The organism is Corynebacterium sp. HMSC074A01, from assembly GCF_001831515.1.
Classification (GTDB): domain Bacteria; phylum Actinomycetota; class Actinomycetes; order Mycobacteriales; family Mycobacteriaceae; genus Corynebacterium.
Genome location: NZ_KV825619.1, coordinates 558 through 54,113, shown reverse-complemented (window position 1 = coordinate 54,113; position 53,556 = coordinate 558). Strand labels below are relative to the sequence as shown.

General features: G+C 64.6%; 48 protein-coding genes. 15 read left to right on the top strand and 33 right to left on the bottom strand.

The features are described 5' to 3' along the window. From HMPREF2550_RS12465 to rimP, 4 genes are all read right to left on the bottom strand, one after another. Positions 1-254 (bottom strand): translation initiation factor IF-2 N-terminal domain-containing protein (locus HMPREF2550_RS12465; RefSeq protein WP_246819777.1); only part of this gene is annotated, 254 nt, incomplete at its 3' end. A 109-nt stretch (positions 255-363) separates the two neighbouring features. After that, positions 364-678: a YlxR family protein gene (locus tag HMPREF2550_RS06850; RefSeq protein ID WP_070790457.1), complete on the bottom strand. Its 315-nt coding sequence runs from the start codon at positions 676-678 to the stop codon at positions 364-366. Between the two features lie 192 nt (positions 679-870). Continuing rightward, the gene (nusA, locus tag HMPREF2550_RS06845; RefSeq protein WP_070790456.1) at positions 871-1,875 is read right to left on the bottom strand and encodes a transcription termination factor NusA; all 1,005 of its coding nucleotides are present in this window, start codon (positions 1,873-1,875) and stop codon (positions 871-873) included. 30 nt (positions 1,876-1,905) lie between these two features. After that, positions 1,906-2,448, bottom strand: coding sequence for a ribosome maturation factor RimP (gene rimP, locus HMPREF2550_RS06840; RefSeq protein ID WP_070790562.1), 543 nt, complete (start codon positions 2,446-2,448; stop codon positions 1,906-1,908). Between the two features lie 31 nt (positions 2,449-2,479). On the opposite strand from rimP, the gene HMPREF2550_RS12105 reads away from it, so the two are divergent. Beyond that, positions 2,480-3,289, top strand: coding sequence for a DUF4439 domain-containing protein (locus tag HMPREF2550_RS12105; RefSeq protein WP_070790563.1), 810 nt, complete (start codon positions 2,480-2,482; stop codon positions 3,287-3,289). A gap of 6 nt (positions 3,290-3,295) precedes the next feature. On the opposite strand, the gene HMPREF2550_RS06830 is transcribed toward HMPREF2550_RS12105, so the two are convergent. Next, on the bottom strand, positions 3,296-5,086 hold the full coding sequence (locus HMPREF2550_RS06830; protein ID WP_070790455.1) for a proline--tRNA ligase: 1,791 nt from the start codon (positions 5,084-5,086) through the stop codon (positions 3,296-3,298). 31 nt (positions 5,087-5,117) lie between these two features. Between HMPREF2550_RS06830 and yaaA the strand changes: the two genes are divergently transcribed. Further along, positions 5,118-5,819 carry a peroxide stress protein YaaA gene (gene yaaA / locus HMPREF2550_RS06825; protein ID WP_070763681.1) on the top strand — a complete coding sequence of 234 codons (702 nt, stop codon included), beginning with the start codon at positions 5,118-5,120 and terminating at the stop codon, positions 5,817-5,819. Here yaaA and HMPREF2550_RS06820 read toward each other — a convergent pair. Then, positions 5,803-6,732: a hypothetical protein gene (locus HMPREF2550_RS06820; protein WP_070790454.1), complete on the bottom strand. Its 930-nt coding sequence runs from the start codon at positions 6,730-6,732 to the stop codon at positions 5,803-5,805. The genes yaaA and HMPREF2550_RS06820 overlap by 17 nt on opposite strands. Positions 6,733-7,032: 300 nt before the next feature. Here HMPREF2550_RS06820 and HMPREF2550_RS06815 point away from each other — a divergent pair, with 300 nt between their 5' ends. Genes HMPREF2550_RS06815 through HMPREF2550_RS06805 form a run of 3 tightly spaced genes read left to right on the top strand, consistent with a single transcriptional unit; the run spans position 7,033 to position 9,129 of the window. Continuing rightward, a complete protein-coding gene (locus tag HMPREF2550_RS06815) occupies positions 7,033-7,761 on the top strand; it encodes a DUF1648 domain-containing protein (RefSeq protein WP_070790453.1) in 729 nt (242 codons plus the stop codon). Between the two features lie 11 nt (positions 7,762-7,772). Continuing rightward, positions 7,773-8,378: a thermonuclease family protein gene (locus HMPREF2550_RS06810; protein ID WP_070763675.1), complete on the top strand. Its 606-nt coding sequence runs from the start codon at positions 7,773-7,775 to the stop codon at positions 8,376-8,378. A gap of 4 nt (positions 8,379-8,382) precedes the next feature. Next, positions 8,383-9,129: an NAD-dependent deacylase gene (locus tag HMPREF2550_RS06805; protein ID WP_070790452.1), complete on the top strand. Its 747-nt coding sequence runs from the start codon at positions 8,383-8,385 to the stop codon at positions 9,127-9,129. Here HMPREF2550_RS06805 and HMPREF2550_RS06800 read toward each other — a convergent pair. Together HMPREF2550_RS06800 and cobA are read right to left on the bottom strand one after the other, a co-directional pair. After that, positions 9,126-10,085: a class I SAM-dependent methyltransferase gene (locus tag HMPREF2550_RS06800; RefSeq protein WP_070790451.1), complete on the bottom strand. Its 960-nt coding sequence runs from the start codon at positions 10,083-10,085 to the stop codon at positions 9,126-9,128. The genes HMPREF2550_RS06805 and HMPREF2550_RS06800 overlap by 4 nt on opposite strands. Next, positions 10,069-10,809, bottom strand: a complete 741-nt coding sequence (cobA, locus tag HMPREF2550_RS06795; protein ID WP_070790450.1) for a uroporphyrinogen-III C-methyltransferase — start codon at positions 10,807-10,809, stop codon at positions 10,069-10,071. The genes HMPREF2550_RS06800 and cobA overlap by 17 nt, the downstream gene beginning before the upstream one ends. 24 nt (positions 10,810-10,833) lie before the next feature. Here cobA and HMPREF2550_RS06790 point away from each other — a divergent pair, with 24 nt between their 5' ends. Next, complete coding sequence (locus tag HMPREF2550_RS06790; RefSeq protein WP_070790449.1) at positions 10,834-12,087, top strand: protein adenylyltransferase SelO family protein; 1,254 nt, start codon at positions 10,834-10,836, stop codon at positions 12,085-12,087. Positions 12,088-12,129: 42 nt separating this feature from the next. Here HMPREF2550_RS06790 and mqo read toward each other — a convergent pair whose 3' ends face one another. Further along, on the bottom strand, positions 12,130-13,626 hold the full coding sequence (mqo, locus tag HMPREF2550_RS06785; protein ID WP_070790448.1) for a malate dehydrogenase (quinone): 1,497 nt from the start codon (positions 13,624-13,626) through the stop codon (positions 12,130-12,132). A gap of 186 nt (positions 13,627-13,812) precedes the next feature. On the opposite strand from mqo, the gene HMPREF2550_RS06780 reads away from it, so the two are divergent. From HMPREF2550_RS06780 to HMPREF2550_RS06765, 4 genes are all read left to right on the top strand, one after another. Continuing rightward, positions 13,813-14,829 (top strand): alpha/beta hydrolase, encoded by a 1,017-nt coding sequence (locus HMPREF2550_RS06780; protein WP_070790447.1) that lies wholly within the window; start codon positions 13,813-13,815, stop codon positions 14,827-14,829. Positions 14,830-14,866: 37 nt separating this feature from the next. After that, positions 14,867-16,273, top strand: coding sequence for a mycothione reductase (mtr, locus tag HMPREF2550_RS06775; protein ID WP_070790446.1), 1,407 nt, complete (start codon positions 14,867-14,869; stop codon positions 16,271-16,273). 319 nt (positions 16,274-16,592) lie between these two features. Next, the gene (locus tag HMPREF2550_RS06770) at positions 16,593-16,976 is read left to right on the top strand and encodes a hypothetical protein (RefSeq protein WP_070763660.1); all 384 of its coding nucleotides are present in this window, start codon (positions 16,593-16,595) and stop codon (positions 16,974-16,976) included. A 54-nt stretch (positions 16,977-17,030) separates the two neighbouring features. Then, a complete protein-coding gene (locus tag HMPREF2550_RS06765; protein ID WP_070763658.1) occupies positions 17,031-17,531 on the top strand; it encodes a hypothetical protein in 501 nt (166 codons plus the stop codon). 436 nt (positions 17,532-17,967) lie between these two features. Here the strand turns inward: HMPREF2550_RS06765 and map are convergent, their stop codons facing one another. From map to dxr, 5 genes are all read right to left on the bottom strand, one after another. Beyond that, the gene (gene map, locus HMPREF2550_RS06760; protein WP_141757840.1) at positions 17,968-18,864 is read right to left on the bottom strand and encodes a type I methionyl aminopeptidase; all 897 of its coding nucleotides are present in this window, start codon (positions 18,862-18,864) and stop codon (positions 17,968-17,970) included. 45 nt (positions 18,865-18,909) lie between these two features. Beyond that, entirely contained in the window at positions 18,910-20,721 is a 1,812-nt protein-coding gene (locus HMPREF2550_RS06755) for a penicillin-binding transpeptidase domain-containing protein (RefSeq protein WP_070763654.1), read from the bottom strand. A 62-nt stretch (positions 20,722-20,783) separates the two neighbouring features. After that, positions 20,784-21,944: a flavodoxin-dependent (E)-4-hydroxy-3-methylbut-2-enyl-diphosphate synthase gene (gene ispG, locus HMPREF2550_RS06750; RefSeq protein WP_070763652.1), complete on the bottom strand. Its 1,161-nt coding sequence runs from the start codon at positions 21,942-21,944 to the stop codon at positions 20,784-20,786. Between the two features lie 36 nt (positions 21,945-21,980). Beyond that, complete coding sequence (locus tag HMPREF2550_RS06745; protein ID WP_070790445.1) at positions 21,981-23,189, bottom strand: M50 family metallopeptidase; 1,209 nt, start codon at positions 23,187-23,189, stop codon at positions 21,981-21,983. Between the two features lie 9 nt (positions 23,190-23,198). Further along, entirely contained in the window at positions 23,199-24,362 is a 1,164-nt protein-coding gene (gene dxr / locus HMPREF2550_RS06740) for a 1-deoxy-D-xylulose-5-phosphate reductoisomerase (RefSeq protein ID WP_070790444.1), read from the bottom strand. 192 nt (positions 24,363-24,554) lie between these two features. Between dxr and HMPREF2550_RS06735 the strand changes: the two genes are divergently transcribed. Then, positions 24,555-25,055: a DUF2631 domain-containing protein gene (locus HMPREF2550_RS06735; RefSeq protein WP_070790443.1), complete on the top strand. Its 501-nt coding sequence runs from the start codon at positions 24,555-24,557 to the stop codon at positions 25,053-25,055. A 299-nt stretch (positions 25,056-25,354) separates the two neighbouring features. Here HMPREF2550_RS06735 and rlmN read toward each other — a convergent pair whose 3' ends face one another. The 3 genes from rlmN to frr are packed head-to-tail and all read right to left on the bottom strand — an operon-like array spanning position 25,355 to position 28,013. Continuing rightward, the gene (gene rlmN / locus HMPREF2550_RS06730; protein ID WP_141760548.1) at positions 25,355-26,458 is read right to left on the bottom strand and encodes a dual-specificity RNA methyltransferase RlmN; all 1,104 of its coding nucleotides are present in this window, start codon (positions 26,456-26,458) and stop codon (positions 25,355-25,357) included. 43 nt (positions 26,459-26,501) lie between these two features. Then, positions 26,502-27,410 carry a phosphatidate cytidylyltransferase gene (locus tag HMPREF2550_RS06725; protein ID WP_141760547.1) on the bottom strand — a complete coding sequence of 303 codons (909 nt, stop codon included), beginning with the start codon at positions 27,408-27,410 and terminating at the stop codon, positions 26,502-26,504. A gap of 45 nt (positions 27,411-27,455) precedes the next feature. Next, positions 27,456-28,013, bottom strand: a complete 558-nt coding sequence (gene frr, locus HMPREF2550_RS06720; protein WP_070790441.1) for a ribosome recycling factor — start codon at positions 28,011-28,013, stop codon at positions 27,456-27,458. 72 nt (positions 28,014-28,085) lie between these two features. Here frr and HMPREF2550_RS06715 point away from each other — a divergent pair, with 72 nt between their 5' ends. Next, positions 28,086-29,198 carry an amidase family protein gene (locus HMPREF2550_RS06715; RefSeq protein WP_070790440.1) on the top strand — a complete coding sequence of 371 codons (1,113 nt, stop codon included), beginning with the start codon at positions 28,086-28,088 and terminating at the stop codon, positions 29,196-29,198. Between the two features lie 111 nt (positions 29,199-29,309). Here the strand turns inward: HMPREF2550_RS06715 and pyrH are convergent, their stop codons facing one another. From pyrH to rpsB, 3 genes are all read right to left on the bottom strand, one after another. Further along, complete coding sequence (gene pyrH / locus HMPREF2550_RS06710) at positions 29,310-29,993, bottom strand: UMP kinase (RefSeq protein WP_246817498.1); 684 nt, start codon at positions 29,991-29,993, stop codon at positions 29,310-29,312. Between the two features lie 194 nt (positions 29,994-30,187). Then, the gene (gene tsf, locus HMPREF2550_RS06705; RefSeq protein WP_070790439.1) at positions 30,188-31,006 is read right to left on the bottom strand and encodes a translation elongation factor Ts; all 819 of its coding nucleotides are present in this window, start codon (positions 31,004-31,006) and stop codon (positions 30,188-30,190) included. Positions 31,007-31,257: 251 nt separating this feature from the next. Next, positions 31,258-32,190 (bottom strand): 30S ribosomal protein S2, encoded by a 933-nt coding sequence (gene rpsB, locus HMPREF2550_RS06700; RefSeq protein WP_038591248.1) that lies wholly within the window; start codon positions 32,188-32,190, stop codon positions 31,258-31,260. A gap of 288 nt (positions 32,191-32,478) precedes the next feature. Here rpsB and HMPREF2550_RS06695 point away from each other — a divergent pair, with 288 nt between their 5' ends. Next, positions 32,479-32,994: a M23 family metallopeptidase gene (locus HMPREF2550_RS06695; RefSeq protein ID WP_070763630.1), complete on the top strand. Its 516-nt coding sequence runs from the start codon at positions 32,479-32,481 to the stop codon at positions 32,992-32,994. Here the strand turns inward: HMPREF2550_RS06695 and HMPREF2550_RS06690 are convergent. From HMPREF2550_RS06690 to rimM, 11 genes are all read right to left on the bottom strand, one after another. Further along, positions 32,991-33,884 (bottom strand): tyrosine recombinase XerC, encoded by an 894-nt coding sequence (locus tag HMPREF2550_RS06690; RefSeq protein WP_070790438.1) that lies wholly within the window; start codon positions 33,882-33,884, stop codon positions 32,991-32,993. The genes HMPREF2550_RS06695 and HMPREF2550_RS06690 overlap by 4 nt on opposite strands. Positions 33,885-33,913: 29 nt before the next feature. Then, positions 33,914-35,086, bottom strand: a complete 1,173-nt coding sequence (locus HMPREF2550_RS06685) for a DNA-processing protein DprA (protein ID WP_070790437.1) — start codon at positions 35,084-35,086, stop codon at positions 33,914-33,916. Beyond that, positions 35,083-36,591 carry a YifB family Mg chelatase-like AAA ATPase gene (locus HMPREF2550_RS06680; protein WP_070790436.1) on the bottom strand — a complete coding sequence of 503 codons (1,509 nt, stop codon included), beginning with the start codon at positions 36,589-36,591 and terminating at the stop codon, positions 35,083-35,085. Before HMPREF2550_RS06680 ends, HMPREF2550_RS06685 begins: the two co-directional genes overlap by 4 nt. Further along, complete coding sequence (locus HMPREF2550_RS06675) at positions 36,578-36,958, bottom strand: YraN family protein (RefSeq protein WP_070790435.1); 381 nt, start codon at positions 36,956-36,958, stop codon at positions 36,578-36,580. Before HMPREF2550_RS06675 ends, HMPREF2550_RS06680 begins: the two co-directional genes overlap by 14 nt. A gap of 106 nt (positions 36,959-37,064) precedes the next feature. Then, positions 37,065-37,376, bottom strand: a complete 312-nt coding sequence (locus HMPREF2550_RS06670; RefSeq protein WP_038591265.1) for a DUF2469 domain-containing protein — start codon at positions 37,374-37,376, stop codon at positions 37,065-37,067. After that, positions 37,376-38,029: a ribonuclease HII gene (locus HMPREF2550_RS06665; RefSeq protein WP_070790434.1), complete on the bottom strand. Its 654-nt coding sequence runs from the start codon at positions 38,027-38,029 to the stop codon at positions 37,376-37,378. The genes HMPREF2550_RS06670 and HMPREF2550_RS06665 overlap by 1 nt, the downstream gene beginning before the upstream one ends. Positions 38,030-38,032: 3 nt before the next feature. Then, entirely contained in the window at positions 38,033-38,722 is a 690-nt protein-coding gene (gene lepB, locus HMPREF2550_RS06660) for a signal peptidase I (RefSeq protein WP_070790560.1), read from the bottom strand. A 234-nt stretch (positions 38,723-38,956) separates the two neighbouring features. Continuing rightward, positions 38,957-39,304, bottom strand: coding sequence for a 50S ribosomal protein L19 (rplS, locus tag HMPREF2550_RS06655; protein WP_070763618.1), 348 nt, complete (start codon positions 39,302-39,304; stop codon positions 38,957-38,959). A 116-nt stretch (positions 39,305-39,420) separates the two neighbouring features. Beyond that, entirely contained in the window at positions 39,421-41,715 is a 2,295-nt protein-coding gene (locus tag HMPREF2550_RS06650) for a Tex family protein (RefSeq protein WP_070790433.1), read from the bottom strand. Further along, entirely contained in the window at positions 41,712-42,920 is a 1,209-nt protein-coding gene (gene trmD, locus HMPREF2550_RS06645; protein ID WP_083319822.1) for a tRNA (guanosine(37)-N1)-methyltransferase TrmD, read from the bottom strand. Before trmD ends, HMPREF2550_RS06650 begins: the two co-directional genes overlap by 4 nt. Beyond that, positions 42,913-43,413: a ribosome maturation factor RimM gene (rimM, locus tag HMPREF2550_RS06640; RefSeq protein ID WP_070790432.1), complete on the bottom strand. Its 501-nt coding sequence runs from the start codon at positions 43,411-43,413 to the stop codon at positions 42,913-42,915. Before rimM ends, trmD begins: the two co-directional genes overlap by 8 nt. Positions 43,414-43,592: 179 nt before the next feature. Here rimM and HMPREF2550_RS06635 point away from each other — a divergent pair, with 179 nt between their 5' ends. Together HMPREF2550_RS06635 and HMPREF2550_RS06630 are read left to right on the top strand one after the other, a co-directional pair. After that, the gene (locus tag HMPREF2550_RS06635; RefSeq protein ID WP_070790431.1) at positions 43,593-45,815 is read left to right on the top strand and encodes a DUF6493 family protein; all 2,223 of its coding nucleotides are present in this window, start codon (positions 43,593-43,595) and stop codon (positions 45,813-45,815) included. After that, a complete protein-coding gene (locus HMPREF2550_RS06630) occupies positions 45,816-47,159 on the top strand; it encodes an SWIM zinc finger family protein (protein ID WP_070790430.1) in 1,344 nt (447 codons plus the stop codon). A 212-nt stretch (positions 47,160-47,371) separates the two neighbouring features. On the opposite strand, the gene HMPREF2550_RS06625 is transcribed toward HMPREF2550_RS06630, so the two are convergent. Together HMPREF2550_RS06625 and HMPREF2550_RS06620 are read right to left on the bottom strand one after the other, a co-directional pair. Further along, a complete protein-coding gene (locus tag HMPREF2550_RS06625; RefSeq protein ID WP_070790429.1) occupies positions 47,372-52,864 on the bottom strand; it encodes a YPDG domain-containing protein in 5,493 nt (1,830 codons plus the stop codon). Positions 52,865-53,164: 300 nt separating this feature from the next. Then, on the bottom strand, positions 53,165-53,556 hold a 392-nt coding region (locus HMPREF2550_RS06620), incomplete at its 5' end, for a hypothetical protein (protein WP_168167694.1).

Below are 53,556 nucleotides of genomic sequence, written 5' to 3'. Positions count from 1 at the left end.
GCTGCGGGCTTGGCGGCCTGGCCGGGCTTCGGCGCCGCAGGCTTGGCTGCCTTGTCTTCCTTCGGCTCGTTGTCCGCGTTCTGTCCTTCGTTCTTTGCTTCGTAGAACGCGGTCATCTTCCGCACAACCGGCGACTCAATGGTCGACGAGGCGGTCTTTACAAACTCGCCCTGCTCCTTGAGCGTGGCGAGCAGTTCCTTACTCGTAACTCCAAGCTTCTTTGCAAGCTCGTGTACTCGTAACTTTCCGGGCACGTGTCTCCTTGTAGTTTGTGCTAGGAGCGCGGTGCCCGGTTACGGGTACCGACCCCTAGACGTGGTCAATGACTTTCATCGCTGATGCTGCTTCACGGTTGTGTACTCATCAGTGTTCGGTCTTCCTTACTTGCGTTGGGTCTTTCGCCAGTGTGGCGAGGTACGTGTGTACATGACCTAGGTCCACCGGAGTGGACAGACGGAAAGCGCGCGCAAAGGCACGCCGCTGTTCCGCCAGCTCGAGTGCGTCCCGCGTGGGTGTGATCCACGCTCCCCTGCCCGGCAACTTCCGGGCTGGGTCGGCCACAATGCGGCCGGGAACGTCCGGGTCTTGCACGAGCCGCAGCAGGCGCGTATCTGGCAGTGCCTCACGCGTGGCGATACAGGTACGGGTACGGATGGGACGCTTGCGCGCATCACTCATCCAGCACCTTCCTTTTCGCCTCGCGGTAGCTCACCGGCCAGACACCCGCTACTGCACCGGCACGTACATGACACGGCACGCGGGAATTAAGCCGTGTACTAGCCTACGCCAAAACCGCGCTAAAAAATACTTCCTAAGCTCAGCGGGGCCGACACCGGCTCACACCGGTGTCATTTTCAGCCCATAAATTCGCTAGTCCGTGGCCGCGTCGGAGTGAATATCTATCTTCCAGCCCGTCAGTCGCGCGGCGAGGCGGGCGTTCTGCCCTTCCTTGCCAATCGCCAGCGAGAGCTGGTAATCCGGCACGGTCACGCGCGCCGCCTGGGCTTCCTCATCGAGCACCTCAACCTTGATCACCTTCGACGGTGCCAGCGAGTTACCCACGTAGGTCGCGGGGTTGTCCGAGTAGTCGATAATGTCGATTTTCTCGCCGCCGAGCTCCTTCATGACATTGGACACACGCGAGCCACGCGGCCCAATGCAGGCACCCTTGGCGTTCACACCCTTGACGGTGGCGCGCACCGCCACCTTGGAACGGTGGCCCGCCTCACGCGCGATCGCGATGATCTCCACCGAGCCGTCTTCCACCTCCGGCACCTCGAGCGCGAACAGGCCGCGGACCAGCTCCGGGTGCGTGCGCGACAGGTTGACCTGCACGTTGCGCTCCCCCTTGTTCACGCCCACCACGTAGGCCTTCACGCGGTCGCCGTGGGTGAGCCGCTCGCCCGGGATCTGCTCCGCGGGCAAAAGGATGCCGTCCTGCGGGTCGGCCTCGGTGCCCAGCTGCACGATCGTCAGCCCGCGGGCCTCCGCGTTCGCGTCGCGCTGCACCACGCCAGAGACCACGCGGCCCTCAAACTCGGAGTACTCGGTGTAGACGCGCCCGGCCTCCACTTCGCGCAGGCGGCGCTTGATCGCGTCGCGCACTGCGGGCGCACCGATGCGGGAGAAGTTGACCGGCGTGGCATCGTACTCGGAGAGCACTTCGCCCTCGTCGTCGAGCTCGCTGACCATGACATGTACATCGCCGGTATCCGGGTCGATGTCCACGCGTGACTTGGTGTTTTCACCTGGATCCACCTCGCGGTAATCCAGGTAGGCAAACAACAGCGCGCTCGCAATGGTGGTCAACAGGTCATCGACCTCGATCCCCTGCTTGTCCTCAATCACTTTGAGCGCGTTCAAGTCAATATTCACTTGTCTTCCTCCCAGGTAAGCCTGTTGGGCTTACGCGTCTACTACTTCGTCGAACGGTGCGTCTACCAGCTCCTGCTCGGCCGCCGGTGGCGCTTTAAATTCAATTTCTACCACTGCCTTGGGCATTTCGGAAACCAACCGGGCCTGCACCGCAGGCACTTTCGCCCCGCGCTCGATCAGCGCAACACGGGTTTCCGTCTCGTCGAGCGCGCCGATGCGCCACAGTTCCTTCTTGCCGTCGGCGTCGAGAAGCGCCACGGCGCGGCCGCGGTTGCGCCGCCAGTGGCGCGGCTCTGTCAGCGGCATGTCCACGCCCGGGGTGGTCACCTCGAGGGTGTAGCCGGCTCCGAAGTTGAGGTCGCCGGCGTCCTCGCGAGCGTCGAAAAGCTCGCTGAGCTCGTTGGAGACGACCTCCAACTCGTCTAAGGTCGGGGGCGTATCACCGTCGAGCGCGATGACCACCTGCGATTTCTTGCCGGCGCGCACCGCACGGATCTGCTCAACGTCCAACTCGTGGTTGCGGGCAATCGGCGCGACCAGCGCGCCCAGCTGCTCAGGTGTAGGAAAAGCCATGCCCACCACCCTATCGTGTACGGTTTTCCGCGTGAAGAAACTCCTCGCCGTCACGCTTTGTGCCCTACCGCTTACCGCCTGCAACGCACTCGATATCGTCGGCCCGCGCCCGAACGCCGAGCTCGTCGCGCTCGCGCAGCAGGCTTTTGCCGATGGGCAAGTGCTTGACGACGCCACGTTGGCCCACACCCGACAAACCCAGGCCACCCAACTCTTCAACGAGGTCGAGCGTCTCTGCGGCACCACCGAAACCGGGGAAGTACCCACCACCTGTGCCATCGAGCGCGGCCCCGGCGAGGCCACCGGCAACGCCGACCCCTCCGCCGCAGCCCACCTAGCTACCGCCGCGCTACTCGACGCCGCCGCGAACGTCCCCGAGGACTCCGTCACCCTTCTGGTGGCGCAGGCCATTGACTTGCGCGCGGGCCAGGAAGCGGATGCGGCAGACGTAGACGGTGAGGCGTTGGACAACGAGGAGGACCTCGAGGCCGCCCGCGCGATGCTGCGCGCCGAGTACGCCGCCCAGTACGGCTTCGGTATGGCCACCGCCTACGCCGACGACGCCACGGATGCGCGACTCGACGAGCTCCGCGAAGCCTCCGATGCCCGCGCACTCGCCCTTCGCGAAGCGCTCGAGCCAAGCGGCGACGTGCCGGAAGCGGCACCCGGCTACGACTTCGCGGGCGTACCCGCCCCGAGTGATGCGGCCTCGGCTAGCGCATACGCGCAGTCGCAGCAGCAAACGCTCATCGACCAGTGGCGCGCCACCGCCGCCCACGCCCAGTCCGACGTTTTCCGCCACCTGGCCGTGGAGCTCGCGGCGAACGCGCAGCGCGTGTAGCTCGGGTTACGCCGCGAGCTGCTCCGCGACCAGCTCGCGCACCTTCTCCACGATCTCGTCGGCCGGGACCTCGAGGGTCTCGCCACCGCGGATGCGCAGCTCCACGTTGCCGTCGGCGAACGCGCGGCCCAGGATCACGATGAACGGCATACCGAGGAGCTCGGCGTCTTTGAACTTCACGCCCGGGGAAACCTTCGGGCGGTCGTCGAAAAGCACCTCGAGCCCCGCGTCCGAGAGCTCCGCGGCGATACGATCGCCGGCCTCGAGCGCGGCGGCATCCTTGTTGGCCACCGCGACGTGCACCTGGTACGGCGCGATCGCGACCGGCCAGACCAGGCCCTTCTCGTCGTGGCGCTGCTCGGCCACGACCGCCATCATGCGGGAGACACCGATGCCGTAGGAACCCATGGTCGGCACGGCGCGCTTGCCGTTCTCGTCCAGGATCTGCACGTCCATCGCCTCGGTGTACTTGCGGCCGAGCTGGAAGATGTGGCCCAGCTCGATGCCGCGCGCCAGCTGCACGGTGCCGTTGCCCTCCGGTGCCGGATCACCCTCGTGGACCTCGGCGGCCTCGACGAAGGCGTCGACGGTGAAGTCGCGGCCGGCGACCAGGCCCACCACGTGCTTCTGCGGCGCATCCGCACCGGTAATCCAGCTCGAGCCCTCCACCACGCGCGGGTCCGCGAGCACACGTACGCCGTTGGCGTTAAGCGCCCGCGGGCCGACGTAGCCCTTGACCAAAAAGTCGGTGTTCTTGAAGTCCTCATCGCTGGCCAGCTCGAAGGTCGCCGGCTCCAGGGAGGCCTCGAGGCGCTTCTCGTCCAGCTCGCGGTTACCCGGGATGAGCACACCGGTCAGCTGCGGGCCAACCTTGTTACCGTCCTCGTCGACCGCGCGCGGATCGTCCACCTTGATCATCATGCACTTGAGTGTGTCGGAGGCCTCGACTGCGCGACCGTCGATCGTCACCCCAGCGTCGTTGGCCCACGTGACCAGTGCCTCGATCGTCTCCGACGCCGGAGTGTCATAATCCTGCGCCTCCGGCTGGCCCTCGATCGGGGTCGGTGCCGGCGGGACCGTGACCACGGCCTCGACGTTCGCCGCGTAGTCGCCCGCCGAGGAAACCACGAAGGTGTCCTCGCCGTTTTCGCTGTACGCCAGGAACTCCTCGGAGGCCGAGCCACCCATCGCACCCGAGGTCGCCTTACAGATCTCGTAGCGGATGCCCACGCGACCGAAGATGCGCTGGTAGGTCTCGCGGTGCTTCGCGTACGACGCATCGAGCCCCGCGTCCGACATGTCGAAGGAGTAGCTGTCCTTCATCACGAACTCGCGGCCGCGCAGAATACCCGCGCGCGGACGCGCCTCGTCGCGGTACTTCGTCTGGATCTGGTACAGCGTGACCGGGAAGTCCTTGTAGCTGGAGTACAGGTCCTTTACCGTCTGGGTGAACATCTCCTCGTGCGTGGGCCCGAGCAGCATGTCCGCGCCTTTGCGGTCCTTCAGGCGGAAGAGATCGTCGCCGTACTCGTCCCAGCGGTTGGTCGCCTCGTAGGGCTCCTTCGGCAGCAGTGCCGGGAAGAGCAGCTCCTGGCCACCCATCGCGTCCATCTCCTCGCGCACCACGCCCTCAATCTTGCGCATCGTGCGCAGCCCCAGCGGCAGCCAGGAGTACACGCCCGGCGCGGCGCGGCGGATGTAGCCGGCGCGAACCAGCAGCTTGTGGCTGGGGACTTCGGCGTCGGCGGGGTCTTCGCGCAGGGTGCGCAGGAACAGCTGAGAAAGGCGTGTAATCATGGCGTTTATCCTAGCGCTAAGGTTGGGGGCCATGCTTATTGTCCTCCCACCTTCTGAGACCAAAGCGCCCGGCGGCCAGGACGCGCCGATGAGCGTGTCCTTCCCCGCGCTCGACTCCGTCCGCAGCGCGCTCATGCGGGATCTGGCTTTGCTTCCTGTCGATGAGATGATGGCCCAGCTGAAGATCCCCGCCACCAAGCGCGCCGAGGCCGAGGAAAACCTGCACCTCGCCGAGGCACCGGTCATGCCCGCCATTTTCCGCTACACCGGCGTGCTTTTCGACGCCCTGTCTGCCCCCACCCTCCCCACACCCGCCCTCGAGCGCCTCGCGATTGGCTCCGCGCTCTTCGGTGTCGTGCGCGCTGGTGATATGATCCCGCGCTACCGGCTCTCGGGTGGCGCACGCCTCGGCGGTGCCACGCTGAAATCCCGGTGGGGCACCGCGATCACCGACGTGCTTACCGACTTCCCCTTCATCGTCGACCTGCGCTCCGGCACCTACCAGAAGCTCGGCCCGGTCCCCGGCGCGGCCACCGTCCGCGTCGAATCCGTCCAGCCCGACGGCTCGCGCAAGGTGGTCAGCCACTTCAACAAGCAGTACAAGGGTGAGCTCGCCAGGGCCCTTGCGCTTCACGACGCCACCGCAACCTCCCCCGACGACATCGCCCACATCGCCACCGAAGCCGGCATGACCGCGGAAGTCGACGGCACCCAGGTCACGCTGGTCGTGTGACGTACATTTCCGCGAAGCCGAGCATGCGGGTGACGGTGGTGAGGAACCCGTGGGCGTCGTCAAGCAGCTGCTCCGGCGACACCCGCACCACAACATAACCGGCGTTCTGGAGGTGCTTCTCGCGCTCGCGCTCCTCGCGGATCGCCGTGTCGGTCGGGGCGAAGGTGGTGCCGTCGTATTTCTGCGCCCCGTCGATCTCCACGATGAGGCTGCCGCGCAGCAGGTCAGCCACGTACAGGTGAGGCGGGATGGTGATGCGCGCGTTGACCTGCCAACCGCCGATTCCCGCCTGCAGCAGCAGCGCGCGGGCGTAGGACTCGTACGGCGACAGCGAGATGTCTACCGCGTGCGCGATGACTTGGCGCAGGGTCGCGATATTGCGGACGCGGCCGAGACGGGCGGCCGCTTCTTCGATCCGGTAGCGCGGCATCCCCTCGCGCAGCAGCCAATCCATCGCGACGAGGCCCTCCGCGAAGCCGTGGCGCAGCGCGATGGCGAAGACGGTGGTCAGCGCATCGGTTGTGCGTAGCCGGTCGAAGGTTTGCGGTGGCGTGTGGCCCGGTGATCTGTCGCGGTAGACCACGCCCGGCGGCCACTGCTTCCGTGACGGAGCCTTACCCCGCTGCGCGACCAGCTCCACCGGCTCCGGTGTTGTCGCGATCACCCAAATCCCGAGGATCCGCGCCGCCGACCGGCCCGACAACACCGCCCGCGGCACCGTACAACCGACCGCGTAAGCCGCCAGCCACCGTTTTTCGTGATACCGCAGCTGCTTCCATTCCGTCACGCTGATGAAAAACCGCGTGGAGACCTTGCGGTACGCCGCGGGTCGTTTCCGGTGTGCGAGCCTGTCTTCTTGCCGATTACTATCCATGAGCTTGTTCGCCAGCTCCTGCTTCCGTTTCGAATCCATACTGTTCTTTCTATTACATATTGGTTGTTTCGTCTAGTGGTGGTTGTTGGTTGGTTTCCCGCATCTGGCCCGCCGGGGTCCTGATGGGATCCAAATGGAGCTAGCTCCGTTTAGGGATCTCGCCAACCTGCGACCAGGCGTTTTCCACCCACGCCAAGTCCAAATGGAGCTAGCTCCGTTTAGGAGTTTCGGCGACCCGCGACCAGGCGTTTTCCACCCGCCCGCGCTCCAAATGGAGCTAGCTCCGTTTAGCAACCACAGTCAGCAACCACGCCAATCCGCCCCTGCTACCCTCAGACCATGCAGTCCCGCCAGTACTACGCCACAACGATCTTCGTCTACCTCGCCACGTTGGCGTACGTACTGCTGCGGTGGGACTCCATCCCGGATCCGATCCCGGTGCATTTCGACGGCGCCGGCAACCCCGACCGGTACGAACCAAAGTCGTTCCTCGCCGCGACCGCCTTGATCTGGATTGGCGCGGTCCTGTCCGTCGCGGTCGCGTTCTGCGTGCCACCGCGTTCCCTGGTCCGACGCACCGCGGACGTACCGCCCACCTCCCCGATCCCGTTTTCCGAGGCCAACGCAAAACGCGTCGAACTACTCACCGATAAAACCGCCACGTTCGTCGCCCAAACCATCCTTGGTATGTCGGTGTGCACGTGTCTCTCCGTGCTCTCGTCGACGAACCTCGCCCCGTCCGGCTGGCTGATGCCTGCGGTCTGGATCGTGTTCACCATCGGCGTCGTGGTGCTCGCTATCGCGTTGGCCGTCAACACCGGCAAGCAGATCCTGGTACTCCCGACAGACGAGGCGGAACAGACCCGCAACGAGTACTTCCGCTACACCGTCGGCATGGGCTTCTACAGCGAGCCGCAGGACCCGGCACCGATCACAGTATTCCCGTCCAACCCCAGCAAGCTACAGATCAATACGGCGCACGAGCACGCTCGCCGCTACCTGTGGCGGATGGGCATCGGGCTCGTTACGTCTCTCGCGGTGTGCATCGTCTTCGCCGCCATAATGTAAGCGAGACCCACATGCGCCCGCTCCGCCTCATCGCCACCATCCTCGCCGCCGCGACCCTTGCCGCCTGCCAGAATCAGCCAACGGTAACCAAGATCGTCGACGGCGACACCCTCGACGTCGACCGCGACGGGGAGACTGTCCGCGTCCGCCTGCTCAACATCGACACGCCTGAACAGGGCGAATGCCTCTACCAGGAAGCAACGGATCGGCTCACCGAGCTCGCCCCGCCCGGCACCCGCGTACGCCTCGAGCACGACCAGGAGCGCGAGGACCGTTACGGCCGCGAGCTCGCCGCCGTCTTCGCAGGTGACACCTTCGTCAATGAGCAGCTCGCCGCAGACGGCCTCGCCCGCGCGGTGACCTACGAGCCGAACCACGCCTACACCACCCGCATGGAGGCCGCCCAGGCCCGCGCCCGCGCCGCTCACCTGGGCATTCACGCCGTGCCGACCGAGTGCCTGCTGCCCACCGAGACCGCCCGCCGCGCCCGCGAGCTGCACGCGGAGGACCCGCGCCACCGCGCCTTCTACCGCGATGTCATGCGCGACGCCGTCACCGCCACCAACAACTTCACCTACAAAGACCAGGCCCTGGAGTTCATCGACGCCCTAGACTAGGGCCATGGAGCAATTGCTTATCGACGCCCACCAGATCCTCTCAAGCGCCAACCACGTCGAAGTCTTCACCGGTGCCGGCATGAGCGCGGATAGCGGTATCGCTACGTACCGGGATGCGGTGACTGGGGTGTGGGAGCAGGTGGATCCGGTGGCGATGGCGTCGATAAGCGCATGGCACGATGACCCCGACACGATGTACGCCTGGTACCTCTGGCGGGCGCAGCTGGCGCAGCGCGCGGAGCCGAATGCGGGGCACCGGGCGATTGCGGCGGCGCGTGGGGTGACGGTGACGACGCAAAACATTGATAACCTGCACGAACGTGCGGGCAGCGAAGACGTGGTGCACCTGCACGGCTCGCTGTTTGCCTTTCGCTGCACCGACTGCGACACCCCGTACGAGGAGCCGATCGCGCTGCCGGAGGAACCCGTCGAGGCGATTGCGCCGCCACACTGTCCTGTGTGTGGCGGGCTCGTGCGGCCGGGCGTGGTGTGGTTCGGCGAGGCGCTGCCGCAGGACGAGTGGGTCGAGGCGGAGCGGCGGATGAAGACGGCGGATGCGCTGCTGATCGTCGGCACCTCTGGCGTGGTCTACCCTGCCGCGGGGCTGCCGCTGATGGCGCACGCACGCGAGATTCCGATCGTGGAGGTCACCCCGCAGCCGACGGAGCTGTCACACCTGGCCAGCGTGGTCGTGCCGGCAACGGCGGCGGAGGCGCTGCCGCGGATCCTGCAGGGGCGGATTACTGCTTAAAGGCGCGCCCGCAGCACCGTAAACGTCGCGTCGCGGGCGACCTGCTCTACCTCAGCGAAGCGTCGCTGAACCTCGCCGCGGTAGCGCAGGTGCGAGTTATGTACCACGTACAGCGCGCCGTCGGCGGCGAGCAGGCGCTGTGCGGCGTCGAGGAGGTGCTGCACCAGGGTGGCGTCAATGGTGGTGCCTTCGTGGAAGGGCGGGTTGAGCGCGATGGTGTCGAAGCTGGCGTCCGGAAGCCGCGAGCCGGCGTCGTCCCACGTGGTGTGAAGTCCGATGGCGCGGGCGGAGAGGACGGCGTCGGCATCCGAATCCGTGGCAACCGCGCCGGCGATGCCGCGGCTGACCGAGCCGTTGCCGCAGCCGAGGTCCAGAAGACGGCCCGGTTCTTCCGGCAGGCAAGAGCGGAGCAGCTCGCCGCCGCGGTCCGGCTTCGCGCCGGAGAACACGCCACCGAAAGCCACCAGCCCGCTCGACGTCACAGGCTCGTACGCAACATCGCGCGACCCGGAGGCGACCAGGCAGCGGAACTTGCCGCGCCCGCGGGAGCCGCGCACCGTATCGAAGGAGTCGGCGAGCACCGTGTTCATGCCTCGCGACAGGTGCTTGTTGTTCGCCCCGAGCACCAGGCGCGCGCTGTCAAAGCCCGCCCCGGCAATAGCGCGGGCAAGGTAATCCAGTCGGGCCAGGGACTTCGGCATCTCGCCGAGCCCGACCACAGACCCTTCACCGGCACCAGCGAGGAACTCATCTAACCGCTTATCCCCCGCGATCTCCGCACCGGTCGCCGCTGCCGCCTGGCTGCGCGCGTAATCGGGATCTAGAAACAGCACGCGCGGGCCCGCCTGCGCTGCCTGGCGGGTCAGATCCAGCGTCGGGTCGTGGCAGATCAGCAGCGTGTCCGGCATCCCATCGGCGAGAGCCTCATCCCAGATCAGGCTATCGAGCGTCCGCAAGGCCGGCGACCTCCCCGAAGACGTAAACCGCCGGCGAGGCGATCGACTCAGCTTCCATGCCATCCGCCAAGGTCGACGCCGTCGCGTGCACCACGCGCTGGGAGGCGGTCTCGCCTTCCTGCACCGCGACCGCTGGCGTGGCCGGGTCCAGCCCCGCGCCGACCAACGTCTCCGCAATCGCACGCACATTGCGCACCCCCATGATCACGCAGATGGTCCCGCCGACGCGTGCGAGCGCCTCCCAATCCACCAAGGAGTTCGGGTGCGCCGGCGGCAGGTGGCCCGAGACCACCGTAAAGGCGTGCGTCACCCCACGCTGGGTCACCGGCACGCCTGCCGCGGCGGGCACGGAGATCGCGCTGGTCACCCCGGGCACGATCGTAACCGGCACGCCCGCGGCAGTGCACGCCTGCACCTCTTCAAAGCCGCGCCCGAAGACATAAGGGTCACCGCCCTTGAGCCGCACCACGTGCTTGCCCGCGAGCGCGTGCTCCACCAGCAGTTCGTTGGTGCGCGTTTGGGCGACCTGTTTGCCGTAGGGGAGCTTCGCGACGTCGATAAGCAGCTTGCTCTTTACGTCGAGGAATTCCTCGAGCTGGCTGGCGGGGCCGAGGTGATCGGTGAGGATCACGTCGGCGGCCTCGAGTGCGCGCAGGCCGCGGATGGTAAGCAGGTCCCATTCGCCTGGGCCCCCTCCGACGAGTGTGACTTTGCCGATGCTCATGGCCCACTAGTCTAGGCTGGCCCCATGGAACAGCCCACGCTTGCCCACACATTCGCCGACGCGCTGCCCGACATGGCGGTGCCCGTGCCCGGAACCGACCTGCCAGATGCCGAGCTGATCGTCCTCAACGAGCCTCACGCGCGCGAGCTCGGCCTCGATCCCGATTGGCTGCGCAGCGACGAGGGCGTCGCGTGGCTCGCAGGCTCCGCGGGCGGGCACGCCACCGCGTACTCAGGCCATCAGTTCGGCCAGTTCGTGCCAGTGCTTGGCGATGGTCGCGCGATGCTCCTCGGCGATATCAACGGACGCGAGATACAGCTCAAGGGCTCCGGGCTCACCCCGTTTTCCCGCCCCGGCTCCGACGGACTCGGCGCGATCGGCCCAATGCTCCGCGAATACCTGGTCAGCGAATTCATGCACGCCATCGGCATACCAACCACACGCGCGCTCGCGGTGATACGCACTGGAGAGAAGGTCATCCGCCAACAAGGCCAGGTGCCTGCGGGCATTGTGGTGCGCACGGCCTCCTCGCACCTGCGCGTCGGCTCCCTGCAATACGCCGCCCAAAAGTCCCGCGACCTGGTCGCTGACGTGATCACCGCCGCCGGGTACGAGGGGCCAGAGCGGCTGCTGGATTCGGTGATTCATCGACAGGTTGATGTGGTGAGTCGGTGGATGGCCGTCGGCTTTGTCCACGGCGTCATGAATACGGACAACGTCGCGCTCTCCGGCGAAACCATCGACTACGGACCGTGTGCGTTTACGCAGCGTTTCGACGGCGCAGCAACCTTCTCTTCTATCGATGCGCAGCGGCGTTATGCATTTGGCAACCAACCCAGCATTCTGGCCTGGAACATGGTCCGCCTGGCGGAAACACTGCTACCAGAACTCGGCCAGGAGCGTGCCCAGGAAATCCTGTCCACGATGCAAAGCCAGTGGGACACGGCGTGGGAAACCTACATTGGTGATCTCGCTGACGAGCTGGCACAGGCCGACGACATCACCACCTTTAGCCGAGAACACGGAATGGTTTTTGGCGGAGTCACCGCATTTGAGTATGGCGACGCCCCCGATGGCTCCCCCTACCCTGGCCCCATCTATATCCCGCGCAACCACATGCTCCAGGACGCAATCAACGCCGCGGAGCGCGACGGCGACTTCGGCCCGTATCTCGCCCTGCTTGCCGCAGTGACAGACCCGTACAACCCTGACGCGGGCGAGGAATGGATGGCGCAACCGGAAAAGCCGGGGCCGTTTACGACCTTCTGCGGTACGTAAACGACCCCGGCTGCGCGGGCTAAACGCCGGAAGCTAGCGGGTTTAGCGCTCCAGCTTCAGCGTCTTCTGGGTCCAGGCCCACTGCTCGTCGTAGGCTGCCTTGTTCTCCTTGAGCGACTTGCCGTAGGTGGGGAACATCTCGTGGAGCTTGTCGCGCCACTCGATCATGCGCTCACCGAAGCAACGCTCGAGCAGCTCAAGCATCGCGGACGGGGTGATCGATGCGCCCGGGGATGCGCCGAGGATGCCGGCGATGGAACCGGACTGGTCGTTGACCAGGGCGGTGCCGAACTCGAGGGTGCCGAAGGTCGGGGCCGGGGCGGGCTTGATCACCTGCACGCGCTGGCCTGCGACGACGACGTCCCAGTCCTTCGGGTCTGCCTCCGGGTAGTACTCCTTGAGCACATCCATCTTGCCGTCGAAGTCGCGGAAGACCTCCTCGACCAGGTACTTGACCAGGCCGAAGTTGGTCGCGGCAACACCCAGGTAGGACGGGATGTTGTCCGGGCGGATCGACTTGAACAGGTCGAGGTAGGAGCCCTTCTTCAAGAACTTCGGGGTCCAGCCGCCGTAGGGGCCGAACAGGAGCGACTCCTCGCCGTCGATGACGCGCAGGTCAAGGTGCGGCACGGACATCGGCGGGGCACCGACCTTGGCCTTGCCGTACACCTTTGCCTTGTGCTGCGCCACGAGCTCCTGGTTGGTGGTGCGCAGCCACATGCCGGAGATCGGGAAGCCTGCGTAGCCGCGGACCTCGGGCACGCCAGCCTTGCGCAGCAGGTCGAGCGCGTAGCCACCAGCGCCGACGAAGACGAAGCGGGCGCGGGTGACCTTCTTGTCGCCGGTGTGCACGTTGCGCACGGTGACCTTCCAGAAGTTGCCCTCGCGCTTGAGGTTGGTCACCTCGTGGCCGTAGCGGATGTCCGTGCCAGCTTCCTTGGCAGCGTCAAAGAACTGGTTGCACAGCGCACCGTAGTTGATGTCGGTGCCCGCGTCGGTCCAGGAGATGGCGACCGGCTCGGCGTCAAAGTCGCGCCCCTTAGCCATCAGCGGCAGCTTTTCAGCGAAGACCTCGCGGTCCTCGGTGAACTGCATGTTGGGGAACATGTGGTTTGCCGACAGCGCCTCGTAGCGACGGCGCAGGTAGTCAATCTGGTCCTTGCCCTGCGCGAAGGAGACGTGCGGGACGGGGTTGATGAACTCGCTGGGATCCCCGAGCACGTCGTGTTCGATCTGGTGGGACCAGAACTGGCGCGAGATCTGGAACTTCTCGTTAATGCCCATCGCCTTGTTCACGTCGATGCGGCCGTTCTTCTCCGGCGTGTAGTTCAGCTCGCAAAGCGCGGAGTGGCCGGTACCGGCGTTGTTCAGCGCGTAAGAAGACTCCTGCGCGGGGCCTTCGAGACGCTCGTAGATGACCTGGCTCCACTCGGGTTCAAGCTCGCGGATCATGGCGCCGAGCGTGGCGGACATGATGCCGGCGCCGATGAGGAGGACATCCACCTCATCGTCGTAGCGGTTCGCTGCTGTATCAGACATCGTTGTTTCCCTCTTCACTCTTTCGAAGCGTTGTGCTTTCACGTCCCTTCAACAATACGCCTGCGACACGCAAATGTGGCTATAACCTCCCCCAAATAATGGTACGATGTTTGCCCCTTCGCTTTTCGACGCCCACATGCTCCACCCCCAGCCTCAGCCAAGAAACCCGCACTACACTTACTTGCCATGACGAAACACGCAACAACCACGCCCTCCGAGGTGGACTGGTACCCCGACATTCTGGGCGACGGCTACGAGTCCGCCTACCTTCACCAGGGCAAGGATCCCGATACAGGAAAGTCCACTCGCGCCACCCTCGTGCGGGCAACGATCAACGCCGACAAGCGCGACCCGAACAAGCCCGCCATCATGTGGGTCCACGGCATGAGCGACTACTTCTTCCAGACGCACGTGGCTGAAGCTTTTACCGCCGCAGGTTACCCGTTTTACGCTTTGGACCTGCGCCGCTGCGGCCGCTCCCGCCAAAACGGTGAGTACTGGCACTACACCGAGGACTTAGCGCACTACTTCCCCGAGCTTTCGGACGCGCTCCGCGTCATTACCCATGACCACGGCCACCTCGTCCCGCTCGCCCACTCTGCAGGCGGGTTAATCACCTCCCTATGGGTCGACCACCTGCGCCGCACGTCCCCGGAAGATCACGCGCTGGTGCAGGGGCTCATCTTGAATAGCCCGTGGATCGATTTGCAGTTCAGTCCCTTACTGGTCAAAACTGCAAAGCCGGTCTTGAAGGCCACGGGCAGGATCCTGCCGCGCGTCGCGCTCCCAGACCGAGGCTTTGGTGTCTACGGCAAGTCCATCCACGCCGACCACCACGGCGAGTGGGACTTCAACACGAAGATGAAGCCCCTGTCGGGCCACAAGAAATACACCGGCTGGTTCCGCGCGATCGTCGAGGGTCAGGAACGCATCCACGCCGACGACGTCGATACCGGAGTGCCGGTGCTCACGCTTGTCTCCTCGCACTCCTACCTCGGCGAGGAATACTCCCCGGCCGCTGATACCGCCGACACCGTGCTGGACGTGGAACAGATCAAGCACTGGGCCCCGCACCTTGCCGAGGACACGGACGTAGAAATTATCGACGGCGCACTACACGACGTCTTCCTCTCCGGCCTCCACGCCCGCGACGCAGCCTTCAAAGCCTGCTTCTCGTGGCTCGACACCCTTACAACAAAGTAAAATTCTGCCAGGCCTTTATATATAAGGAGAAAACCTTTTGTCTGCACTAACTGAACATTACGACGTCGCCATCATCGGCACCGGCTCCGGCAACAGCATCTTGACGCCCGAGTTCGACGACAAGAAGGTCGCCATCATCGAGGAAGGCACCTTCGGCGGCACCTGCCTCAACGTCGGCTGCATCCCCACCAAGATGTTCGTGCTCGCCGCCGACGCGGCGCTCCAGGCCCGCGAGGCGAAGCGCCTCAACGTGGACTTGGAGTTCCACGGCGCGGACTGGCAGGCCATCCAGAAGCGCGTCTTTGAAGAACGCATCGATCAGATCGCCTCCGGCGGCGAGGCCTACCGCCGCGGCGACGAGTGCCCCAACGTGACGGTCTACGACATGCACGCGAGCTTTGTTGGGCCGAAGACGCTTGCGACGGGACAAGGTGGCGTCGAGAAGCAGATTAGCGCTGACACGATCATCCTGGCTGCGGGCGCGCGCCCCTTCGTCCCCGAGTGGGCCAAGGACGTACCCTTCCACACCAACGAGGACATCATGCGGCTAAAGGAACTGCCGAAGTCGCTGACAATTGTGGGCGGCGGATTCATCGCGATGGAGTTTGCGCACATCTTTGACGGCCTCGGGTGCGAGGTGACGATTGTGAACCGATCGCCGCTCATGCGCGCGCTCGACACGGAGCTGCACGAGCGATTCAACGAGCTTGCAAACGAGCGCTTCACCACCCACATTGGCCGCACCGTCAGCTCCGCGCGCGAGCGGGACGACCAAGTGGAGCTCGTGCTTGACGACGACACCGTAGTCTCCTCCGAGGCCCTCCTCATCGCCACCGGACGCGTACCCAATGGCGATCGCCTGAATGCTCAGGCCGGCGGCGTCGAGCTGCGCGACCACGGTCGCGTCAAGGTAGACGAGTACGGCCGCACCACCGCCGAGGGCGTGTGGGCGCTCGGCGACGTCTCCTCCCCCTTCCAGCTCAAGCACGTGGCGAACGCCGAGCAGCGCGCCGTGACCCACAACGTGCTCGCGACCATGCGAGGCTCCGACGATCTGGTGCCCATGCCACACGAGCACGTGCCATATGCAGTGTTTACCCACCCGCAGATCGCCGTCCTTGGTCTGACGGAGCAGCAGGCGCGGGACGCAGGCCATGACGTGACGGTGAAGGTGCAGAACTACGGCGACGTGGCCTACGGCTGGGCACTGGAGGATAAAACCGGTCTGGTGAAACTCATTGCGGACCGAAAGACTGGCAAGCTGCTTGGCGCGCACTTACTCGGACCTCAAGCCTCTACCCTTATCCAGCAATTGATCACTGTGATGGCCTACGACATGGACCTCCGCGACTTTGTCCGGCGCCAATACTGGATCCACCCGGCACTTCCCGAGGTGGTCGAGAATGCATTGCTCGGTCTCGACCTGGACTTTCGAGAGGTATAACCCATTCGACCACCCCCATATCGGGGGATTATATTTTCGCCCAGAAAAGTGTCAGCGAGCTTGGAAATCTGCACGTCAGATAATGGTTGTGTAACAGATAGGCTACGAAGCCAGATAACACTTGTCCCATTTTTCACACTCTTGAAAGTTTTTTGGCGGGCCCTTGTGCATCGCCAGGAAGTATCCATTATGGTTATTCCTCGACACCGGGATCCGAGTCCATCGGGCTTGTCATTCGGTCCTAGGAGCCAAGGCCCCTGGATTTTCTCCGTTAATCCCCGGACGTCTTGCAAGTACTATCAGAGAAGGATTTCGTTTCATGCGTAATTTCCGTAAGGCAGCCCTCGCAGGCGCAACCGCAGTCGCCGTGGCATTCGGCTCCACCACCATGGCCGTTGCAGAGGACAAGAACAACGAGCAGGAGACCCAGCTCGAGCAGCGTCAGCCGGGCAAGGACACCGAGGGCGCCGGCAGCCTCTCCAGCAAGATCGGCAACGCTTTCGAGGCAACCGACGAGAACGGTAAGGCCACCGGCGCAGACGGCAAGGCCATCTTCGGCTCCACCAAGGATGGCTTCGGTGACCAGCCGGCATGGGCTAAGGCTTTCTACGCGCTGACCGTGTTCTCCGCAGTCTCCGCTTTCATCGGCCTGGTTGTCGGCCCGTCCTACAACTTCGTTATCCACGGCCTCCCGAACCTGTAAGTCGCGGAAACCCGCACACAGATAACAACGACTTTCTCGAAAGAAGGAACATCAATGCGTAACTTCCGCACCGCAGCTGTTGCTACCGCAACCGCACTGACCGTCGCACTCAGCGGCACCGCAATCGCTCAGGCAGATGAGAAACCGGCCGAGGAGACCCAGCAGGGCTCCACCTCCACCGGTGAGCAGCAGGGCTCCACCTCCGAGGGCAAGCAGTTCGACACCCGCGAGGAGACCAAGCAGAACGGCGTTTCCCCGGCATTCCAGTCCGGCAAGCGCTACTCCGAGGATGACAAGGAGCTTGGCCAGGTCATCAGCGACGGCACCAAGGGCCTCTTCGGTGGCAAGGGCTCTTCCCAATACGTCTCTGACAACGACCGCAACAAGAAGTTCTACGGCGTTGACGCTTTCGGCAAGGAGACCCAGGGCGACGCACTGCCGCAGTGGGCTCGTCTCTGGATCGACGGCACCATCGTTGCTGGCATCGGCGCTCTCGTTGGCCTGGTCATCGCTGGCTTCAACTTCGCTTCCTACAACGGTCTGATCAAGCTGTAAGAAGCTCTAGCTAAGGACCTCAAAGTCCTAGCCTGAATCACCTCCCCACCGTTTCGGTGTGGGAGGTTTTTCATATGTCTGGTGGTTGCTGGTGGCGTGTGTGAGGGTTTGCGCAACGCCTGCAAATCGAGCTAGCTCCATCTACGGTTTGCGGGGTGGCAAACCCTCTGGTCGCGGATCGAGCCGGGTTCTACATGGAGCTAGCTCCATTTACCGTTTACGAGGTGGCGACCCCCCTGGTCGCGGATGGAGCCACGTTCCACATGGAGCTAGCTCCATGTAGACCGAGCATGTTGAGACATCGCAGCGTCCGGAAGAACGCGACGCACTCCCCCTCCCCCAGCCTGCTTGGTCCCCGGCACTGCACCCCAGCAGCACCGGGCTTCACGAACCAAGCCCCCGAAACCCCAAAAGTCCCCGTGAATATCCAGCCGAGCTACCCGAGCATCAACTGGCCGGCGGCGTACTGCTCGTCTGGGATGGTGAGGATCTCGTTGCCGTCGTCGGTGATGACGATGGTGTGCTCGAACTGGGCGGTGTACTCGCCGTCGCGGTTCTGCACGGTCCAACCATCGTCCCAGATGTCGTACTCGAGGCCACCCAGGTTGATCATCGGTTCGACAGTCAGGGTCATGCCTGGTTCCAGGACATCCCGGTAGGCGTCAGAGTCGTAGTGCAGGACAACCAGGCCGTTGTGGAAGGTCGTGCCGACGCCGTGGCCTGTGAAGTCGGTGACCACGTTGTAGCCGAAGCGCTTTGCGTAGGACTCGATGACGCGACCGATGACGTTGATCTCGCGGCCCGGCTTGGCTGCCTTGATACCGCGCATGGTGGCTTTGTAGGTGCGCTCGACAAGGTCGCGGTGCTCTTGAGTAACCTCGCCCGCGAGGAAAGTGGCGTTGGTGTCGCCGTGGACGCCGTCTTTGTAAGCGGTAACATCAATGTTGACGATGTCGCCTTCCTGGATGACGGTCGTGTCCGGAATGCCGTGGCAGACGATCTCATTCAAAGACACGCAGCAGGACTTTTCAAAGCCGCGGTACCCGAGCGTGGAAGGGTACGCGCCGTGGTCACACATGAACTCGTGCGCGACGCGGTCGATCTCGTCGGTGGTCACGCCGGGCTTCACAGCAGCGCCTGCGACTGCCAAAGCGTTCGCGGCGATCTTCGAGGTCTCGCGCATGCGCTCGATGGTCTCCGCGGTCTGGATAAGCGGCTCCCCGACGTTTTCTTGTACCTCGTCCTTCCATGCGTATTCGGGACGCTCGATGGATGCCGGGACCTTGCGGATCGGCGTGGGTTTTCCTGGAGTGAGTTTTCCTCTCTGATTCATGCCTGCCATGGTAGTCCCCCACCATGGCTTACTCAGAAGCGCCGGTTAGGGGTTCAGATTGTGCAGCATCCGGTCGGTCACCGCCACGGCTGCTTCCGAGCCGCCGCCGAGCACGATGAGGGTGGCAAACGCGATGTCGTCGTCGGCGCGGTATCCGGCGAACCAGGAGTGCGAGCCGCCGTTGATTTCGGCCTCGCCGGTCTTGCCGCGGATGTCGCCGCCGGCGCTCATCCCGTTGGCGGTGCCACCTGCCGCGGTCACCGCGGCCATCATCTGCTGCAGCTGGCCTACGGCCTCCGGGGGCATCGCCCCGGGCTCCTCACTCAGCTCCGTCTTCTCGCCCTGGATCAGATACGGCACGGGCATTGCGCCATGCGCCGCAGTGGCGGCGACAAGCGCCATGCCAAACGGGCTCGCCAAATCCAGGCCCTGCCCGTAGCCGGCCTCTGTGCGGTCGAGGGGCTCCTCGCCTTCCGGGATCGAGCCCGTGATCGTATCCAGGCCCGGGATCTTCATGTCCAGTCCGAGGCCGAACTGTTTGCCAATCTGCGCCAGCTCGCCGGGAGCCAGCTTGGTGGAGATGTCAGCAAACGTGGTGTTGCACGAGTGCGCGAACGCGGATTCCAGGCTCACGTCGCCCAGGCTGAAGCCCGCGTAGTTGGTGACCGTGCGCCCAAAGATGTCCATGGTGCCCGGGCACGGCACGATCGACCCGGTGCCGAGTTGCTGCTTTTCCATGCCCGCTGCGGCGGTAATGATCTTGAAGGTAGAACCCGGCGGGTACTGGCCCATCGTGGCCACGTTGCCGTCCTTATCCGCCGCAGGCGTCTGTGCCACAGCCAGGATGCCGCCGGTAGACGGCCGGATCGCCACGATCATTGCTTGCTGGCCCGCAACCGGTTCGAGCGCGGCCTCTGCGGCCCGCTGCACGCGGTGGTCCAGACTGATGTGCACCGCGGGCGCAGGGGCGGCGTCCTCACGCTCGAGCTCCTCGTACGCAGCGCCGTTCTCGTTGACCACGCTGACGTTCCAGCCTGCCTCCCCCTCGAGGTCTTCGCGGACAAGCGCACCCACGCGTGCCATGATGTCCGGAGCAAACGACGGGTCGGCGTTCACCATCGCTGCTTCCTCATTCAGGCGCACACCGGCAAGCCCGCCGAGCTTGTCTTCGACGACACGCTGAGCGCCTTGCGGCACCATCGCGACCGAGAACGTGCCTTGGGCGTTTTCGAGGTCGGTGGTCAGCTGCGCGGCGTCGCGAAGCGGCACGGCGCGATCCGCCTCATGGCCGGCGGCGAGCGCCTCCGAGATGCGGAAGGCGGTCTCGGGCGCGGCACCCATCGCGTTGGTGTCGACGAGCAGGCGGTAGGCGATGCCTGGGCGGAGCAGCTCCACGCCGTCGGAGGAGACCACGCTCGCCTCTTTCGGTGTGATCGAACGCAGCTCCAGGTGCTGATGGGCCCCGAGGCGGGGGTGTAGCACGCTCGGCTGCCAGCGCACGGTCCAATCGTCCCCGGTCTGGGTCAGCGTCATCTGTGCCTCGTACGACAAATCGCGCTCGCGGGGTAGCTGCCAGTGCATGGAGTATGTCGCGGTGGCGAGGTTTTCCGACTGGCTTAGTCCGGTCAGCTCTGCGTCCAGCGAGTCGGCCTGCAGGCCGTCCCAGGTGGCGTTGATGGAGGCGGAGGCGGACGAGGGGTCGTCGACAAGCGAGGAAAGCCCCTCAGTGTCGCGGGAGACAAGCGCGTCGAGCATTGCCTGCGCCGCGGGTTGTGCGTCGTTTGGGCGCGGGGTGCATGCAGCGAGCGCGGAGGCGAGCACGACCGCGCCCGTGAGCAGGGCGAGAAGTCGTTGCATGGCACAAAAATAGCAGCGCCGGGGCCTTCCCCAGCGCTGCCACGCGTACAACACGCAAAGGTCTAGTTGGTGACCTTGACCTCCGCGCTGCCCTCGCCCTTCGCCAGGCCCTCTTCCTCCGCGATGCGGTTCGCGTGCCGGATCAGGGTTTCCACGATGTCGGCCTCGGGCACGGTCTCGACGACCTCGCCCTTGACAAAGATCTGGCCCTTGCCGTTGCCGGAGGCCACGCCCAGGTCCGCGTCGCGGGCCTCGCCCGGGCCGTTGACCACGCAGCCCATGACGGCCACGCGCAACGGGTACTCCAGGTTCTCCAGGCCCGCGGTGACCTCCTCGGCCAGCTTGTACACGTCCACCTGCGCGCGACCGCAGGACGGGCAGGAGACGATCTCCAACTTGCGCGGCCGCAGGTTCAACGACTGCAGGATCTGGTCGCCCACCTTGATCTCCTCGACCGGATCGGCCGACAGGGACACGCGGATCGTGTCGCCGATGCCCTGCGAAAGCAGCGCGCCGAAGGCCACCGAGGACTTGATCGTGCCCATGAACTTCGGGCCCGCCTCGGTCACGCCGAGGTGCAGTGGGTAGTCGGTCTGCTCCGCCAGCTGACGGTACGCCTCCACCATCAGCACCGGGTCGGAGTGCTTCACCGAAATCGCGATGTCGCCGAAGCCGTGCTCCTCGAACAGCCCGGCCTCCCAAATCGCGGACTCGACCAGCGCCTCCGGGGTGGCCTTGCCGTACTTCTCCAGCAGGCGCTTGTCCAGCGAGCCGCCGTTGACGCCAATGCGGATGGGGATGCCCGCATCCCCCGCGGCTTTCGCGACCTCCTTGACGCGTCCGTCGAACTCCTTGATGTTGCCCGGGTTCACGCGCACTGCGGCACAGCCCGCGTCGATCGCGGCGAAGATGTACTTCGGCTGGAAGTGAATATCAGCAATCACCGGAATCGGCGATTTCGCCGCAATTGCGGGCAGCGCCTCCGCGTCGACGGTCTTCGGGCAGGCCACGCGCACGATGTCGCAGCCGGTGGTGGCCAGCTGCGCGATCTGCTGCAGGGTGGCGTTGATATCGTGCGTCTTCGTCGTGGTCATCGACTGCACCGAAATCGGGTGCTCCGAGCCAACGCCCACGTCCCCCACCATCAGCTGGCGGGTTTTGCGTCGCTCCGCCAGCGTGGGTGGCGGGCCTTCAGGAATACCTAGTCCGATGGGGAGATTCATAGTGCCCAACTCTAGCACCGCGCTTGTGTGCGCCCCTTAGCCGCCGAGCCGGATCGGATTGACCACATCCGCCACCATCACGAAGACACCGACCGCGAGCAGAGCCGCGGCCATGGCGTAGGTCAGCGGCATGAGCTTTTGGTAGTCCGCCGGGCCGCCGGGGCCGAGGCCGCGGAGGCGTCGGATCATATCGCGCAGCTTCTCGTACAGCACGACTGCGATGTGCCCACCATCCAGCGGCGGCAACGGCACCAGGTTAAACAGCGCGAGAAAGAAGTTCAGGCTGGCGAGCAACATCCAGAACACCGACCACAGGTCCTGCTCCACCAGCTCGCCGCCGGCGCGCGAGGCACCGATCACGCTCACCGGTCCGGTCACGTCACGCTCCTGACCGAAGATGGAGGCGACCACGCCCGGGATTTTGCTCGGAAACGCGATCAGGCCGTCGACGGTTGCCTCGAGCATCTGGCCGGTGAACCGCAGCGTGGCGGGCACTGCTCCCCCGGGGCCGAACTGTCGCATCGCGTCCTTGACCGGAGCACTCGTCACACCGATCGCGCCGGCCTGGAACGCCTGACCGCTGCCCGGGTCAAGACGCGTCACACTCGACACCTGCACCTCCACGGTCAACGGCTCGCCGTCACGCTCAACTTCGACGACTACGGTCTCGCCGGGCCGCGCCATGACGTAGTCACGCAGGTCTGTAAACGCCACCACGTCCTGGTCGTCGACCGCGAGCACCTTGTCCCCCGGGCGTAGACCGGCCTCTGCTGCGGGGCCTTGACCGGTGCACGGCGCGAGCGTCTCGGCATCGACCTGGTCGGAGGTACACGCGAGCTCGCCGATGGTGGGCGTGCGATCGGCGTACGGGTTGGGAATCGCGGCAAGCACCGCCACCAGGTAGGTGATCACCACGCCGATAAGCAGGTTCATCACAATGCCACCCGACATGACCGCCACGCGCTGCCACCACGGCTTCTTGTACATTGCCCGCGGTGCCTCGTCGGGAGTCAGTTCGTCCTGCGCGGTCATGCCCGCGATGTCACAAAACCCGCCGAAAGGCAGCGCCGCCACACCGTACTCCGTGTGCCCGCGCGTGGTTGACCACACTGTGGGCCCAAACCCGATGAAGTATCGCCGCACCCGCATGCCGCACGCCCGCGCGACCGCCAGGTGGCCCGCCTCGTGCAGCGCGATCGACACCGCGATCCCAAGCGCGAACAGTACGATCCCAACAATCCCCACCGGTGCCCCCTACGCGCCGCTCAAGCGCGCCGCCGCAGCCGCTGCTTCTCGACGCGCACGTGCATCCACCGCCAGAATCTCCTCCACCGAGCGAGGCGCCACTGCGTAGCCCGACGCGCCGTCCAGCACCTCCTTGATCGTATCCACGATCTGGGGGAAGCGGATCTTACCGTCAAAGAAAGCGTCGACGGCGACCTCGTTCGCCGCGTTGTAGATCGCCGGGTAGGGGTCGCCCTGCGACGCGACCTGACGTGCGAGCTCGACCGCCGGGAATGCTGCGTTGTCCAGCGGCTCGAAGGTCCACTCCGACGCCGTGGAGAAATCCAGTGCTGGCTGCGCACCTGCGACGCGGCCCGGCCACGCCAGCGCGTGCGCAATCGGCATCTTCATCGACGGCGGCGAGGCCTGCGCAATCGTCGCCCCATCGACGAAAGTGACCATGGAGTGGACGATGGACTGGGGGTGCACGGTGACGTCGATAAGCGAGGGCTCCACGTCGAAGAGCAAGCTTGCCTCGATGAGTTCCAGGCCCTTGTTCACCATCGTGGCCGAGTTGATGGTGTTCATCGTGCCCATCGACCAGGTCGGGTGGGTCACCGCCTGCTTCGGTGTGACGTCCCACATCTGCTCGCGGGTCTTGCCGCGGAAGGGGCCGCCGGAGGCTGTGAGGACGAAGGACGCGACATCCTCGCGACGGCCCGCGCGCAGCGCCTGCGCCATGGCAGAGTGCTCGGAGTCGACCGGCACGAGCGCGCCCTCGGGGGCCTCGCGAAGCACGACCTGGCCGCCGGCGACGAGCGACTCCTTGTTTGCGAGTGCAAGCACAGCGCCGGAACGCAGAGCGGCGAGCGTGGACGACAGTCCGGCTGCGCCCACCAGCGCGTTGAGCACGACGTCGGCCTGGTGCGACTCAGTCAGCTCGCGCGCCGCCTGCTCGCCAGAGATGACGGTGCCGCCGAGCGCCTCGCCGATCTGCGTGGCGGCGGTTGTATTTTGCACCGCGACCTGGTCGGGCTGCAGGCCGAACTCCTTGGCCTGCGCGATGATCGCCTCGGGGTCGCGGCCGCCCGCCGCAATGCCGACGACCTCAAAAGCGTCACGGTTCGCGCGAATGACCTCGCACGCCTGGGTGCCAATAGAACCGGTAGAGCCTAAGATGACAATTCTTTTCACCCCGCCATTGTGGCACGCGCGCCCGGTTTGTCGGGTCGTGGGCGCGGGTAGGTCAAAAGTTTGCACCTATTAGGGGTACGAGATCCCCGTTTGGGGGCGAAGTGTGACAATATAGTTCCCAGTATTGTTTTCCGCACCGGCATTCTGCGTGCACGCAGCACGGCCGGAGCGCACCGACGCTGACAAAGGAGTATGGCAGTGGCCCACGCGAAGGATAAGGCACCGCAGGTGTACAACGGCGTTTCCGAGGCGGACGTCCCGTCTGCACGCTTCGGTTGGAGCGAGCAGAGCCGCGGCACCATCCAGGCCGCAGGCTGGGTCTCCGTCCTGTTCCTTATCGCCTACAACTTTGGTAACCACAAGGGCCACGTCGAGACGATCTGGCTGATCACCCTCGCCGTCCTCATCGCACTCGGCCTGGTGCTGCACGCCACCCAGCCGAAGCTGAACCAGGTGCGCACCGTCACCTCCCACAACAAGCCGCAGGGCCACGTGGAGCCGGACTGGACCTACGACCAGAAGACCCTCTCCGGCGTGTACGCCGATCTTGACGAGCGCCAGCTGCGCGCCCTCAACATCGACCCCGCCCGTCTCGAGGGCTTGAACGCCCAGCAGGCTGTCAGCGCTGCTGACGCTGCCGATGGCGTTGAGGTTGTCGAGGTTGCACCGCGCGGCAAGCACGCTGCCCGCTAAATAGACGTAGCTCGAGAGACCGGTCCCCTGTTGGGGCCGGTTTTTTGGTGGTTGTGGGGTCTTGTTGGTCCGGGTTTTCGGTTCTTCGGCGGATGACGTTGGAGGTTTTCGCAGGTGACGTCGGTTGCTTGGCACGGGTGCAAACGGAGCTAGCTCCATTTAGACGGACGCCACGGCAAATCCCCAGGTCGGAAATCGGCACTGCGGCCAAACGGAGCTAGCTCCATTTAGACGGATGCCGCGGCATATCCCCGGCCGCGCAAGGCATCCCCCCAAACGGCGACCCCCGACGCCCGCGCCTACCCCGTCTTCTCGTCGGCGGCGAGCTGGCCGCAGGCGGCGGCGATCTCTTGCCCCTTGGTGTCGCGGACCGTGCAGGTCACGCCCTGTGCGATCACGCGGCGCACGAACTCGTCCTGGCGCTCGCGCGGGGAGGCATCCCACTTGGAACCCGGGGTCGGGTTCAGCGGGATCAGGTTGACGTGGACACGGGACCCGAGGGCATTGTGCAGTTTCTTGCCCAGCATGTCGGCGCGGAAGTCCTGGTCGTTGATGTCGCGGATGAGGGCGTACTCGATGGAGACGCGGCGGCCGGTTTGGTCGGCGTAGTAGGCCGCCGCGTCGAGGACCTCGGACACGGCGTAGCGGTTGTTGATGGGCACGAGGGAGTCGCGCAGTTCGTCGTCAGGCGTGTGGAGCGAGACGGCGAGGGTGACGGACAGGCCCTCGTCGGCAAGCCGGCGGATCTGGGGTGCCAGGCCGACCGTCGAGATGGTGACGTTGCGCTGCGAGATGCCGAAGCCGTCCGGGCTGGGCTGGGTGATCTGGCGGACGGCGGACATGAGCCGGTTGTAGTTGGCCAGCGGCTCCCCCATCCCCATGAACACGATGTTGGACAGGCGCGAGCCTTCTGCTGCCATCATCGCGGCCGCGGCGCGGACCTGGTCGACGATCTCCGCCGTCGACAGGTTGCGGTCCAGCCCGCCCTGGCCCGTGGCGCAGAAGGGGCACGCCATGCCGCAGCCCGCCTGGGAGGAAATGCACAAGGTGGCGCGGTCGGGGTAGCGCATGAGGACGGACTCGAGAAGAATCCCGTCGTGGAGACGCCAAAGCGTCTTGGTGGTGTCGCCTTCGTCGGTCTCGACCGTTCGGACGGGGCTGAGCAAGGTGGGAAACAGCTCGTCCTTGACCAGTTGACGCTGCGCCTCGGGCAGGTCCGTCATGGTCAACGGGTCAGCCTCAAATTTGCCGTAGTAATGGCGGGCGATCTGGTCAGCACGGAACTTCGGCAGCCCCAGCTCTTTCAACGCGTCGATGCGCTCCTGCTTGGACAGGTCCGCGAAGTGCTTTGGCGGCATGCCGCGCTTCGGCGTCAGCAATTGGATCTTGGGTACATCGCTCATAATGCAGCCATTCTTGCACGTAGAGCGCCGCTTTTCTAATCCGCTAGAACGGGTTCATAATCGCTGCGGCGTTCAGCAACATGTAGGTTGCACTCGCCGCCGGCAGCATGCCGTCGAGGCGATCCATCAGCCCGCCGTGGCCCGGCAACAAGTTGGACATGTCCTTAATGCCTAGCTCGCGCTTGAACTGGCTTTCCACCAGGTCGCCCAGCGTGGCGCACAGCACCAAAGCAATGCCGAGGATGATGCCCATCCACCACGGGCCCTGGATGAGGAAGTGAACCACCGCGATGCCGGTGAGCACACCGAAGCACACCGAACCCGCAAAGCCTTCCCAGGACTTGTTCGGGCTGATCGCCGGTGCCATCGGGTGCGAGCCGAACATGACGCCGGCGGCGTAGCCACCGACATCGCTGGCAACGACGCACAGCATGAAAGCGGCGATGAAACGGCTGGCGGGGAGCGAGCCCTCGTCGATAAGCGAGATCATGGCAGCGAAGCTGCCGAACAGCGGGATCCACGCCAGCACAAAAATGCCCACCGCGGTGTCGCGCAGGTAGTTTTCTGGTGTGTGCTGGCGGCCGTTGTGGAACAGCCGGTAGAACATGAGGAAGAGTGCTGTGAACGCGAAGCCGGTGACCAGGCCCGCCGTGCCGTACGGCGCGGATGCCCACAGCATGATTTGGCCCAGGATGATCAGCAGGGTGCGCGGCTGCTGGTAGCCCACCTCGCGCAGGCGGGTGAGCACCTCCCACATCGCCAGCGCAGCCGCGACAGCGACCAGCGGGTACCAGGCATAAGGGCCGATCAGCAGCGCGGCAATCACCAACGCCCCCAACACGAGCGCCGTGGCGATCGCCACCGGGAGGTTACGCCCCGCGTTATTCTTCGGGGTCGGAGCCTTCAGGCGGATCTGTGGCCACTTGGACGCCTCGGAACTCGGTGATTGCACTTTCGCCTCGCTGATTGAATGATCGACCTGGACTGGGCAGGAGGACTAGACCTCCATCAGCTCGTCTTCCTTGCGCTGCACCAGCTCGTCAATCTGCGCGACGTAGGTCTGGGTCGTCTTGTCCAGCGACTGCTCCGCGGTCTTGACCTCGTCCTCGCCCGCGTCGCCGTCTTTCTGGATCTTCTTCAGCGACTCCATGCCCTGGCGGCGCACGTTACGGATGGCAATCTTGCCCTCCTCGCCCTTCTGCTTGGCGGTCTTGACCAGGTCGCGGCGGCGCTCCTCGGTCAGCTGCGGCACGGTCACGCGGATGACCTGGCCGTCGTCGGTGGGGTTGACGCCCAGGTCCGAGTTGCGGATCGCGTTCTCGATCTCCTGCAGGGTGGACATGTCGTAGGGCTTGATCAGCAGCATGCGCGGCTCCGGCACAGAAATCGTGGCCATCTGGTTGATCGGGGTCGGCGCGCCGTAGAAGTCCGCGATGACGCCGTTGAACATCGCCGGGTTTGCGCGGCCGGTACGGATGGTGACCAGCTCGTCGCGGGTGTGCTCGACCGAAGCGGTCATGCGCTCTTCGGCGTCCAACAGAACATCATCAATCATGGTTTTCCTCACCTGTAGTTGTAAACGTTCCCCACTAATCTACCAGCGACACCGGCCCCCTACACTTATGCCATGCAGCATTCGGCGTTTACTCACCGCGCGCAGCTCACCCTGCCCCACCACGGCCCCCAGCCGCGCTCCCGCACCCGCCTTTCCGGGTGGGAGGTGCCGGTCAAAGACTCGGTGGATGTCGCCGGCTGGCCCACCACCAACGGCAACCCAGCCCGCACGTATACCGCCACGCGCACCGACCCGATCGTGCACATGATCCTCGGCGCCGGGGCCACCATCCCGGGTAAGACGCTCACCTCGGAGCTGGGGGCCACCTGCTACGCCGAGCGCCCCGGCGTGCCCGTCCTCGAGTCGCCCGCTCACCCGGGTTGCACGCCCGGCGGGTCCTCGACCGGTGCCGCCGTCGCCGTGGCGGAGGGCCAAGTGCGCGCCGCCCACGGCACCGATGCCGGCGGCTCCCTGCGCGTGCCCGCCGCGGCCTGCGGGATCGTCGGCTTCAAGCCAGCCTCGCCGCACGTCGCGGCCCACGGCTTTCTCACCCGCACCGTGGCCGACCAATGCGCGCTTTACGGCATGCAGCCTGCCGCTCCCCGCCGGCTGCGCATTGGGCTGCTTCTCGACGCCCTCCTGGTCCCCTCCGAGACCTCCCCCTCCATCGCCGACGCAGTCGAGCGGGTTGCGTCCGCGCTGTCCCGGCACCACGAGGTTGTGCGGATCCGCTCCTACCGCGAGGCCGGCGAGACCTTCGAGCACTTCTCCAACCGCATCCGCCACTCCTTTACCAGCATCGACCCGTTGGACAACGAGTATCTGCAGTGGCTCAACGAGGAGGGTTCCCGCGTGACACCGGCCGAGATGCGGGCCGCACGCGAGCACATCGAGGCGCTGCCCCACCTGCTGGCGCAGCAGTGGGACGTGGACGTGGTGCTTTCGCCCACGCTCAGCAGAACGCCACCCAAACTGGGGTATTTCCCCTCGCTCACGCCGGAGGAAAGCTTCTACCAGCAGACCGTGTGGTCGCCCTGGTGCTCGGTGTTTAACGTCACCGGCAGCATGGCCATTTCCGTTGGTGGCATCCATCTGGGCGCGCTCGGCGGGGCGGGTGAGCCGTCGGTCAGTGCGACGGAACTGTTGAACCTGGCGTGGCAGGTGGAATCTTTGCGGGACGTGTGAAAGATCTTACAAGCATAGCCAGCCTATTAATCACCGAACTGGGCAAATGCCGTTGCTGCACGTTAGCTGTGTAGAAAAATTCACAGCCTCCGCAAGCACCTCCCAAAACCCCTAAGCCACCAGCGTGCCAATCTGCTCGCCGGCCACCGCACGCGCGATGTTGCCTTCCTTGAGCAGGTTGAACACCAGGATCGGCATGTTGTTGTCCATGCACAGCGAGAACGCGGTCGCGTCCGCCACCTTCAGCTCCTGCTCAAGCACCTCGCGCGGCGAGACCTCGGTGAGCAGCTTCGCGTCCGGATTGGTGCGCGGGTCGTCGTCGTAGACGCCGTCCACGCCCTTGGCCATGAGCAGTACCTCGCAGCCGATCTCCAGCGCGCGCTGGGCGGCGGTGGTGTCGGTGGAGAAGTACGGCATACCCATGCCTGCGCCGAAGATGACCACGCGGCCCTTCTCCAGGTGGCGGGCAGCGCGCAGCGGCAGGTACGGCTCGGCGATCTGCGCCATGTTGATGGAGGTCTGCACGCGGCAGTCCACGCCCTTCTGCTGGAGGAAGTCCTGCAGGGCCAGGCAGTTCATCACGGTGCCGAGCATGCCCATGTAGTCGGAGCGGGCGCGGTCCAGCCCGCGCTTCTGCAGCTCAGCGCCGCGGAAGAAGTTGCCGCCACCGATGACCACGGCGACCTCGGTGCCGGACTTCGCCACCTCAGCGATTTGCGACGCCACGCTTTCCACCACGTCCGGGTCGATGCCAACCTTGCCGCCGCCAAACATTTCACCGCCCAGCTTGAGCATGACGCGTTTGAAGCCGTTGCGGTCGGGGGCAATATCAGTCACAGTGTGACACTCCTTTTCACGAAAGCCGGATGTGCGTGGAAGTTATCGCCCACAATTCTAGCCAGAGAGCGCACGAGAAGATAAACGCACAAAAATAGCGCCCAACCCCCTGGTGAGGGAGCTGGGCGCTAAAAATCTAGGCAGGTGAAAACTTATGCCTGGCCGACCTCGAAGCGGACGAAGTCGGTGATCTCGATGTTGTGCTCGTCGGCGAACTGCTTCACCGTCTTCTTGGAGTCAGCCAGGGACGGCTGGTCGAGCAGCACGACGTCCTTGAAGAAGCCACCCATGCGGCCCTCAACGATCTTGGCAATAGCAGCTTCCGGCTTGCCCTCGTTGCGGGTGATCTCCTCCTGGACCGCGCGCTCCTTCTCCACGACGTCGGCCGGGATGTCCTCCTGCTTGAGGAAGCGAGCCTTCATCGCAGCGATCTGCAGCGCAACCTGGTGCGCAGCCTCAGCGTCGTCGCCAGTGTAGGCAACGAGCACGCCGACGGCCGGCGGCAGGTCAGCGGAGCGCTGGTGCAAGTACTTGGCAACGTTTGTGCCCTCGACGGTAGCGGCGCGACGCAGCTCGAGCTTCTCGCCGATCTTGGCAGAGAGCACCTGGAGCGCCTCGTGTGCGGTCTGGCCGTCGACGTCAGCGTTGGCAAGCTCCTCTGCGGAGTTGGCCTTCACTGCAGCGGCAGCGTCAGCGATCTTGGCAGCGAGGTCCTTGAACTCCTGGTTCTTAGCCACGAAGTCGGTCTCGGCGTTGACCTCGACGATGGTGTTGCCGGAGACAGCAACCAGGCCCTCGAGGGCGTTGCGCTCTGCGCGCTTGCCCACGTCCTTTGCACCCTTGATGCGCAGGTTCTCCACGGCCTTCTCGAAGTCGCCGCCGGTCTCCTCGAGCGCCTTCTTGCAGTCCATCATGCCGGAGCCGGTCATCTCACGGAGCTTCTTCACGTCTGCTGCGGTGTAGTTCGCCATTGTTGGGCGATCCTCCTCGTTTAAGGTTTGTGCAACTTCCGCCCCCGCCTCACGCTTTTCTACGCGAGGCGGCCGCGCAAGTTGGCTGTGATAAGTAATCGTGTAAAGGGTAGCCGAATTCTTCATCATCGGCATGCTAGACGCGGCTAACAGTCCCCTTCACGCAGTTCACCCCGCGCTTCGCTCGCGTCCCGGCCCAACTGCTGGGGCGGACGTGAACCGAAGACGCGGGGTGAATGAAGGGTGAGGTTTTAAGCCTCCTTGTCGGAGCCTTCCTCCTGCTTAGCCTGCTCGGCGGCGCGCACTGCGTGCGGCTGCTCGACCGGTGCGACCTCCTGCGGAGCTGCAGCCTCGGCTGCGGCAGCTGCCTTCGCTGCGTCAGCAGCGGAGACGTCGTCGGAGGATGCGGCCTGCGCAGCGGCCTCGGTGGCCTCTGCTTGCAGCTTGGCGTCGTTGTCGCCTGCGGCGTCGCGAGCTGCGGCGAGCTGACGCTCTTCGCGCTGCTGCTTACCAGCGATGACTGCCTCGCCCACGACGTGGGTGAGCAGCTTGACTGCGCCGATGGCGTCGTCGTTGCCCGGGATCGGGAAGTCGACGAAGTCCGGGTCGCAGTTGGTGTCCAGCACTGCAACAACGGGGATGCGCAGCTTCTGCGCCTCGTTGACGGCGATGTGCTCCTTGTTGGTGTCAACGATCCACAGTGCGGACGGGGTCTTGGTCATGTCGGCGATGCCGCCGAGCACGCGCTCAAGCTTGACACGCTCGCGGGTGAGCATGAGGACTTCCTTCTTACCGCGGCCGGCGTAGCCGTCCTCGGCTGCGTCCATCGCCTGCAGTTCCTTCATGCGGGCGATTCGCTTGGACACGGTCTGGAAGTTGGTGAGCATGCCACCGAGCCAACGGTGGGTGACGTACGGCATGCCGACGCGCTCTGCCTCTTCCTGGATGGACTCCTGCGCCTGCTTCTTGGTGCCGACGAACAGGATGGTGCCGCCGTGTGCAACGGTCTCCTTGACAAACTCGAACGCCTCGTCGATGTAGGTCAGGGTCTGCTGCAGGTCGATGACGTAGATGCCGTTGCGGTCGGTGAAGATGAAGCGACGCATCTTCGGGTTCCAACGACGCGTCTGGTGGCCGAAGTGGACACCGGCGTCGAGGAGTTCGCGCATGGTTACAACTGCCATGGGAATGTCTCCTTTGGAGAAAGTAGTTCGGTTATGTACTGGTCTATGTGCGGGTTTTTATCCCACACCCTGGCACCGTGCGTGCCGTGCACCCCTTCTCGAGGGGACCTTTGCCCGGCCCGCGTGTGTCGGCGCGCGGAGTCAGCTGCGCACAAAAGCGCGCATACTGCCGGGACAACTATACGCGCCACATGCCGCAACTCCTAATTGTGGATAACTCGCGCGCGTTATCCACAGATTTTTCGCTTACTCTTCCGCACAAGCGAAGTATCTGCTTTACATAGACGCATGCAATGCTTATCGACGCCCACCCGCTCCCCCATCACCGCCATCCTCCTTACCCTCCTACTCCTAGTTGCCACTTCTACCCCGGCACTTGCCTGGGTAGACCCCACAACCACCGCATCGCACGCCTCGCAGGTGTTACGGCCCGCCGAAATCCCCTTGAAGAACTGGCAGCCCGGTCACCGCGGGGTGGATCTTGCCGCCGAACCAGGTGACACGATCTACGCCGCAGGAGGCGGCACCGTCCACTTCGCGGGTAACGTCGCCGGCACGCCGGTGCTCTCCATCCACCACCCTGAGGGTTTTCGCACCACCTACCAGCCCGTACGCACCGCACTAAAGAAGGGCGATGCGGTTGCCGAGGGCGACGCCATCGGCACGCTCGCCTACTCCCCTCCAAACGCGCCGAACTCGCACCTCGGGCTGCACTGGGGTGCACTGCGCGGGAAGGACGGCTACTTCGACCCGCTCACGCTCCTGGATCCCCCGCAGATCCGGCTCAAACCGCTTGACGCTTAGGCCCGTGGGTGCGCCTGCTCGTAGACGCGGCGCAGGCGCTGAGCCGAGACGTGCGTGTAGATCTGCGTGGTCTGCAGGCTGGAGTGCCCGAGCATCTCTTGGACAACACGCAGGTCAGCCCCGCCCTCGAGCGTGTGCGTGGCCGCGGTGTGGCGCAACGTGTGCGGCGTGATGTCAGTCAACCCTGCCCGTTGCCCGGCGCGCTCTACGATACGGCGCACCTGCCGTTGGTCGATGCGCGCACCGCGGCTGCCCACGAACAGGGCACGGGTCTTCCCCGCCAGCTCGTCGCGCCCCTGCTCCAGCCAGTCCTGCACGGCCAGGCTCGCCTGTGTGCCAAACGGCACGGTGCGCTGCTTGTTGCCCTTACCGGTAACTCGGGCAACCTGGCGGTCGAAGTCGAGGTCGCCAACGTCTAAGCCGGTGAGTTCGCCGACGCGGATGCCGGTAGCGTAGAGCAGCTCGAGCATTGCGCGGTCGCGTAAGGCTTCGGCGGGGTGAGCGTCGTCGGCGGTTTCGGCCTCGACGAGTGCACCTGCGCGATCGGGGTTGACCACGGTAGGAAGCGGACGGGAGACCTGGGAGGTGACGAGGCGGGCGGCGACGTCGGCGTCGAGAAGCCCTTGCTTGTAGGCCCAAGTGGAAAAGCCTCGCGCGGTGGCGGTACGTCGGGCGATGGTGGTGCGGGCTTTACCGGCGCGTGCGGCGTCGGCAAGCCAGGTGCGCAACGTGTCCAGGGTGAACTCGTCGAGCGTGCGCACGTAGCCACCAAGCGAGCGCAGGTCTGCCGCGTAGGCCTTGACGGTGTTTTCCGAGCGGTTCTGCACGGTGCGCGCGTAGTCGGCGTAGTCCGCCGCGGCGGCGAGGAACTGCGTGCCAACATCACTCATGTCACATGAGTGTACTTGGTCCCCAAACGTTACGTCTGGGTGCGGGACCACACCCGTCGGTTGCGCTGGACCAGCCCACGACGCTCGAGCTCCATGAGCAGGTGTACGGTCAGCCCCGTGCTCATCCCGGCGCTCGCTGCGATCTCCTCTGCCTCGCGCGCCTGGGCGTCATTCGGCGGGGTGGCGTCGTATACGCGCAGCTCGTTGTGGCTGAGCTGCTGGACGGGGTTCGCCGCGTACTCGAGTTCGAGCTGCTCCTCGCCTTCGCTCGTACCGAGCTCGCCAAGCTGAGCGTGAATCTGCTCGCCGTTGAGCACCATCGTGGCATTCCCGTTGCGGATGGCCAGGTTCGCGCCCAGGGAACCCGCGCCCAGGATCGAGCCGGGCACCGCCATCGCCTGCCGGTTGTAGTAGCGCGCCCACTTCAGGGTGTTCAGCGCCCCGGAGCGAAACGCCGCCTCCACCACCACGCTGCCAAGAGTAAGCCCGGCGACCAGGCGGTTCCGGGTAAGGAAACGGTGGCGATCCGGGGAAACGCCTGGCGGATATTCCGTCACCATCGAGCCTCCCGCGGCCACGATGCGGTCGAAGAGGCGCTCGTTGCGCCGCGGGTAGGTAATGCCCGGCCCGCAGGCGGCGACCACCACTGTCGGGGTGCGCGCAGCGAGCGCCGCCTCGTGTGCGACCGTGTCAATCCCGAGCGCCCCGCCGGAGATCACCGTGTAGCGGTGCTTGGCCACCGAGGTAACCAGGTCCTGGGTGACCTGGTGCCCGTAGGCGGTGGCGGCGCGGGTGCCCACGAACGCCACGGACTGCTCGCACAGCTGCGCCAGATCGTGCGCGCCGCGCACCCAGAGCGCATGCGGGGCGGCGGCGTCCGCGATGGGGTTATCCATATTCTCCCGGCTGGCGAAGGCACCGCGCACGAAGGACTCCTCAATGCGTGCGCCGGGCCAGCCGGGTGCCTCCGGGGTGAGCAGGGCGTAGCCAAGCGAGTGCGCCTGTTCCAGGTCTTCTGCGGGTCGGTCCCAGTCATAGCGGCGCTCGGTGGTGCGCAAGAGCGGGCCGAGCCACGAGGCGCGGTGGCGGATGCCGCGGGCGATCTCGTCGGCGTCGCGCCCGGCGCGCAGCAGTTCCTGGAGGTGGGTGGACGGGCCTTCGATGACGCGCGAGAGGTACGCCCAAGACGTTAATGCGCTCATGCGGCACGCTCCTCAAGTCGTGGGGCGTGCAGCTCGCAGGCGCGGGCGACGTGGTCGATATCGGGCACGGCCGCGGCTTCGAGGTCCGCGAGCGTCCAGGCAAGTTTGAGCACTTTGTCCACGCCGCGCTGGGTGAGCTCGCCGTGGCCGAGGCGGTGTTCGAGGAAGGTCATGCCGGCTTCGTCGGCCGGGTGCTCACGGCGCAGCAGCGTGGAGGCCACCTGCGCGTTCGTCAACGCTGCGCCCCACCTGGCGGCGGCGCGCTCGCGGGCGAGGGCCACGCGCTCGGCGATGACCGCGCTGGACTCGGCCCCCTCGGGGCTCAACACCGCGGCGGCCTGGGTGGTGCGGCAGAAGACGTCCAGACGGTCGCGCAACGGGCCGGAGATGTTCGCCAGGTGGCGGGCCCGCTCACTGGGGTGGCAGCGGCATTTTTCTTGCTCCTGCCCGCAGGGGCAGGGGTTGGCAGCCATGATGAGCTGGAAGCTGGCCGGGAAGACCACGGTGCGCTTGCCGCGGGTGAGCCTTACCTCCTGCTGCTCGAGTGGGATGCGCAGGGCGTCGAGGACTCGGGCGGGGATCTCGGAGGCCTCGTCAAGAAATAAGACCCCGTGATGGGCCTGGCTTACCGCGCCCGGCGCAGGGTTGTGTGCTCCCCCGCCGAGCAGCATCGTTTTGGTCAACGAGGGGTGCGGGGCGATGAACGGCCGGTTGGCCACGACCTCGCCGCGCGAGATACCGGCGGCCTGGTGCAGCGAGGTGCACTCGATGCGCTCATGCTGGGTCAAAGGTGGCAGGATCGACGGCAGGCGCTCGGCCAGCATGGACTTGCCGGTGCCGGGCGGGCCCACCAGCATTACGTGGTGGCCGCCCGCGGCAGCGACCTCGAAGGCGGCGCGCTCGTGCGCCTGTCCCGCAATGTCGCGAAAGTCCGGGCCTTCCGAGCTCGCCGCGCAAGCGAACTCCGCGGAAACTGCCTCCAACGCCGGCCCGCCGGTAAGGAACGCGAAGACCTCCCCCAGCGAGTCGGCCAGCCGGATACGGGGATCGCCCACCAGCGCGGCCTCGTGCTGATTCGCGCGCGGGATGATGATGGTCTCGATGTCTTGACGCTGGCGCGCCTGAAGCAGCATCGGCAGGATCGCCTCGACCCGGCGTAGCGTGGCGTCGAGAGCCAGCTCGCCGAGCAGCATCGTCGAGCGCAGCCGCACCTGGGCGCGCGGGTCCAGACTGCCCAGCACCGCGACGGCGACGGGCAGGTCGAAATGCGAGCCCGCCTTCGGCAGGTGCGCGGGCGAGAGTGAGACCATGATCTTCGTGCGCGGCCACGGCAACGCCGCATTGGCCACCGCGGTGCGGATTCGCTCGCGCGACTCTTTCACCGCCGCATCCCCCAGCCCCACCATGTGCATGCCCGGCAGGCCCGGGCCGACGTTGGCCTCCACGGTCACCGGGTGGGCGTGGACACCTTCTACCGTTGCAGTTTGTGTGCTAGCAAGCGCCATCGTCGGCCCCCTGGTAGCGCTGGAGGTGGAACTCGGTGCCGTCGAAAAGCGCCTCGACGACGTCGAAGCGCACCTCGCGATAGTCGTGCTCATAGCCCGCGAGCCACTCGGCCGCGCAGCGCCGCATCGTGGCGAGTTTCTTCGAGGTCACCGCCTCCGCGCCGCCGAAGCTGGTGCTGCGGCGAGTTTTTACCTCCACGCACACGACTGCCCCGTCGGGCGCAAGGAAGATCAAGTCGAGCTCGCCGGATCTACATCGCGCACGATGCGCGAGCAGCTCGTAGCCGGCTTGCTCGTAGAAGGAAATCGCGCTGGCTTCACCGGCGTAGCCGAGCTCGTACTGGTTGGCAAAAGTGGTGTGGTGCATGGCCCCTCCCAAAGTCACTAGGTTTGTTTTGCGGTGCGTTCGCACACGCCGTACCTAGTTAGACTCCGAAACAGGCCCGCCGGTTCCCTTGCGCGCCGAAAAACTTCTAGCGCGGGTCCGGGAAGGTGAGATCCGGCTTGTCCAGCTCCTCGATGTTGACGTCCTTGAACGTAATCACGCGGACGTAGCGGACAAAGCGCACAGCGCGGTACATGTCCCACACCCAGCAGTCCGACATGCGGACCTCGTAGTAGACGTCCCTGCCCTCAGTGTGCGGGATCAGCTCGACCGCATTTGCCAGGTAGAAGCGGCGGTCAGTCTCAACGACGTAGGAGAACTGGCTGGCCACATCCCGGTACTCGCGGTACAGCGAGAGTTCTACTTCGGCCTCGTAGTTATCCAGTTCCTCAGCGCTCATCAAAGCACCCCTTTTGTGTAGACCTCGTGCGCCTCTTTGACGTTGGCATAACTATAACGGTGTTCAGGTGTCGCGCCGTGGCGGCGCACCGCATCCATGTGCACCTTCGTCCCGTAGCCCTTGTGGCCTGCCAGCCCGTAGCCGGGGTATGCCTCGTCCATCTCCGCGATGAGCCGGTCCCGGCTCACCTTGGCCAGCACACTCGCCGCCGCGATGCAGCGCGCCGCGGCGTCCCCGCCGATGACTGGCAGTTGCGCTACGGGCATGCCGGGGATGCGGAAGCCGTCGACAAGCACATAGCCCGGCTGCACTCCAAGCTGGGCAACCGCGCGGCGCGCCCCGTCCAGGTTCGCGGCTTGGATCCCCCGGTGATCGATCTCGGCGGCCGGGATGTGCACGACCGCGTGCGCGAGGCTCAGCTCCATGATGGGGCCAAAGAGTGCTTCTCGACGCCGCGCCGTCAGCTTCTTCGAATCCGTCAGCCCCTCGAGCGCGCGCAGCGGCTCAGGCGGCAGCACACACGCCGCGATAGTGATCGGCCCGAAGCAGGCGCCGCGGCCTGCCTCGTCGACGCCCGCGACCGGCCCCAGGCCCGCCTTGTGCAGTGCGACCTCGTAGGTGCGCAGCTGCTTCAGCCTGCGAACACGCCCCATGCGCTACTGCAGGATGTCCGGGCTCTCCACGCCGCCGAAGCGGTTCAGCGGGAAGACGATACCTAACACCTTGCCGCGGATGTTCTCGCGCGGGATCGTGCCCTCAAGCCCATCGCCCATGTGGTAGCGCGAGTCCGCGGAGTTGGTGCGGTTATCGCCCATCATGAAGTAGTGATCCTCCGGTACCTCAACCGGCCCGAAGTAGGGCCCGCCGCAGGCATCCGAGCCAGTTGTGGGATCCACCGGGTAGTAGGACGGCTGCATCATGTAGTCCTGGTTGATCGGTGAGCCATCAACCATGACCGCCGAGTCACCCTCCTGGCAGGACACGGTCTGGCCGCCTTCGGCGATGATGCGCTTTACCAGCGTGTTCTCATCCTTCGGCACGAGCCCCACCCAGGAGCCGGCCTCCTGCAGCCCGCGGACAAACGTATTGTCGGAGCGGTTGGTGGTAAAGCCGGTATTCCAGGAGTCGGTGCCCTTGAACACGATCACGTCGCCCGGCTTCGGGTCATTGAACGCGTAGGTGACCTTCTCTACGAAGATGCGGTCGCCCGAGCCGTCCTCGCCGTGCAGCGTCGGCTCCATCGAACCCGAGGGGATGACGTAGAGCCGCCCGATGAAGGTCTGGATGAGGAAGATGAACACCAGCGTGAGCACGATGACCATGGGGATTTCCACATACCACGGCATGTCCTTCTTGCCCTCATCCTTGGGCTCCTCGGCCTGGGCCACAGGCGCGCCCTGCTCGGCTGCGGGCGCTGCAGGCGCTGCCGGCACAGTGGTGTCGCGGGGGTACTCCGGCTCCGGGGTCGAGCCGCTCGGATTTCCATTCACGTTGGTCACTCCGCACACTTTAGCAGCCCACGCAAAACGCCCCGCACACCAATACCTGGCGTGCGGGGCGTGTGCCGAAGCTTAAAAAGCTTAGCGACGCTCCTTAATACGAGCTGCCTTACCGCGCAGTTCACGCATGTAGTACAGCTTCGCACGACGGACGTCACCCTTGCGGACAACCTCGATCTTCTCGATGTTCGGGGAGTGCACCGGGAAGGTACGCTCCACGTCGATGCCGAAGGAGACCTTGCGGACCGTGAAGGTCTCGCGGATGCCGCCACCCTGACGACGCACAACGAAGCCGGTGAAGACCTGGGTACGGGTGACCGAACCCTCGATCACCTTCACGTGCACGTCGAGCGTGTCGCCCGGGCGGAAGTCCGGAATGTCGTCGCGCAGCTGGCCTGCGTCTACAAGATCAATAATGCCGTTGCTCATATCAAGCAATCCTTTACGTTTAAGGACAGAGGACCCTAGCGGCTTTTCCCATTCAAGGGCGCTCGGCTGGTTCATGTCGCCTACAACAACCTGCGCAAGTCTACACAGGCAAGACCCTATTTTCCAAATCCGGCACGCTTGAGCGCATCCGCCATCGAACCGCCCGGGGCCTTTTGCTTCTCGACGCCACGTCGTCCCCCACCCCGGCGCTTCCCACCACGCGACTGCGCGGGCTTGCCGCTGCCGCGCTTGGGTTCCTGCCCCGGCTCGTCGTCAAGCCGCAGGCTCAGCCCGATGCGCTGGCGCTCCACATCAACGTCCATCACCTTGACCTTGACCACCTCGCCCGAGCGCACCACGTCGTGCGGGTCGTTGACAAACTTGTGACTCATCGCGGAGACGTGGACCAGGCCGTCCTGGTGTACACCCACGTCCACGAACGCGCCGAAGGCGGCGACGTTGGTGACGGTGCCCTCGAGGATCATGCCCGGGGTCAAGTCAGAAACCTTGTTTACGCCCTCCTTGAAGGTGGCGGTCTTGAACTCGGGGCGCGGGTCGCGGCCCGGCTTGTCCAGCTCGGCGATGATGTCGGTGACAGTGGGCACGCCGAAGGTCTCGTCGGCGAAATCGGCCGGGCGCAGCTTCGTCAGCACCGCACTGTTGCCAATGAGTCCCTTGGTATCCAGCCCGGTGGACGCGGCGATGCGGTTGACCACCGGGTAGGCCTCGGGGTGGACGGCGGAGGCGTCGAGCGGATCGGCCGCGCCCTGGATGCGCAAAAAGCCCGCGGACTGCTCGAAGGCCTTCGGTCCAAGGCGCGGCACCTTGCCCAGCTCCTTGCGCGAGGCAAAGGAGCCGTGCTCGTCGCGGTAGGCCACGATGTTTTTCGCGATCGTTGCGCTCACCCCGGCAACCCGCTCGAGCAGCGGCGCCGAGGCGGTGTTGACGTCCACGCCGACCGAGTTCACGGCGTCTTCCACCACGGCATCCAGTGTGCGCGCGAGTGCGGCCTGGTTCACGTCGTGCTGGTACTGGCCCACACCGATGGACTTCGGGTCCACCTTCACCAGCTCCGCGAGCGGGTCCTGCAGGCGGCGGGCGATGGAGACCGCCGAGCGCAGGGAGACGTCCATGTCCGGAAACTCCTCAGCGGCGATCTCGCTTGCCGAGTACACCGAAGCACCCGACTCCGAGACCACGACCGGTGTGGGCCGCGCGCCACCCGCCTCGGCGATCAGGTCCGCGACTTCACCGGCGAGCTTTTCCGATTCGCGGCTGGCGGTACCGTTGCCCACCGCGATCAACTCCACCGCGTGCTGCGCGCACAGCGAGGACAGCGTCTGCACCGCCTGCTGCCACTGGTTCTGCGGCTGGTGCGGGTACACGATCGTGGTATCGAGCACCTTGCCCGTGCCGTCGATGACGGCGCATTTGACGCCGTTACGGTAGCCCGGATCCAAAGCGAGGGTTGCGCGCTGGCCCGCAGGTGCGGCAAGCAGCACGTCGCGCAGGTTCGTCTTGAACACCTCAAGCGCGCCCTCCTCGGCCTTCTCTTTGAGCCGGACGCGCGTATCCAGGTTGGCCGAGACCTGCAGCTTGGTCCGCCAACCCCACTTGACTGCCTTGGCCAGCCACTCGCTGTCATCGACGGGCAGCTCGAAGCGCTCGGCGATCATGCCCTGGTAGACCGACTCATCGCCCGCGTCCAGGTCGAGGGTGAGCACGCCCTCGTTCTCCCCGCGCAACAGCGCGAGGATGCGGTGCGAGGGCAGGGACTCGAAAGGCTCGTTGAACTCGAAGTAGTCCTTAAACTTCGCGCCTTCTGCTTCCTTGCCTTCAACGACCGAGGAACGCATCGTGCCCGTGGTGTAGAGCCGCTCGCGGACCTCGCCGACCAGGTCCGCGTCGGTGGCGAAGCGGTCGACCAGGATAGCGCGCGCTCCGTCGAGGGCTGCCTTCGTCTCCGCGAAGCCCTCGCAGAGGAAGTCCTGCGCATGCGCCTCGGGGTCGGTGCCGGGGGCGTCGATAAGCTTGTCCAACAGCGGCTCGAGGCCGGCCTCACGGGCGATATCCGCCTTCGTCTTGCGGCGTTTCTTGTACGGCAGGTAGAGATCCTCCACACGCGCCTTGGTATCCGCGTCGAGGATGTCGCGCCTGAGTTCGTCGGTGAGCTTGCCCTGCTCCTCGATCGCCTCGATGACCGTCTGCTTGCGCTCTTCGAGCTCCACGAGGTAGGTGTGGCGCTCCTCGATGTGACGCAGCTGCGCGTCGTCGAGCCCGCCGGTGGCTTCCTTGCGGTAGCGGGAGATGAACGGGACGGTGTTGCCCTCGGCCAGCAGCTTCAAGGCTGCTTCGACCTGGTGCGGTTGTACGTTGAGTTCTGTCGCGATTGTCGCTGCGAGAGATGTCATTGTTGCGATTCTACTGGCCGGGTTGTCCCCGCCCACTGGGTGCCCCGCGGCAGGGCCGCGACCACGGCCTCCGTGGCTTCGGTGTCGCTGAGGGTGGTGCGGCCGGTGATCTCAAGCTGGCACAGCGGGACGTGCGGTGGGCGGCCGTGCTCACCTTCGTAGGCCTGCTCCAGCATGGAGGGCTCGAAGCAGACAGCACCTTTGCGCTCAGTGAGTGTTGCATCGTCTATCCGGTAGCCCGTCTTGGCCAGCGCGCGGCGCATGCGCTTTCGCACTTTGGACCACGCCTGCGGGTCGATGAGCACGTCGAGCCCAGTGCGCACCAGGCGGGAATCGAGGAAGAACACGTCGTCCTCGTCGAGTTCGCCGGCCTGGCGAGCGTTTGCGATGAGATCCGGGCGCGTGGCTTGCGTGCGCGTAAGCGAAGCCTGCCTGCGCCAGGTTGCCACCTTGCCGTGGTCGCCGGAGGTCAGCACCTCCGGTGCCGTGATGCCGCGCCAGGTGCGCGGGGTGGTGTAGCTGGGGGCTTCGAGCAGCCCGTCGGAGAAGCTGTCGTCCTCGTGGCTTTGCGTATTCCCCAGCACCCCCGGGATGAGCCTGGTGACGGCCTCTGCGATGACCAGGGCTGCGACCTCGCCGCCGATGAGCACGTAGTCCCCGATGGAGACCTCGCGCACCCGGTAGCGGGCAGTGGCCTCCTCGAAGACGCGCTGGTCGATGCCTTCGTAGCGCCCGCAGGCCACCACGATGTGGTGCTCGCGCGACCAGGCCTGCGCGTCCGCTTGCGTAAAGGGCGCGCCCGCCGGGGTCGGCACGAGCAGCAGCGGTGCCTCGGGGTCCTCGCCCTCGCGCACGTCGCGTGCCTCGTAGGGCCGGGCTTCGACGCCGCGCCGCTCATCGTGGCGAACCTTGTCGTTGCGGTGCGCCGCCGCCGAGGTGAGCGTTGCGACGTCGGCGTCGCGGTGCGCAACTGCGTCGAGCGCCGGGCCCCACACCTCCGGTTTCATCACCATGCCGGGCCCGCCGCCGAGGGGCGGGGCGTCGACAGACTTGTGGTTGCCCTCGCCCCACTGCCGCAGGTCGTGCACGCCGACCTCGAGGATCCCCTGCTCAATCGCCTTGCCTAAGAGCGCGTGGCGCAGCGGCTCGAGGTATTCGGGGAAGATGGTGACCACGTCGAGGCGCAGCTGCGGGGTGCTAGACATCGAGCAGCCCCTCCGGCGGGGTGATGGTCAGGTAGCCATGCTCCAGGTCCACCTCCGGGACGATGTCCATGACGAAGGGGATGAGCACTTCCCTGCCCTGGTAGTCCACTTCGAGGATCTTGCGGTTCGGGGTGTCCATGACACCGGTGACCTCGCCAATGCGTGCCCTATCCATGCGCACTTCGAGGCCTATGAGCTCATGGTCGTAGTAGCCGTCATCCTCCGCGTCACGCTCAAGTGGTTCGGCATAAAACTTCATGCCGCGCAGGCTGTCGGCGGCGGTGCGGTCGGGGACCTCCTCGAAGCTGACCAAGAGGCGCTTTTGGTGCGGACGTACCGTCTTCACCGTCAGCCGCTGCTCTTTACCAGCTTGGCGGCCTGTGAGCACTGCTCCGACAACAATGTGGTCTTCGGATTCCTCCGTCAACAACTCCACGGCGACCTCACCCCGAATACCGTGGGATTTCACTACGCGACCGATAAGCATTTCCATGAAGCACAAGGCTACCAGCGGCGAATGCGGCGACCCCGCCAAGATCAAGCAACGTGGGCCGCCACTTATGGCCCCAGGATGTGCGACATAGCGAAGCCATTGAAGGGATACGTAATCTGTGTCACGATGCCGGGCAAGAAGCTGCCGCCGCACCAACCTCGACCGCTAAAGGACGCAACGTGAACTACTTTGAGCAACTCTCCAAAGAGCAAGCCGAGAAAGAGCATTGGAAGACCGTCAATTGGTGGCGCCCCGGCATGACCTTGGAAGAAGCCTACGAGACGATTCGCGCCCTCCCGATCGACCCCAAATACCGCATCGAGAACCCAACACAGCCCGAGCAAGAGGGGTGGAACCAATTCAGGGGTGACACATTCATCCAGATTCGCCTGCGCGAGCTGTTTGAGGGCTACACGATCGAGCACGGCGACCCATACTTTATTGGGTTGATGGGGCAGGCCGGCTTCGAGCGCGACTTTCTCCTCTGGCACGACGCCGAGCTCCGGGAAGCACTCATATGGCCGCTCTTTTCCCTCGGCGGCACCCAGGAAGTCAGCTTCACCACCATGGAGAAGAAGTATTGGCCTGGCTGGGCAAAATCGCTTGCTGCGCTGGTGAACGAGGGGATGCTGGACCGCGACCGGCTGCTCGATGAGATGCTCAAAGCACTGAACCGAGGGTTTCCCACCCACCGCGTTCGCTGGTTTACCCAGCATTACGAGGATTTCGCACCGAGCGAGGAGGAAACCACGAAGCGCCAACACCTGCTGATTGCCGCGATGGGTTCGGGAGTGGGCTCTACAACCACGTTCGCTATCAAACAGCTCTCTCGCCTATCGGAGTTGGATGCAGACGGGTTTGTTGCCGCCGCTGCCCACGCCCTGAGTGATTCGAAGGCGACAGCCATCACGGCGCTGAAAATGTTAGAGAAGATCTCGGCCGAGCGTGAAGACCTGACTGCAGGGATCGCCGACGCCGCGCAAACCGGCCTCTACCACGCAAAGGACGAGGTCGTGCGCCGCAGCGCTGCACTCCTTCGCACGCTGAAAAGGGCCGAGCTTATCGACGCCGCCCGTGACACCTTGTCCCCTGTTATGACACTCGAATTGTTCGGGTCCCAGGACACCAGCGGCGCAGACACCCCTGGAGTGCCTTCCGCATCGTTAGCGCAGCACGTCGAGGCGCAGCCTGTTACCCCGTGGACGGACGAGGACGCCCTGTTTCGCACCCGCGAGTTGCTCGCCACGCCCGACGCGGTCGGCTTTGCACTACTCCTTGCCTGGCTGGCTGAAACCGGGCCGCGGGCGTTGGAGATTCTCAAACCCGTGCTGCCGAACGACGGCCCCGCGTCTTCTGTCACCGATGCGCGCTGGCTGTTGGCGCAGTGCCGCTGCTCTCCTGCCGAGGTGGAAGAAGCCAACGCGTTTAGGCTGAGCACTGATCTGAGTAGGGAATCGCTGTTGCGGATCGTTGCCATCGTGCATGGGCTCCAGCCCACGCGCACGTTGCTCTCGACGCCGACGGACACTTTCGGTCTCGTGGACAACACGGAATTCGCCCGCCGACTTGCCACATACTCAAATCGCGATGGCATCTGGCACGACGATGCGCTCCTTGCCCACTTGCGATTGATGGACTACCAGGACGACAGCACTGGTTGCGTGCCTGTGCAGGGAGTGCGAACTGGATGCGACTGCATCCTGTGGACTCCGCCTGAAGACCGATGCACCCAGTGCGGCGAAAGCCGCGTGTGGGTACGCACCGAACAAGGGTGGAAAGACCGAAGCGCACAGCGCGAGGAGGCGCTGCCATTTCTGGTTTCCAGCCCGTACAGCGCAGCCCATTTACCGGCCGAACGCGCAATCGTCGCCCCGAGCTGCGTAGATGCCTACACCCACGACATGGAAGAAGACCTAGATGGAGGGTTGTCGAGCTACACAGAGAAGCAAGACCCCGGCATCGTTGACGTACTGACCTGGCACCCAGGCGCATGGTCACGGCACACCGCCAGGTTCCTGGGCAAGGCCATGGCGAATGTTGATCCCGAAATGCGCGCAATCGCTGCGGAGCTGGTGGCAACGAGGCTCCCGGAATTCATCGATGCGGAAACCACTGCCCGCGAATGGGCGCAGATAGGCAACGTCATCCTTGGCCGTTGGGAGGCCTCGCTTGCCGACGCTGCAACGCTCAACCCAACCTACGTCCATGGCATCCTTGCACACCTCCTGCCTCAGCTGGACCATAAGTCACGCGACCTCGGCAAGCTCATCGAGCTCTTCCGTAACGTGCGACTCGACACCGGCTCGCGAGAACTCGACGCTGCACTGTGCGAATGGCTTGAAGCCTTTAGCGGCAAATCAAAGGCAGCGCAGGCAGCGGCGGCGCTGCTCAAGGAGGCCTAGATGCGCTACACGTACACCCATCCATCCGCCATGACTGACCAGGGCCTCGAGCTTGCCACCAGTGGCGGCACGCGTTTCCACGTGGACGAGCCGCACTTTTTCAGCGGGTTCGTGGAAAACCCGCATATCGTCGCTCGCGGGGTGCTTACCGTCGCAGACTACGCCGCGAAACGCTTCTACACGCCCGTAAACACCGTGGCGCTCGCCGCTCTTGACCCGGTGGTCACCTCCACCCCAGAAGGTCTGCGGTTCGAATCCTTCTCCAGCTGCTGCAGCGCCTATGCCCGCTTGGATGTCACCGACCTTGACGCACAGTCCCACCAGTTGGGCGTGACCAACGTAGACATCAACACCCCGCTGCGTGAAGCGCTTGCGACTGTCACACCGGGCTCGCCGCTCCACCTCACCATTGCCGATGACGCGCTGCACGTCACGACCATGGACAACGCACTGGAAGAGAAAAAGGTCAACCTACCTCTGCGGTGGGTGAAAGGGCTTGCGGAATCGCAGCGTATGAGCGCCACCATGACGCTGCAGCAGGAGCTTACGGGGCCGGAGGCAACAAAGTTCATCACCTCGCTGCCGGGGACATCTACGCCAAACTCCGTGTCGTGGGCCACACCAGCCTTACGGGGCTTGCGCCTGGCATCGAAGCCGTTGAAAGGCGCGGTGTGTTTGCCCGGACCGGAACGTTTGAAACCGCTCCTCCCCCTTCTGCCGTACGTGACCAAGCTGTCGGCATATAGCACCGAGAGTGACGGATCTTCGCAGCCCAAGTCATCCGCATGGGTTGTTGACCTGCCTGGTGCGCGCTTCACAGTAGTGCTCAGCCCGATGAAGACCCGAGGTTTTTCCGGTGAAGGCTCATTGCTGATGTCTCTGATCAGCCGATATGCGGCCGATGATGCTGACCTTGTCTCCGCAGTTCTCGCGTTCGATCCGCACATTGACATCTCCCACCTCGCGGCGGAGACCGGACTCACCCTTGACCGCGTTGAAGACGCGCTCCAAGTCCTTGCTTCAACCGGTCAGGTTGGCTACGACCTCACCCTGGGCGCATATTTTCACCGCCCGCTACCACTTGACCCGAATATGATTGGCAAGCTCAACACACGTCTTAGCAATGCCGAAGAGCTCTTGGCCGGCAACGCAGTCACTCCTCTCGACGGGTACAAAGACGAGTTCACGGTGCGCTCCGGCTCCAATACATACACGGTGAGGCTTGATGACGACGCCGCTGCGTTTGCTTGCACCTGTTTCTGGTTTGCCAAGTACAAAGACACCCGCGGCCCTTGCAAACACGTGTTGGCGGCGAACGCGTTTCGCGAGAGCGCTCGTGAGTAGCCGCAGAAAAGCAAGTTGTCCTGGAGCACCTCAGCTGTCTGAGTGATTTCAGCCGCGGTTTTGTGCCCCCTACCAAACGCCCGCGAGTAGAAGCGCATACTGCGACGCAAGCGGTTGGAAAAGAGTGTTGCCCCGCACCCCCCCCTGAGACGGGGATGCGGGGCACAACGTCGGGCTCATGGTGAGCCCTTAGTTAGGCCGCAAGGATTGGCTTACTTCTTTTCAGAGGAGCCTTCCTGCTGCTTCGAGGACGTGTCCTCCTTCGAAGCACCAGCCTTATCCTGTTCCTCCTTCGAGGAACCAGCGTAGGTCTTGCCCGAAGACCCCTGCAGCTGAAGGTCCTGCACGGAGCTCCCACCGTTTGGCGAGCAGTTGTCATAAATCAACGTCCCACCAAGGATGCCAACGGCAACCAGGGCGAGGCCGCTGGCGACACTCACCAGATCCGCGCCGACCTTGGCCAGCTGCTGGTTTATCGCTTCAACCTGCGTGGCGAGCTGCGGGTTAAACAGCCCGGCTTGCTGCTGCAGCTGCGTGTTCGCGGCCTGGATCTGCGCGTCGAGCTGCGCCGCAACGCCGGATAGACCCGGAATCTGCAACTCGGAGGCCAAACCAACCGGGATCAGCGCCACCAGCGGCAGGCTGAAACCAATTGCGGTCGCCGCGCACTTCGCAATATCGATGCCAACGTTCGTGGCCGACGTATTGCCCGCACCATCAGTCGCGGTGATCTTGTCGCCCGGGCGCAGCACCACACCCGACGGCAACTTGGCGGTCCAGGTGCCGTCTTGGCCGGTCGTGGTCACGACCGTCCTACCACCAACGAAGGTCACCGTGATGGTCTCGCCAGGGCGATCGCCCTTCCCGGCGATCACCCGATTCCCTGGCCTGACCTCATTGATCACCGGCGGTGTGGTGTCGCTGTCTGCCGGGTTCGTTCCCGCTGCCACCTCCTGGCTATTGGTGATGCCGTCACCGTCAAAGTCGCCGTCCGGATCCAGCAAGGCGTTGAGCTCGAATGCGGCGGTTGCCTGGTTCGTCGACCCGTCCTGGTAGGTGAACTGCACTTCCACGCTCGGCCTCGCAAGCGCGGTAAAGGCCTTCACGAACTCGTCCCACCGCTGAGACGCCACCTGGTGCCTGATCCCCGGCAGTTCCTCGGCGACCTTCTCGCGGACCTGCCCAGCGCTCGGCGCGGTCGCCGCGATTTCGCCGCTTGTCGACGCTATCTCGAACGCCCAGCCTTCAGCACCCGCCGACGGTGTGCCGACCGCACGCTTCAGCGGCACATCAGCCTTTCCTGTAAACGGGTTCGCGTTCTCGGTTGCGCCAGCTTCAACGCGAGTCAGTCCGTAGTTCGGTACAAACCTCGCTGCGTCGGAGTTCGGGTCAACGATGGTGATACCGATCTCGCCGACCGTTTCTCCACCGCCAGTAATCACGACCACGGCTATCTGCGGGTCAGTGCCCTCGGGCACCGTGACCTTGACGCTGCCGTCCTCTGCGATCACCACCTTTGAGCCCGGGATCACGTCGCCGCCCTCGTCGATAAGCCTGCCTACCTCATCACCGTTCGGGTGCTCGACTACGCCAATCGCGTGCTCCCCGCCGTCTGCAGGAACGGTGGTGGTATCAGCAGGCTGCACCGTCGGGTCCGGCTTCACCACACGCACAGCGGCCTCGACTACGTCAGTAGAGCCGTCCGGGTACGCCACGAGAACCGGGATGGTGAGTGTCTCGCCCGGCCTCGCGCTCGCAGGCACTGCCACGGTAATTGAGCCGTCCTCATTTATTGTCGCCCCCGTCGGCGCGCCTGCACCTGCGCTGAGTGTTGTGCCCGCAGGCGGCTTGACGATGTTGCCGTCGTTGTCCTTGAACACCGGTGTGCGCACACTGGCGTCTTCACCAGGATTGCCGCTGACCTCGTGGTACTCCGGCGCAAAGCGCTGGCTATCTGTCGGTTGTTGCTGTTTCTCCGCGACGTTGAACGTAAACGTCCGCACCACTGGCTGACCATCAGCCCCGGTGACCGGCCTGCGGTGTGTGCCCACCACAGTCACCGTCACCTCGAAGGTGCCAGCCACTTCCGGGGTGCCCGAAACCTCACCGGTCTCCGGATCAAACGCGACTCCATCCGGCAGACCATCAAACCTGATCGTGCCCGTCGCCGGAGCGTTGTCGACCTCGAGCGTAAACGGAGCAATCGGTACGCCAACGGTGCCCGACTTTTCACCGATTGCCCTGATCACCGCTGGCACGGAGTTGGGATCCTTCGGATCTGTGCCCGCCTGCTTCTCCTCTGTATCGGGGACTCCGTCCCCGTCGTCATCCGTATCTATAACGTCCGGTACCCCATCACCGTTAGTATCGCGCTGGACGGTAAGCACCTTTGTACCTTCAGCGACGGTCGCGCCGCCTTTATCGGCAATGGTCACCGTAACGGGTACGTCGCGCGTTTCCTCGTCTGCGCCCCAGTCGTAGAACTTTTCCGGGTTCGCGATCGCTGTACCGGTTTCCACCTCAACTGTCAGTACGCCAGGTAGTCCCTCGACGGAGACCCTCCCGCCTTCCGGAACGTGCTTCGCCGTCTCGAAAGGCGCAGACTCCCGCCCCTCGACAACGGTGACCGTGTCAGTGATGACCAGCGGATTGCGCTTCCCCGGCTCAATTGGGGTCGCGGGAATCGAGCCCTTGTTCTTCGGGTTCGACCCCTTGACCTTCTCCACCGAATCCGGGACACCATCGCCGTCATCATCCGAATCGACAACATCCGGAGTCCCATCACCATCGGTGTCGAGGTGGAATGCGGCTGTCACATGGTCAGCCGAACCGTCCGGGTACGTCACCGTGACCGGAGCTGCGAACTCTTCGACTGAGTCCTTGTGCAATGCGGAGGCGTCGGCAGTCACGGTGATTGCACCGGTCGCCTCGTCGACACGAACGATGGTGTAGCCCTCCGGCGCCTCAAACTCTTCAGCAAGCACAAATGTCGACCCACCAGACACATCGACTACTCTGCCGTGGCCGCCCTTCAAGGCAGGCGCGGACGTCGCCGGTTTGCCAGGCACGACGAGCACGTTGCCGTACTCCGGCTCGAAGCTCTCGCTATCTGGGATGCCAACGGTGATCATGGCGTCAGCGCGGTCCCCAGAACCATCCGGATACGTGATCTCAACGGGCACGGTGACTTCTGTCCCCGGCTGCGCGTCCCTCGGGATTGTGACAGTCACAGCACCGGTGCGTGGATCCACTGGCGCTTCACCCAGCGGCAGCGGCTTTTCCTTGCCTTCGCGGTCGGTGTACCGCGGAGCCTTCTCCGGGTCTGCGTCCAAGGCAAACGTTGTGTCCTCGGGCATAGCCACCGTCGTATCAGTGGGATCGCCGTGCTCGTCTTCTTCCTTAAAGGTCGGAATCGACGTCACGCCCTCGCCCGGCTTCGCCTCGCCCACGGCGTACTCTGGCTGCACCTGGTCAGCAGTGCGGTCGGTTACTTCGAGGAAGAAGTGCGCGGTACCAGTTGCAGACGTTCCATCTTTGTAGGTGACTTTCACCGGCACATCAATGTCGGCATTTGCCGACGCGTGCTGCGGGAACGTCACTGAGACCTCACCCGTAGCCGGGTCAACGAGAATCTCGTAACCGCGTGGAACGCTAAACCCTTCCGCTAGCTCAAACTTCGTCGGTTCCTGGTTCGCGTCCTCTGCCGTGAGTTCCTCGGCGGTGAGCTCCTCCCGCACGTTTTCGGTCTGAGTGCTGTCGAAGGTCGGTGCCTTCGACGTCGCCGCCTCACCAGGCTGAGCAGCGGTCGACGCATACTGCGGCTGCCAGCCGACGCGCACCGTGAACGCGTCGACTGCAATCGGCCGGCCGCGCCTGTTCGTCTCCGCGTTGATCGGGTACAGATATGCCGCAAATGTCATCGTGGACGTCATGCCATCCGGGAAGAGTGTCTTGTCACCGGTGTCCAGCGAGCACCCGGGAATGGTTCCATTCGTGGCGTGCACAGCATCGCAGACCTTCACGACCTTGCCCGCTTCTGAGTCGATCCACTCGATCTCATACTTCATGCCGTCGACGAAGCGCTTCGGAAGACCGCCAGTCTCGGTGGTCACCACGTCGCCAGGCTTCGCCGGGTTGTCCCCCGTGTCGTAGTCGAGCACGTCAAAGACGGTGTAATCCGAATACAGGACGATACGGTTTTCAAGCAGGAAGGGCTCACGGTCGCTGTAGACGAATCCACCGCCCCAGTTCCCTGGACCGTTGAACACGTACTGCCGACGTGGCAGGAAGGCGTTGTTGTAGAACGGCGTGAACTGCCCCAACCCGTCCAGCTCTTCTGTGGAGAAGAACAACCAATCCCAGTTCACGTGCTTCGGCAAGTTCTTCGCCCCACGGCCGGTGGCGAGCTTATACCAGGTGCCATCCTCAGCACTCGGGGCGACTTGCCCAAACAGGTCGTACGCCTTGTACGTTTTCCCATCCGACAACGTCACCTCGGTGCCGTCGTTGCGGTTCAGATCAGTGAACCGGCTGCGATCATTCCACGCGAAACCGAACGTGCCCTTGAACTGCAGCTGGTAGACGGCATCGCTACCGACGGTGGCGACAGCGGTCTCAGCAATCCACTTCTCCTTGCCCTCCTCGGCCATCTTGCGTTTGATCCAGTTCTGCAGCGCAGCCTCATCGCGGTTGGTCCATCCCCAACCGCGCACCTCTTTGAGGCCATGTTCCTTGGTATACCCCTCCTCAATCTGACGAACTGCGTAGTCAGACAAGTACGAGGCGTAGACCTTCATCCCTGTTGCAGGGACGTCCGGACCGTCGTACTTGTTCAGCAGGTTCGGCGTGAACGCGCCCTGGGAGGTCCAGATGCTCCAAAACAGGTCGCCCTTGATCTGACCAGGTGACGCGTTTCCCCCACCTACCAGAGCGTTCTCGGTGGCATCATCGCGATGCATGATGTCATTACGTATCTTCTCGCCAAACGTAAAGCGCGCGTTGGTCACGCGGTCCGACCCGATGAGCCAGCTCATGCCGCCAAGGACGTCGTACGATGCCGCATCGGGACCGAGGGAACCGAACTTGTACCCATAGAGTTGGGTGAAGTTCTCCGGGTCCGGGTTTTCCACCCACACACGGATCTTCTCGTACTGCGGGCCATTTGGGTCCGCGTCGAACTTCACAACCTCACCCTTGGCGTTGGTGAACGGCTGCATATGAATGGTGTAGCGGCCATCCTCACGCGTGGTCGCCGTATAGACCGGCGAAGTGACACCGCCCTTCTCAGTCCACTGCGCGTACACGCGCACGCCCTCCATCGGGATCGGCCTCCAGGGGTCGCGCGAACCCGGATACACCGAGAGGTCGCCGTTTCGCTGGTGGATAACGTAGCCCTCAATAGACTGGTTCGTGCCCTGCGGTGCGTCGGACTCTATCGCTCCTTTGACCCTGACGGGCTGGTCCGTGAACGTGTAGCGTTCCTCGTCCACAGCAGATTGATAGACGCCATCCGCGTTTCCGCCCGGGTACTCGACCCCATTACCAGCGTCGTTTGGCTGGCCGGTTTGCTCCGGGGTGCCTGCGAAAGCGGTGGCAGCACAGTGCGGAGCGGCAATCGGCTGCGCAAACGGCGCGATAAGTGCAAAAGATAACGCGGCAGCGGCCACTGAGGTACCACGGCGGCGAAGGACGGGGTGCTTCTTCATACAGATTCCTTCGGGACACAGTGCCCCACCATGAGACACCAAAGCGCCACCCAGGCTCCCGCCATCGATCGATCAGGTACCTGGGTACATGCAGTTAACCCTAAGGCTTCCAACACCTGATCGCAAAATATTTTGGGGATCGAATTATCGGGGCTCTTGAGCCCAGTGCAATCCCATCGCAGGCACGCTCATCGGCGCTTTTCGACGCCACGCAAAAGGGTGTTGCCCCGCACCCCCCCCAACCGGGGACACGAGGCAACACCCAACACAAGGCCTACAGTCTAGGCCTCAGCCTGACGGCTACTTCTTTTCAGAAGAACCCTCCTGCTTCGCCGGCTTGTTGTCCTCCTTGGAGGAACCAGCGTAGGTCTTGCCAGAAGAACCCTTCAGCTCGAGATCCTGCACAGAGCTGCCGCCACCGTTCGGGGCGCAGTTGTCGTAGATCAACGTGCCAGCCAGGATGCCTGCAGCGATCAGCGCGAGACCGCCGGCGACCGTTGCAATATCAGCGCCGAACTTGCCCAGCTGCTGGTTGACCGCATCAACCTGTGCAGCCAGCTGCGGGTTGAACAGGCCAGCCTGCTGCTGGATCTGCGTGTTCGCCGCCTGGATCTGGGCGTTTGCCTGAGCGACGAAGTCAGACAGACCCGGAATCTGCATCTGGGTTGCCAGACCGATCGGGATCAGTGCCA

Excerpts from the sequence above, each read along its gene's own strand:
- mqo (WP_070790448.1), bottom strand. The coding sequence starts at position 13,626 with ATGTCTGATACAGCAGCGAACCGCTACGACGATGAGGTGGATGTCCTC.
- HMPREF2550_RS06665 (WP_070790434.1), bottom strand. The coding sequence starts at position 38,029 with ATGGGGCGTGTTCGCAGGCTGAAGCAGCTGCGCACCTACGAGGTCGCA.
- HMPREF2550_RS06675 (WP_070790435.1), bottom strand. The coding sequence starts at position 36,958 with ATGCACCACACCACTTTTGCCAACCAGTACGAGCTCGGCTACGCCGGT.
- HMPREF2550_RS06695 (WP_070763630.1), top strand. The coding sequence starts at position 32,479 with ATGCAATGCTTATCGACGCCCACCCGCTCCCCCATCACCGCCATCCTC.
- HMPREF2550_RS06820 (WP_070790454.1), bottom strand. The coding sequence starts at position 6,732 with ATGGATTCGAAACGGAAGCAGGAGCTGGCGAACAAGCTCATGGATAGT.
- frr (WP_070790441.1), bottom strand. The coding sequence starts at position 28,013 with ATGATTGATGATGTTCTGTTGGACGCCGAAGAGCGCATGACCGCTTCG.
- HMPREF2550_RS06810 (WP_070763675.1), top strand. The coding sequence starts at position 7,773 with ATGCGCCCGCTCCGCCTCATCGCCACCATCCTCGCCGCCGCGACCCTT.
- HMPREF2550_RS06715 (WP_070790440.1), top strand. The coding sequence starts at position 28,086 with ATGCAGCATTCGGCGTTTACTCACCGCGCGCAGCTCACCCTGCCCCAC.
- HMPREF2550_RS06780 (WP_070790447.1), top strand. The coding sequence starts at position 13,813 with ATGACGAAACACGCAACAACCACGCCCTCCGAGGTGGACTGGTACCCC.
- HMPREF2550_RS06805 (WP_070790452.1), top strand. The coding sequence starts at position 8,383 with ATGGAGCAATTGCTTATCGACGCCCACCAGATCCTCTCAAGCGCCAAC.
- HMPREF2550_RS06770 (WP_070763660.1), top strand. The coding sequence starts at position 16,593 with ATGCGTAATTTCCGTAAGGCAGCCCTCGCAGGCGCAACCGCAGTCGCC.
- HMPREF2550_RS06850 (WP_070790457.1), bottom strand. The coding sequence starts at position 678 with ATGAGTGATGCGCGCAAGCGTCCCATCCGTACCCGTACCTGTATCGCC.
- HMPREF2550_RS06630 (WP_070790430.1), top strand. The coding sequence starts at position 45,816 with ATGCGCTACACGTACACCCATCCATCCGCCATGACTGACCAGGGCCTC.
- rlmN (WP_141760548.1), bottom strand. The coding sequence starts at position 26,458 with ATGAGCGATGTACCCAAGATCCAATTGCTGACGCCGAAGCGCGGCATG.
- tsf (WP_070790439.1), bottom strand. The coding sequence starts at position 31,006 with ATGGCGAACTACACCGCAGCAGACGTGAAGAAGCTCCGTGAGATGACC.
- HMPREF2550_RS06625 (WP_070790429.1), bottom strand. The coding sequence starts at position 52,864 with ATGAAGAAGCACCCCGTCCTTCGCCGCCGTGGTACCTCAGTGGCCGCT.
- HMPREF2550_RS06765 (WP_070763658.1), top strand. The coding sequence starts at position 17,031 with ATGCGTAACTTCCGCACCGCAGCTGTTGCTACCGCAACCGCACTGACC.
- rplS (WP_070763618.1), bottom strand. The coding sequence starts at position 39,304 with ATGAGCAACGGCATTATTGATCTTGTAGACGCAGGCCAGCTGCGCGAC.
- yaaA (WP_070763681.1), top strand. The coding sequence starts at position 5,118 with ATGCTTATTGTCCTCCCACCTTCTGAGACCAAAGCGCCCGGCGGCCAG.
- lepB (WP_070790560.1), bottom strand. The coding sequence starts at position 38,722 with ATGCCGTGGTATGTGGAAATCCCCATGGTCATCGTGCTCACGCTGGTG.
- rimM (WP_070790432.1), bottom strand. The coding sequence starts at position 43,413 with ATGGAAATGCTTATCGGTCGCGTAGTGAAATCCCACGGTATTCGGGGT.
- HMPREF2550_RS06830 (WP_070790455.1), bottom strand. The coding sequence starts at position 5,086 with ATGATTACACGCCTTTCTCAGCTGTTCCTGCGCACCCTGCGCGAAGAC.
- rpsB (WP_038591248.1), bottom strand. The coding sequence starts at position 32,190 with ATGGCAGTTGTAACCATGCGCGAACTCCTCGACGCCGGTGTCCACTTC.
- HMPREF2550_RS06755 (WP_070763654.1), bottom strand. The coding sequence starts at position 20,721 with ATGCAACGACTTCTCGCCCTGCTCACGGGCGCGGTCGTGCTCGCCTCC.
- HMPREF2550_RS06650 (WP_070790433.1), bottom strand. The coding sequence starts at position 41,715 with ATGACATCTCTCGCAGCGACAATCGCGACAGAACTCAACGTACAACCG.
- map (WP_141757840.1), bottom strand. The coding sequence starts at position 18,864 with ATGAATCAGAGAGGAAAACTCACTCCAGGAAAACCCACGCCGATCCGC.
- pyrH (WP_246817498.1), bottom strand. The coding sequence starts at position 29,993 with ATGCTCAAGCTGGGCGGTGAAATGTTTGGCGGCGGCAAGGTTGGCATC.
- trmD (WP_083319822.1), bottom strand. The coding sequence starts at position 42,920 with ATGTCTAGCACCCCGCAGCTGCGCCTCGACGTGGTCACCATCTTCCCC.
- HMPREF2550_RS06735 (WP_070790443.1), top strand. The coding sequence starts at position 24,555 with ATGGCAGTGGCCCACGCGAAGGATAAGGCACCGCAGGTGTACAACGGC.
- HMPREF2550_RS06680 (WP_070790436.1), bottom strand. The coding sequence starts at position 36,591 with ATGGCGCTTGCTAGCACACAAACTGCAACGGTAGAAGGTGTCCACGCC.
- HMPREF2550_RS06670 (WP_038591265.1), bottom strand. The coding sequence starts at position 37,376 with ATGAGCGCTGAGGAACTGGATAACTACGAGGCCGAAGTAGAACTCTCG.
- HMPREF2550_RS06685 (WP_070790437.1), bottom strand. The coding sequence starts at position 35,086 with ATGAGCGCATTAACGTCTTGGGCGTACCTCTCGCGCGTCATCGAAGGC.
- HMPREF2550_RS06690 (WP_070790438.1), bottom strand. The coding sequence starts at position 33,884 with ATGAGTGATGTTGGCACGCAGTTCCTCGCCGCCGCGGCGGACTACGCC.
- HMPREF2550_RS06815 (WP_070790453.1), top strand. The coding sequence starts at position 7,033 with ATGCAGTCCCGCCAGTACTACGCCACAACGATCTTCGTCTACCTCGCC.
- rimP (WP_070790562.1), bottom strand. The coding sequence starts at position 2,448 with ATGGCTTTTCCTACACCTGAGCAGCTGGGCGCGCTGGTCGCGCCGATT.
- HMPREF2550_RS06790 (WP_070790449.1), top strand. The coding sequence starts at position 10,834 with ATGGAACAGCCCACGCTTGCCCACACATTCGCCGACGCGCTGCCCGAC.
- cobA (WP_070790450.1), bottom strand. The coding sequence starts at position 10,809 with ATGAGCATCGGCAAAGTCACACTCGTCGGAGGGGGCCCAGGCGAATGG.
- ispG (WP_070763652.1), bottom strand. The coding sequence starts at position 21,944 with ATGAATCTCCCCATCGGACTAGGTATTCCTGAAGGCCCGCCACCCACG.